The following is a 42,526-nucleotide window of genomic DNA, read 5'->3' as shown; positions in this document are numbered from 1 at the left end:
TTGAAAGGCTGGGGTATCCATGATGGTAGACCTCAAGGTGATGGCCTACTTCAAGCTTAGCCTTTCAACACGTAATTGGGACATAGCCTTAACTTAAGAGGTAGTCTTGGAACTATGTTCAGTACTAGTCGCAACGAGAAGATGGTCGAAGTGTTAACAGGGGCTGAGCGCCGTCGACGCCGAACTCCGCAGGAAAAGATCTCCATCGTGCAGCAGACCTTTGAGCCCGGAATGACCGTCTCTCATGTCGCTCGCTTGCACGACGTCAACGCCAACCAGCTTTTCAAATGGCGTAAGCAATTCCAGGAAGGCTCTCTCACGGCGATCACCGCCGGTGAGGATGTTGTTCCTGCCTCAGAGTTGGCTGCTGCCATCAAGCAGATCCGAGAGCTCCAGCGTCTGCTCGGGAAGAAGACCATGGAGAACGAGATCCTCAAAGAAGCCGTGGAGTATGGTCGAGCAAAAAAATGGATTGCGCATGCGCCCTTGTTGCCGGGGGACGACGATTAAGTGCTGTGAGCCAGGCCCTTAATGTATCGCGTGCGCAGCTATCCGTTCGTGTTCATCGAAAACCAGGTTGGCAAGATGGTCGTCATCATCGCCAGCATGATGATGCTGCCTTACTTGGCCGGATCATGGAGGCGATGGCTGAGCTTCCCTCCTATGGCTATCGCCGAGTCTGGGCGCTGTTACGGCGTCAGTCAGAGGCAACACGACAGCCTGTGGTAAACGCCAAACGGGTATATCGCGTCATGCGCGATCATGGACTGCTGCTGGAAAGAAAACCGGCTGCACCATTGACCCCGCGGGCACATAAGGGGCGTGTTGCCGTCAAAGAGAGCAATCGACGTTGGTGCTCAGATGGCTTCGAGTTTCGCTGTGATAACGGTGAAAAACTACGAGTCACGTTCGCCATGGACTGCTGTGACAGGGAAACCTTGGATTGGGCTGCCAGTACCGGGGGTTACGACAGTGACACGGTGCAAGATGTCATGCTGAGGTCTGTCGAACGTCGCTTCGGGGATTCGTTGCCGGCATCACCGGTGGAGTGGCTGACTGATAATGGCTCGGCGTATCGAGCCCATGAGACCCGCGCGTTTGCACGAGAAATCGGGTTGGAGCCCAGAACGACTGCGGTGAGAAGCCCACAGAGCAACGGTATAGCGGAGAGCTTCGTCAAGACGATGAAGCGAGACTATATCGAGATGATGCCGAAACCAGATAGCCGAACAGCGGTAGGCAATTTGGCCATCGCGTTTGAGCATTATAACGAGCACCACCCGCACAGCGCCTTGGGATACCGTTCACCCCGGGAATTTCTGCGCAGTCGGGTATCACAACCCTAAGCGGGAAAAAGTGTCTGGATCTATGGGGTCAAATCCACCATTGCACGCCCCAGCCGTATCTCTATGGTGCCGGATGGTGTCGGTTCAGAGGCTGTATCTGGCGTGAGCGTTTCGGGCTGCGGGGTCGGCGGCAAGAAGAACTCCGTGGATGAAGGGGGCAACACCAGTTCAATGGGATATAACGCAGGGGCTTCGGCTTTGGCATCACGTCGCCATTTGAACAAGAGGTTTGCATTGACCCCGTGCTCCTGTGCGAGTTTTGAGACGGAGACGCCGGGCTGGTTGGCGGCCTCGACAAGCCGCAGTTTGAATTCTCGCGAGTAATTGGCTCTGCCTTTACGGCTGCTATTGGTACGGCTATTGGTGTACACCATTTTTGGTTCCCACTACTTTTTAGTGGGAACTACTTTGTCCACAACTGCCTCCATTCACCAGACGGTAGTAGCTGGACGCTTACTTTGAAACGCTATATCGTCAGGGAACTCTACCCTTTGATCTTGGCCGATTTAGCTGACTCAGCGCGAGCCTGTTGACATAGGAGCGTCAACGCCCCGATGGAACGGTTGTTCAGAAGCCTGAAGTCAGAGTGGCTCCCGGCTATGGGATATATGAGCTTGCGAGAGGCAAAACGAGATATCAGTTATTACCTGATGGATTACTACAACTGGCGGCGTCCACATCAACACAATGACGGGATACCGCCAGCAAAAGCCGAGGTTCGGCCTAACCAAGTGTCCGGATTTAGTTGACCACTACAATATGCAAGTAACGCAGCAAAAAGGGCTAAGGGGTACAGATATTAATCCCAAGTTGGGGCTCATCAAGCCAAAGGTACTTGAAGGAACAGTACCCCTGAGGGTTGACAATAACACCTTTCAGACGTGGATCGAAGATAACGTGTTCCTCCTGGCGAAACAAAGGAAGATAACGGTATTGGCTACAGAGGTGAGCTTCTTGCTGCAGTAAGAGCCCCAGTCGTTCTTCAGGGCGGCAGCGTGAGATGTGAGACCTGAGGTTTTGGACAATTTTTTTGTGTTCTTTATGGCCTATCGCCATGGTGACTCCAATACTAGATATTAGTAGCTCAAGTAATCCCCATTCTCCCTGACTATCGAGTACTTCACCCAGTAATACCAAATCGGCATTCAATAATAGTGATGCATCATTCAACGCCCCCGGAAGAGGTTGCCAATCGCACTTGACGCCAAGTTTGGTCAAACTCTGCTCTAGCCACTGTCGTTGAGGTTTACTGCGATCTGTGTCGGGAGCAAATATGCGTAATGGGCGTCTGAGTTGTGACCAGTCCCGTGATTTGAGACAAGGGGAGGGAAGCATATAGCCACCAGGAAATATTGAGTTTGCAACGATCAAACCAGTTGCGTTGTAACGCTCCTGTTCAAGATGATGCCATAGTGTGCAGCGTCGTTTTTCATCACGCCACAAGGGACTCATATGGTGAAAAATAAGATAGAAGCAACCTGCAGTTTCATGACTTTTGTTGACTGAATGATATTCTCGACCCTGCTTGGGATTTGCACGAAGCCATAAGCTGGGCTGCTGGTTCGATGGAGGGATATTCCAAATTTCGATCTGTTCCAATTGTGGTAGTGTTCCCCAATAGTAATCGTGACGTCTCAGGATGAGATGATGTTCACTACGTTGATGCAGCTTAAATGGACCAGTACCAAAAGGGGCGAAACGGCCCAAAGAATCACATGCTCCTTCACTGGCAATGATCTTGCTGTGGGGGTTGGCAAGGAGTTGCAGCAAAAAGGGGTCAGGGTTGTTCAGGCGAACTTCCACTTTTAGTGGTGATAGTGCTCTGACACTATTGATGTGTGAATATAGAAGATGGTGTTGACATGAGTGATGTCGCAACCGATTAAGAGAGCGCACGATATCATCAGCTTCCAGTAAGGGGCCATGGTGAAACCGTACCCCATTACGAATCCAGAAGTACCAACAGTATCCTTCTTCTCGTTCTTCCCAGTGGTGTGCTAGAGAGGGAAGTAGTGAGCCATCAACAAGTGAGACTTCAAGCAACCCGTCATAAAGGTGGTCAATAACGTGTAAGTCACTACTTTTGTTGCTTTGTGCCGGATCAAGTTCGAGAATATGTGATGATAAAGGAATTATAATGCCATCTGCACAGTGGCGCTGTTGCACCATTTGACTGAGCAGAGCGACAAAGTTGGCAGTAGATCCTATTTCTTCAAGCAGCGCCATTGCCTGGTCGAGCTGACCACACTGACAGGCCTCCTGAGCCTCTTCATACGTTAGCTGATGAAAACTATGTAGCAAAGTGATATGAGAGCGGTTACCTCGTCCCTGACCTGGTAACCATGTGACCCAGCCAGCCTCAACCAGTGCAGCCAAGATTAGCTGAATGTTACGTCGGGAACAGCAGAAAATTTGCTCCAATTCATCGAGGGAGGTCTCTCCCTGACCTAGTGGACCCAATCTGTTCTCCAACTGCTGCAGGCGTCGTCTTAGGTTCATGCTCGCTACTCTCTGATTAAAGGTGTAATTTGTTTTACCACCTTTGCAATTTTACTACACATCTTATTTCGTCATGCTGCTTTCAACCCATTAAAGGAAATCATCATGAACAACCATATATATCCCCACCATCACTGGCTGAAAACCAAAACCCATGATCAACATCACATCATCGTTCATCATTTGCCTTCTCCCAAATTAGGGTTAGGGGGGATATATAGGTTATTTGGATGGCTATGGGGTCAGAGGCGCATTGCTAAGGTACCAAGGGGGGACACTATTGATGCTCGCTATCAGGCAGATGCATACAAAGTGGATTGCCCCTCAATAGTTGAGTAGAGACATCCTGTCCTAACTGGGTCTGTTTGAAGTTTTCCAGAATATGTCTGTGGCGTTGTACCCGATTCTACAACGCTTCAATATGATCGACAATATCGGATTGAGTCAGCTCGCGGGTTTCGTATCTCCGTTTTCTGACGTGTTCTCCTCTTCAGCGAATTAATACACCATCTGTGCCAACACATTGACACGTGTATATCAATAGGTTCACGCAAAATCGACCTAGTTCTTAAGAGTAGAGCTCACTGATGATATAGTGCTTCAAACAACGCTGAACCTCTTCCGAAGATAAACCTTGTGAACAATAGCATCCATTGTGATTTTCCAATTGTGAAGGATATCTGACCTAAATCATGTTATTCATGAACTATACTCGACTACGTAACTATCACAACGATGGGATATAAACAACACACAATGTCATAATGTTAATGTCAAACTTATGGTACCATTTTTTGGTAGTTAGATAATAAATAGCATTCATTCTGGATGGCTTATGTCTATGTTATCTCGACTTTACCCCCTATTTAATAATTTTTCGAATAAGGAGTTCATAATGTCAGACCATTTGCGTCAGCAATGCCATACCATTATACCTGGACACCGTCTTTTGAGTGCTGCAGAAGAATTTGCCGCGATGGCAACTTGGTGCAGTAAACATGAGGTCTATCACGATACCTATGGTAAAGGTGATCTAATTGAAAGATTTGAGTGCGAATTATCCAGTTTGCTTGGCCAAGAGTCTGCTTTGTTTGTCATGACAGGCACACTGGCTCAGTCTATTGCACTACGTTTAGCCTGTGAAGGAACAGCGCCCCCAATAGTTGGTATGCACCCAACTTGCCATATTCTCAAACACGAAGAGCAGAACTATCAGTTCAATCGCTGGTTCATAGCGCAGCCACTTGGCAATGCATATCATCCTTGGCTTTTAAACGATCTTGTAGCCTCTAGCGGACCTCTGTGTGCAGTACTTTATGAGCTACCAATGCGTGAAATAGGGGGACAACTGCCTGATTGGGAGGAGTTACAAGCTATTAGCTGCTGGTGCCGTGAGCAAGGCATTCATTTTCATATGGATGGAGCTCGGCTATGGGAAGCCGCAGCGGGTTACGGTAAGCCAATAGCTGATATCGCTGCCCTATTCGACACTATCTATATCTCGTTTTATAAAGGAATAGGGGCTCTCGGTGGTGCCATGCTACTTGGCTCCAAGGCGTTTATCGAACGAGCGCGTTTGCAAGTCAAACGTGAGGGGGGTAATGTTTATCACCGTTCACCTTTTGTTGTATCGGCTGCCATGCAGTTAGCCCAGCGTCTGGCTATGATGCCTGCTTTACTGGAGCGCACTCGTAAGATTTACCAATTGTTGAAACCTCTTTTTCCTCAACTTGTATTTAATCCATCCGAACCACAGGTCAATCTGTTTCATCTACATCTTCCAGTCACCGCAAATCAGGCTAACCTGATCCGAGACGAGTTGGCTCGTGAATATGGAGTCTGGTTCTGTGGTGGTTTCAATCCCAGCATGTTACCTAACCATAGCTATTGCGAAATCTATGTTGGCGATAATTTACTGAAAATGGATGACGCGCAAGTTGTCACGATATTCAATATGTTAGTTGAGTGCCTGCCAACATAGCAACGAATAGAAACAACAGCCGTTAGGGAAAGGCCTGATACTGATCATGGAGTACTGCCTCTTTCGCCACTATTAAAGTTCCGTCAAGTACTAAAAAAGTAAGTATTAGGTACAAAATGGCGAATTCAAACAACAAAAGCATCTTGAAAAAACATCGAAATACTCTAACTTTGAATAAAATAATTTGCTAAAACGTATCAAGGTACAACATATGGCCAAAATAATCATTGTTGTGAATGATTCGTCCAATTAGTGTGCATAATATTGAGTTGTGCCGACTATGAAGTCATTTATGCTATTGATGGTGTAGATACTCTATCAAAAATGAACCGGAATTTTATTGGCTTTATTGTTGGGGACTTAAATGTCCCCAATATGGATGACCTGTTGTTTATTGAAAAACATGGGCAATATCAAGTTGCACAAATATACCAGCGATATTAACGACATTCGATGTAAATGAAAAGATAAGTGAGCGGTGTAAAAGTATAGATGTTAATTATTTAATAAAAAAGCCTTTCAATGAAGATGCATTTATTGAAATTGTAAATAATTCTGTGTGTACTGTTCTAAATAGCTGTTCCGAATAGTGGATCACCGGAGGAAGGGAACTCAGTCCAGTTTGTGCGATCTGATTAGTCGCCAAACTGTACAGAACTAGTTATCACCTGACATTGGCCTCAAATGAATATTTTTGCCGATTATGAACACTAATTCCACAGCGCCAGCTCTCCCGCCTTGAGGGCTGTCACAACTTGGTTGCGCTGATGCTGCATATTCCGGACTGCTCAAAACCAGTTTTCTAGTGTCGAATGAAGGCCCCATTGGTTAACAACTATTCGACTGATGTTGACAATTTGAAATGATCATTACGCCGAGACTCTGACTTTTTACCGCCAAAACGGGTCCTTAAAGTGTAAGCGTCCAGCGAAGGCCGTATTGACAGGGGGCAGGTTATTCAGCAGGTAGAGCAATACGCCTTACTAACCTGGTTCACCGGCCAGTCTGCGAGCGTTAGAGAACTTGGACAGCAGTGTCAGAGTCTTGAGCAAGGCGCTGGAACACTGCAGAGCGCGCAAAGCTGATAAACGAACAGGCTAAGGAGAGCAAAAAGTTGGAATTATCGCTGGAATATGTGTCAACGCCGACCGAAAACTGATCCACTCTGGCTAATTTCGCCGATTGAAAAGTGATCCACCCGGACATGGGGTTAATTGGTTTTGGGTGTGGCCCCCGCTTTGCGTTTCTCTTTCAAACGATAGCTTTCACCGCTGATCTGAACGATGTGTGCATGATGTAACAGCCTATCGAGCATAGCTGCCGTCAGTGTCTGATCATCGGCAAAGGTGCTGGCCCACTGGCTAAAGGGCAGATTGCTCGTCAAGATCAGGCTCCCTTTCTCATAACGTTTGGCGATCACATTGAAAAACAGGTTTGCTTCCTCACGCCCAAACGGCAAGTAGCCTATCTCATCGATCACCAGTAAACGCGGCCCCATCACGACACGGCTGAAGTAGGCATTAAGCCGCTCCTGTCGTTGAGCTGCTTGCAGCTGCAACATCAGGTCTGCTGCGCTGATAAATCTGGTCTTGATGCCAGCCATCAGAGCCCGATAGGCCAGTGCGATGGCAAGATGCGTCTTGCCCACTCCGCTTGGGCCCAGCAGCACTATGTTTTCGCTACGCTCGATAAAGGCCAGACTGGCCAACTCCTGCAACTGGCTGCGAGGTGCGCCACTGGCAAAGCCGAAGTCGTACTGCTCCAGCGTTTTGACCACGGGTAAAGTGGCCAGTTTGAGCAAGGTCTGGCGGGTGCGCTCGGTCCTCAAGGTCTGCTCTGCGTGCAGCAACCACTCCAGATAATCGGCGAAGCTCGCCTCCTCGTTGGCCGCCTTCTGAGCTAGTGCTGACCACTGGGCAGCAATCCCTTCCAAGCGCAGCGCCTGACTCAGGGCCATCAGGCGTTCATGCTGCAAGTTCATACGTTCACCTCCAGCAGGTCTTGGTATACCGATAGCGGATGCTGCAAGCTCTCCAGTGGCATGGGGCGCGCAGTGGCCGTGGTGCCGGGACTAACGGGTAGCGCCTGTGGCAGGGGTAGAAAATGAGGCAGCTCTTGTTGCAATCGGATAGCCGGGACTTCACCGGTAGTGCCATGGCTACGCTGGTTGGCGATGTCTTGCAACCAGGGGCCGATATGGGCATTGGCGGTTGACACATCTAGCGCCAGTCCTGCCTGCTTGAGGGTGGCTGCCAGTGGTGTGACAAAACTGCGCTTGAGGTAGCCGTTGAAGCGCTCGACCTTGCCTTTGGTCTGGGCCCGGTAGGGACGGCAGACGCGGGGGCGAAAACCGTACTCTTCGGCCAAGGCGAGCAGGGCCGGGTGCCAACGATGGTCACCTTCACCATAGGCATCCCGCTCGCGGATGATGGTGCTGGCATTATCAAATAGCACCTCCTGCGGGACCCCACCGAAGAAATGACAAGCCTCACGCAGTCCGGTCAACCAGGCATCATTACGTTCGTGATCGAAGAAACGGACATAGCTGGCGCGGCTAAATCCCAGGGTAGCAACAAAGGCCTTTAGAGGCCGATTGCCGCGGCGGATAATGGTGAAATCGACCTGCATCTGTTTACCGGGGGCCGTTTCAAAACGGACGACGGTGCCAGAGGCGTCATGGCGCAGAGGAGATAACCAGGCCTTGAGCTGGGAGAGCCCGCCAGTGTAGCCATGCTCTCGCAGTTCCCTGAGCAGAACCGTCGCCGGGATCCAGTGTGGCTTCGCTGCCTGGATACGCGCTTGCAGATAGGGTTTAAAAGGATCGAGCTTGGTTGGTCGGGCTGCTCGGCTGGGATAGATTGGCAGGCCCGGGTTGCGCAGATACTTGCGAACCGTGTTACGGGACACCCGCAATTGCTGGGCGATAGCCCGGATGCTCATGCCCTGACGGGCCAACACTCTGATTTCCACTGATAACTCCTGGGTCAACATGGGTGTGGCTCAAAAGCCACGATCTTGGCCCAGGTGGGTCAACTTTACTCCGGCGTTAGTGGGTCATTTTTACATCGGCGGTGACAAATATGAGCGGTATAGAGGGCTTGAGCTGTAGCTGCCGCGCGTTGCTTGGCAGCCCCAAGCCCGCGGCGATAGACTGTGCTAGTCGCCGCCGTTCGGGGGCTGCATTAGTGCTTTTGGTCTTATTGGTACACCGCAATAGCAGGTGGCACAAGGATAGTTCAGGCGCTCAGTGGCTGATAGCGGCGAATACTGCTACTGGCAAACCAGGGCTCGGCCTTGGCGATAAATTCGGTAAAGTGAGGCTGGCCCTGATGGCGGGTGAGTGCCGCTTCACTCTCCCACACCTCGTAGAGCATCCAGCTGTGGGGATTGTCCAGATCCTGATGCAGCTGATAGCGCTGGCAGCCCGCTTCTTGCAGGGTGGCCGCAATTAGCGGCTCAAGTGTGGCGCGAAACAGCTCGGAATATTCGGGTCTGGCTTCAAGCTGGGCAATCACAATCACAGGTGATGACATCATGAACCTCCTTGGCAAAAACGTAGGGTCAGTATACCTGCCGTGACTTGCTGGAAACAGGGCGCTGTTCGCAAAACAGTATTGAGGGGCGAGCAGCAATCCGGCAGCAAGACACTACTCATGCCATCAAAAAGATGGGTGCTCCAAATATCCCCTTTTTGTGACACACTAATAAGCGAGTTGCCGCCACCCCAACATTACTCCCAGGCTCAGCAAAGCCATCACCATCAGAGGGAGAACGCCGAGCAAGGACCAATAAAGCGCATCAGTATTGGACCACCCGGTACTTGCGCAGCATCCATCCGGCCTCGCCGGCTTTTAGCTTGTACTGGACCTGCCGAGTTCCACCAGTCGGCCTCGCGTTGGTATCGCCCTTGAGGTAAACCGGGAAGCGGCGGACCAAGACGCCTTCACCAATGAGGAACTCGTCGTGCCCCATGTAGCCTTTTGTCACCGCCTCCCCTTCGTCTTCGAGCTGCGGAAGGGTGATCGGGATGACCGACCGGTTGCTGTTCGATGCGAACGCGATCAGCGAACCAATGGAGCCGCTCCCCGCAGAGGTGACATAGATATAGATTTCCGGGAAACCATCTGCGTTGAGATCATCCACCTCGACACCGGTGATCGTTCCGTCAGCCTCAACCGCTTGCTCTCCGAGCGTCTTCTCGTCCACCAGCGCACGCACCTTAACTATATTTATCGAACTATCGTTGGGGCTTTCGACTTGGAAGGTCACCCCTTGTAGTACCTGCTGTGCGAAGAACGGCTGTGGTGATACTCCCGCTTCAGCGTGGAGACTGGCTACCATCGAAGCCAGTGAAATGATGAGGAATCCTACGTGCTTCAAATTATCGTTCATCTTTATCACTCCTTTTTGGGGTTTTTACGCCGTAATCCCCGATTTTCCGTCTAGCCAGAAAAAGCAGCTCTGGTGCGGGGGGCGTAAAACGGTTGTTTCTCTACAATCAGCCTAAATAGCTGTTCCGAATAGTAGATCACTGGAGGTAGGGAACTCAGTCCAGTTTGTGCGATTTCATTAGTTGCCAAACAAAACAAGCTACACCCAAAGGACTGAGTTGATGCCTATCCTACCACTCCTGCCACGACCACAACGGCGCCGCATTCACAAAATGATCCATGCTCCGCGTGATAAAGGACATGCTCGTCACTTGATGGCCATCTTGCTTTTACATGAAGGACGTACGGTCAATGCAAACGAATCAACTATTTAATTATCATAGTCTTAATATGGTAAGGTGCAATATACATATATACATATATACATATATACATATATACATATATACATATATACAGATATACATGTGTGTATGTTCAATCGTCCTGTTCAATAATTAATAAATTAAAATAAATTAAAATAAATTAAAATAAATTTTGGGTGGTTGGGTGTGTGAGGTAATAAAAAAGCAGTTTCAATGCATCTTGCTTGCTGTATATTCGCATGGTGTAGTATGATTGATGGGGTGAGTAAAATGAATTAATATCTTTTCTGGTTATTGTTGACAACTTGAAGCTTGAAGCACAATAAGTGTAAATTTTAACTTCAGCAGAAAATCTGCACGATTAAATTTTTCTTAAATTTCCATTAACAAACCCAAAGGGTCTATTATGAAAAAATCAATTATATTTGCGATCACACTTATGAGTGGATTATCTGTCCTTGCATTCCCTTCTACTGCGGAAGAATTGGCTTGTTCATCTGATGGTAATTTTAATCGCTGTCCATTACCTAGTGCAGATAAAATGAAGGTTAAATTGACTCAAAAGCTGGAAGGTACCTGTAAAAAAGACTACAGTTGGGGAGCTGACAGTGATGGTATTTGGGTTGATAGTGGATGCAGTGCCGTCTTTTCGTATAAAAAAAATAATTCTAGCGCTACATCAACCATGCTCCATAAAGAAAGTTTGTGCCCAAGTGGTATGGATGGAAATAATTGTGAATACTTTAAAGATGGGCTCAAAGCTGGAAAGGAAGACCGTGCTGCGGGGCTAAGTAATGCATATCAGCGTCATAGTGATAGTTTTGATAGTCGTTTTGAATCATCCTTCTCAAAAGGATATGAGCACGGATGGCGTAATTAATGAGACTGTAAATAATTCTGTGTAACTGCCACACACTAGTCGAACGGGCTGTACAGATATAGTTATCACCTGACGCCGGCCTCAAACCGGTGTCTTGTTTACACTGCTTTTTATTATTTTTATTATTTTTATTATTTATTGCATTTATGTCGCTAGTCCATATTTAATGACAAGTCATATGTCAGTGTGACATCAATATGTGTGCACATTTGTATGTATGTCTGAATGTCAATCAGCTGTTATGGCGAAAAAAAATCTGCTTAGAGGGAGTGAGTTCTTTATGAGAAAAAACCTAAATAACCTTATGTGTATATTTTTATTTCTCACGATTTCATTTTGTTTTTTTATCATAAGATGGCTCTTTCGGATGAGGTTAATGTTCCTCAAGTTAATTTATCGCGAGATGTTTTTGAAGTTGATTTATATATTGCTTTCACTGATGGTGCAAAAAGGTTATTGCCTACGTCTGCAGAATTAGCTGCGCAGCATGATGTCGATAAGTTAAACTCCATATTGGAAAATAGTGGCATTTACAATGTTTTTTTTAAATTGGTTGACGTGCAAGAGATAGACTCTGATGAGTTTGAACTAGCTTCATCATCATTACAAAAATTAGATGATACATTAAATGCTGTATATGATTGTAAAATAAAGTTGAAAAAAAATGGCACCTGCCTTCCTGATTCTGTCAAGTTGGCACATGCAGATACATTAATAGTTTACACTGACTATATACAGGACAATGCAATTGGAACTAGCAATGGCAAAGATATTATTATTTTGGGAAAAGCTGCATCAGCAACAACATTTGCTCATGAAATAGGGCATAACATGGGATTGATGCATACAACAGAAGATGCAGTAAATGCTGGAAAACATAAATATGCAGCTGGATATGGTGTAACAGGATTGTTTGCAACAATAATGTCTTATCCTTCCGTGTTTAATACCAATGAAAGGCTATTTGTTTTTTCTAATCCATACTTTAAATGTCTTGGTGAACCATGTGGAGATGCAAATATAGCTAATGCTGCAAAACATATTATTCTATTTGGTGCGGAACGACTAGGTAATAACGAAGAGCCTAGAGCAAAGATTTCAAAATTTGAAAATATCAACTATCAACAAATAGAAGGATCTTATCTGTCAAAAACTCGTGAATTAGAAAGGATGATTCAAAAATTAAGAATGCCGATTCATGATTTGGCAATGTTATGCAATAACACCTCAGTACTAAACGATGCAGAAAATGAATGTACAGATAATGATGTGGAATCACTCTCTGAAGTTAAGTTGGCACAGTACAATCTGAATAAATTAAAAACAAAGATTGCTATACATAACGTAGAAAAATATGCTACTGATTACAATTCAGTAATAAATGAAATTGGAGGTAATTTACAGTCTATTATATCAAAATGTACAGCTAGACAATGTAACAATGAAGAGCTTAAGGCATATGTTAAATATGATATGGCAAGATATTTTTTTCAAAAAAGTCGTGCCGACTTGTTTAGCGGCCTATATGAGCCAAAGTAGAATACTAAACTAGGAAGAGAAAATATGAATACACGTTCCATAGCCATAGCCATAGCCATAGCCATAGCCTTAGGTTATGGCTTCTATGATGGTACTGAACCTAATAGAGACACACACGCAATTAATCTGAAAGTTAATATAAAAAAAATAGACAAAAAAGCAATTGTTAATGATAGGCAAAAAAAATATCTATTAGATAATTATAAACCATTTAATGAGAGAGTAATGGCGGTTGATAAGTGGGACATATATGATGGTAACGTTTCATATGCTGAAAAGGTCACGTCTAACTTAGATCAGAGATGGTTTGGAGATTCGATAACGATCGAAACTCAAAGCAATAAAAAAATAATAGTTAATTCCGCGCCGGCATATACTTCAAATGGTAATGTATCGACATCAACAAGAACTGATGATGGGAGGCTAGTTGTAATTACAAAAAGAGAGAATGCCGTATACATGACTATAGAGGATGGCCAAGAGTTAGTTCTGGTCGATGGTCAAGGATGGATATTTAAAAGAAACTCTCCAGACTCAAATAGTGAAGGGTGATGTTAGCAATATTTGTACAGATCTAAATAGCTGTTCCGAATAGTAGATCACTGGAGGAAGGGAACTCAGTCCAGTTTGTGCGATCTCATTTTAGTCGCCAAACAAAATAAGCCATACCCAAAGTGTACAGGTCTAGTTATCACCTGGGCGTTGTTTCCCAAATCAGCCAGCAAGTCATGACTTCCCCAGCCCCGGGTGACCGCTACACTCGGGGCTTTCTTACAGGCTGACCAAGGGTGTTCAGTTTGTTTATCGCGCTCACATACGCCATCACTTCTCCCACTTGACCATTGTATTTTCGCAGGGTGATTTGGCCTGCCATTAACTGTTTGAACCGGAACATAGCTGTCTCTGCCAGCGAACGACGGTGATACCCCGATATCTTCTTCCAGTGCGCCAGCCCTTCCTTGCGTATCACCTGCACCGCCTCATTTCTCGGATGGCCTTTTTTCCATAGCCCTGCGTTCTTGCGAGGCGGGATACACGCCGTCGCCCCTTTACGCGCAATCAACCGATTGCTGGCTTTGCTGTCATAGGCGCCATCCGCGTAAACACGCCCCAGCTTGCGACGCAGAGGATTGAGCAAGGTCGGCAACACCTCTGTGTCATGCACATTCTCCAGCGACACTTCTGCCGCCACGATATCGTGAGTCACCGGATCTACCGCCAGACGCAACTTGCGCCAGACTCGACGTTTCTCAGCGCCGTGTTTTCTGACCTTCCACTCGCCTTCACCAAACACTTTCAGACCCGTCGAGTCGATAACCAGGTCGGTAATGCGCCCCTTAGGGGGCTGCCGATAGGCCACCTTCACTGTGCGTGCTTGCTGACACAGCTGTAGTCCGGGGCACACAGCGGCACATTCATCAGCTCGAACAGGGAGTCGAGTAGCCCCTGAGTGGCTCGCAGCGTGAGGCTGAAAATCCCTTTGAGCATCAGAAAGGTACAGATGCTCTGGTCGGTGTAGAGCTGGCTGCGCCTCCGCCGCCCATGATGGTCGTGGTGAAACCAGTTGCTCATGGCCTCGGCATCAACCCAGAAGGTGAGTGAACCACGGTTAATCAAAGACTTGTTGTATTGAGGCCAGTTGGTGATGGGGTGAAGCGACTTGCCCATGATGCAGACTTGAAGAGGATGGTGGTGATCAGATCACTGGGTTTTCAATTAGTTCCATTCAAGCTGCATCGATTTAGGAAACAACGCCGTCGCAAACCGTATCAGTTCAGTTCTTGCACAACCCGGGGGCGTCCATGGGTAAAAAATATATGAAGCGACCTTAACAGGCCGCTTCTTTCTTAATCTGCTGGTTAGGTTCTGGATACAAATTGAGCCCACGCTTCCATCATAGGACGCCGTTTATCCAGTAGGTCAGTACGATGGTATGCAGCTTCTACCTTATTTTTAACTGTGTGGGCTAACGCTCGTTCAGCGAGATCCCGCGCATAGCCTTGCTCGCTGCACCAGTCTCTAAAGCTGGAACGAAAGCCATGTGCAGTTGCCAGACGGCCAGGATTAGAGCTTGGCGCTTTTACCCGTCGCAAAAATGTTGTTAGTACCATATCTGATAGGGGGACCTGATCGCGGGGTGAAGGGAAGACCAATTCATCATGCAACCCCTGTAATCCCATCAGGATCTCAGCAGCTCGAAGAGATAACGGAACGCGATGCATTTGTTTGGCCTTCATTCGTTCTGCTGGCAAGGTCCATATCTTTGCTTCCAGATCTACCTCTGACCATTTCATGGCTCTCACTTCACCTGAGCGGCAAGCCGTCAGGATCAAGAACTCCAACATTAAGCGGGTCACATCGTAACGTTGTGTTGTCTTCAGATGCTGCTGAACAAAGTCGGGAATATCACGCCAGGGCATAGCTGGCTGATGCTCGGTACGTACGGCTTTACTGGGTTGTAGTGGGAGTAAGTGATTGACCACATCAACCGGGTTTGCTTGACAGTGACCGTGCGCCCAGCCCCAAGCCATTACCGCATGAAGCCGTTGTTTCACTCGGCTGGCAGTTTCAGGGATCTCCAACCAGATCGGCATTAAGACCTCAGCGATCTGCGCAGGAGTGATGGCAGAGATTGCGTACTGGCCAATCATGGGGAATGCATACTGCTCGAGCGTCGAGATCCACTGTTTGCCGTGTTTGGGGTTTTTCCATCCAGGTAGCAGTTTGGAATGAACTTCCCGAGCAGCAGCCTCGAAAGTTGGGATAGAGGGTTTGCTCTCCTCTGCACGTTTGAGCTCGAGAGGGTCAAGGCCATTGGCGAGTTGCTCTCGCATCTTCTGCCCTTGCTTGGTTGCATCGGCTATGGATATCTCGGGGTACGAGCCAAGCCCTGCATTTCTGCGTTTACCGGTTACGGGGCTAACATAACGAAGCACCCAGTTGCCACGGCCTTTAGCCGTCGACGGATGAAGTGCAAGGCCTGTTACGCCACCATGTGCAATCGCTTTGTCATCTGGCTTGAGATTACGTGCTTTGGTATCGGTAAGAAGTGCCATAGGGAAGATTCCTTGAGAATGTGGCATGCCATGGACTATGCCATCCATTGTGCCATTTAGAGCGGGATAGTGTCATTTATAGTCGGACGGCGTTGGACTAATTTTCCTGTAAGATATTGATTGTAAGTGGATATGTAGGATGCGGCTGGCTTTTGCTGGACTTAATTCAGGCGGTCTCCCTCACCGCCAAATTGCAAAAACCGACCTGATGGTCGGTTTTTTGTTTTTTAGCGCCATCCTGATGTGGTGCCAGCAGTGCGGAGCGAAAAACCTCGTTTGGTTTGTCCGAAGTTGCGGCTCGTCTTACAAAGTGGCGATGCAGAATGGTCTGTTGCTGCGAATCTGACATTAACCGCCACAGTGCACTGCCAGATTGAAAAGCCCTGATGTTTCCATCAGGGCTTTTTGCTATCCGCGTTTTTGCGGGCGCTGTGGGCAAGCCGATGGCGATGGGGGGCCGGCTCGGGTATAGTCCTGCGCCAATGGCGTTATCCTGTTTTGCTGACCCGTCGTGGCCTAGGTGGTGGCGAGGGGCTGGCCCGTGTAAGGAGTGTTATGAAGTTCAGTCCCCTGCTCGATGAGATGATGAAAGCCCTGCAGGTATTGCCGGGGGTGGGGCCCAAGTCTGCCCAGCGGATGGCCTTTACCCTGCTCGAGCGTGAGCGCAGCGGCGGTTTGCGGTTGGCCCAGCTGCTCTCTCGCGCCCTGACCGAGATCGGTCATTGCAGCCACTGCCGCACCTTTACCGAGAACGATCGCTGCGATATCTGCGCCAATCCCAAGCGGGAAGAGAATGGCTTGCTCTGTGTGGTGGAGAGTCCGGCGGACGTGGCGGCCATCGAACAGACCGGTCAGTTTTCCGGTCGTTACTTCGTGCTGATGGGCCATCTGTCGCCGCTGGACGGCATCGGCCCGGAGGAGCTGGGGCTCGATATTCTCGAGCGCCGTCTAAAGGAAGAGCACATCAGCGAGCTGATTCTCGCCACCAACCCCACCATCGAAGGGGATGCCACCGCCTGGTACATCGCCGACATGGCCCGTCATGCCGGGGTGGAGGTGAGTCGCATCGCCCACGGGGTGCCGGTAGGGGGCGAGCTGGAGCTGGTGGATGGCACCACGCTGTCGCACTCCCTGATGGGACGTCAGCGCTTGAAATAGCAAGGCGAGCTTGCCTGCTACCCCGCATAAACAGGGGACGAGCTGGGCAATAAATAGCCGCTTGAGCGGGTTTGAAGGGGCGAGTGAGCAGGATTGCACACTCGCCCCTTGATATTTGATTGGCCGTCCCCATCTAGGTTGGGCATATGTTCAACCCGATGTTTCTGAGGATTGGTCCATGACCCAAAGTGTTCATGCCGAAACCCACGGCTTTCAGACTGAAGTCAAACAACTGCTGAGCCTGATGGCTCACAGCCTCTACTCCAACAAAGAAGTATTCCTGCGCGAGCTGATCTCTAACGCCTCTGATGCGGCGGACAAGCTGCGCTTCAAGGCGCTTTCCGATGCCTCTTTGTTCGAAAACGACGGCCAGTTGCGTGTGCGTCTGGTGGTGGACAAAGAGAAGCGAACCCTGACCATCTCTGATAACGGGATCGGTATGACCCGTGATCAGGTGATCGAGCACCTGGGTACCATCGCCAAGTCCGGCACCGCAGAATTCTTCAAAAACCTCTCCGGCGATCAGGGACGTGACTCCCAGCTGATCGGCCAGTTTGGGGTCGGTTTCTACTCCGCCTTTATCGTGGCCGACAAGGTGACCGTGGTGTCCCGCGCTGCTGGTACCGCTCCGGAGCAGGGTGTGCAGTGGGAATCGGAAGGGGAAGGCTCCTTCACCGTGGCTGACGTGACCAAAGTCGGTCGCGGTACCGACGTTATTCTGCACCTGCGCGCCGAGGAGGAAGAGTTCCTCGATGACTGGCGTTTGCGCTCCGTGGTGAGCAAATATTCCGATCACATCAGCGTGCCGGTGGAGATGTTCAAAGAGGGTACCCCGGATCGCGAAGAGGATGGCGAGACGATCAAAGGCACCCCGGGCGAGTGGGAGCAGGTCAACCGCGCGACTGCACTGTGGACCCGCAACCCGAAAGATATCAAGGACGAGGAGTATCAGGAGTTCTACAAGCACGTCGCTCATGACTTCGAAGATCCGCTGCTCTGGGGTCACAACCGGGTGGAAGGGGCGCAGGAGTACACCAGCCTGCTCTACGTGCCGGCCCGTGCACCGTTCGACCTTTACAACCGCGAGCAGAAGCACGGTCTGAAGCTCTACGTGCAGCGCGTCTTCATCATGGACGACGCCGAGCAGTTTATGCCGACCTACCTGCGCTTCGTCAAAGGGGTGCTGGACTCCAACGATCTGCCGCTCAACGTCAGCCGTGAAATTCTGCAAGACAACAAAGTGACTGTCTCCCTGCGCAAAGCCTGCTCCAAGCGGGTCTTGACCATGCTCAACAAGCTGGCCAAGGACGATGCCGAGAAGTACGCCAAGTTCTGGAGCGAGTTCGGTAACGTGCTCAAAGAGGGCCCGGCTGAGGATCACGCCAACCGCGAAGAGATTGCCAAACTGCTGCGCTTTGCCAGCACCGCTGGCGAGGGCGAAGCCCAGACTGTCTCTCTTGAGGATTATGTTGGCCGTATGAAAGAAGGCCAGCAGAAGATCTACTACATCACTGCTGACTCCTATGCCGCAGCCAAGAACAGCCCGCACCTCGAGATCTTCCGCAAGAAGGGTGTCGAAGTGCTGCTGATGTGGGAGCGAGTGGATGAGTGGCTGATGAGCCACCTGACCGAGTTCGACGGCAAGCAGCTTATCTCCGTCACCCGTGGCGAGCTGGATCTCGGCGAGCTGGAAGATGAAGCCTCCAAGCAGGCGCAGGAAGAGGCCGAGAAGGCCAACGCCGGTCTGGTTGAGCGGGTCAAGAAGAGCCTGGGCGATGCAGTGAAAGAGGTGCGTGTCACTCACCGTCTGACCGACTCGCCGTCTTGCATCGTCACCGATAACCACGGCATGAGCACCCAGATGATCAAGCTGATGCGCGCCGCCGGTCAGCCGGTGCCGGAGCAGAAGTACATTCTGGAACTGAACCCCGACCACGCTTTGGTGAAGAAGCTCGATACCATCCAGGACGAAGCGCTGTTCGGCGAGTGGGTCACCCTGCTGCACGAGCAGGCTCAGCTGGCCGAGCAGGGTGGGCTCAATGATCCGGCGAGCTTCGTCTCCCGCATCAACCGTCTGCTGTTGCAAGCCTAAGCGGCGACACCGATAACAAAAAGCCCACTGCATGCAGTGGGCTTTTTTGATCCCGCCGTGTGAGCTCGGCGAAAAACTGCGGCAAGGGGAGGGGCCAGCGCCTCTCTATTTGCGGTATTCGTTGTTGTAGTTCTGGATCAGGCGACGGGTCACATCATGCTGGGGATCGGCAAACACCTTGAGGGTCTTGCCGCGCTCCACCACGCGGCCTTCATGCATCACCAGCACCTCGTCGCTGATATGGCTGACGATACCCAAATCGTTGGCCACCAGCACATAGCTTAGCCCCATGGTCTCCTGCATCTCCAGCAGCAGGTTGATGATCTGGGAGCGTACCGAGATATCCAGGGTGGAGAGCGCCTCATCGGCTACCACTATCTTGGGGTTGAGGATCAGAGCTCGCGCCAGCGCCACCCGCTGCTGCTGACCGGAGGAGAGCATCTGCGGATAGAACAGGGCGTGATCCGGCAACATCCCCACCATACGCAGGGTCTGTACCACCTTCTCACTGCGCTCCTCCTCGGTCATCTCGGTGTTGAGACGCAGCGGCGTCTCCAGGATCTGGCCGACCCGGATCTTGCGGTTCAGCGAGGTGTTGGGATCCTGAAAAATCATCCGCAGCAGTTTGCAGCGGGTCTGGTAATCACCGTGCACCATCAGCTGGCCGTCGATGGCGATGTCGCCGCTGGTGGGTTCGATCATCCCGGCCAGAATGCGGGCGAGGGTGCTCTTGCCTGAGCCTGCCTCGCCGACGATGGCGAGGGTCTGGCCCACTTCGAGATCGAACGAGAGAGGCTTGATCGCCTCCACCGCCTGACGACGGAACAGACCGGTACGGTTCTGGTAGGTTTTGCTAAGGCCTCTGACCTGCAACAGGGACGGCTCGATCACAAGCGGGGCTCCTTCATAGGGGCATTAACGGTCATCATTTTTTCGGCTCCTCCATGTTCAGCGGGAAGTGACAGCTGAACTGATGGCCCTTGATCTTGTTCATCAGCGGGGTCTGCACGCACTGCTTCTGGGCGTAGGGGCAGCGTGGCCCCAGACGGCAGCCGATGGGCAGATGCTGCAGTGGCGGAATGACGCCGGGCAGGGTCTCGAGGCGCGACTTGTGGCGCACCAGCTTGTCAAAGTCGGGGATCGATTTGAGCAGGGCATCGGTATAGGGGTGGTGCGGGGTCTCGAGGATCTGCTCCCGGGTGCCCACTTCCACCATCTGGCCGCAATACATCACGTTGATGGTATCGGTCAGGTTGGCGATGGCGGCGATATCGTTACTGATGATCAGGATGGTGGTATTGCCCAGCTTGTTCATCTTGTCCAGCAGTCGCAGGATCTGGGAGTGGGTGGTGGACTCCATGGCGCTGGTGGGCTCGTCGGCTACCAGCAGACGCGGCTGGTTGGCAATGGCCATGGCGATCATCACCTTCTGGCACATGCCATCCGACAGCTCGTGGGGATAGGCGCGCATCACCTTGCGGTGATCCTTGACGCCGACCCGGTGCAGCAGGGCGATGGCCTTCTTCTTGCGCCACTGGAAGCGCTGCCAGAACTGCCCCTCGAACGAATCGGTCGGGATCGCCTCTTCCAGCTGGGTGCCGATCTCCTCGGAGGGGTCGAGACAGCTGATGGGGTCCTGGAAGATCATGGCGATCTCGCGGCCCATGATGCGACGGCGCTCCTTGGGGGCCATGGTCAGCAGATCCATGTCGTTGAAACGCATCCGGTCGGCACGCACCGTCCAGTTGTCCTTCTCGATGCCGACGATCACTTTGGCGATCAGACTTTTACCTGAGCCGGATTCACCCACCAGACCGCGGATCTCCCCCTCGGTCAGGGTCAGGCTCACCTTGTCCACCGCCTTGACCTTGCCTTGCGGGGTGTCGATCTCGATGGTGAGATTGCGAATGTCGAGCAGCGGCATCAGTCATTCCCCTCTTTGAGTGCTTCGCGAATGCCTTCACCAACTAAATTGGTCACCAGCACGCTGAACAGGATGGCGATGCCGGGCAGGGTGACGGTCCAGGGGGCGAGATAGATGAGGTCGCTCGAATCGGCCAGCATGGTGCCCCACTCCGGTTGGGGAGATTGGGCGCCGAGGCCGAGAAAACCGACCGCCGAGATATCGAGAATGGCCGCCGACAAGGTGCGGGTGGTCTGGGCCACCAGGGTCTCGACAATGTTGGGCAAAATAGCCAGACGCATGATCCGGAAGGGGGGCGAGCCATCGAGGCGGCTGGCGGTGATGTACTCCTTCTGCATCTCGGCATGTACTGCGTTGTAGGTGGCCCGGATAAAGGGCGGGATCAACGCCAGGGTAATGGCTATCAGGGTATTGCCAAAACCCGGCCCCATGATGGCTACCATGATGATGGCCATCAGCAGGGAGGGGATGGAGAGCAGGGTATCGAGCAGGTGGTGCAGCACGCTCGATTTAAGTCCCTTGCTCATCCCGCCGAGGATACCGATGGCGGAGCCTACCACCATGGCGATCACCACCACGACCAGCGCATAGCCGAAGGTGAGACGCGCCCCTACCACCAGCCGGGAGAGCATGTCGCGCCCCAGATCGTCGGTGCCGAGGAAGTAGTCGATGTTGCCGGTCGCCGCCCAGGAGGGGGCCAGCAGCAGCTTGTCGGTGTGCTGTTCATCGATGCCGTAAGGGACGACCAGCGGCCCCACCAGCGTGATGAGCAGCAACAGCAAAAAGCACCAGAGCCCCGCCATCGCCAACGGATTGCGGCTGTAGGAGGCCCACGTCTGCTCAAGGGGCGAGAGGATCTTGAGCTCGGGATAGATGTTCGATTTATCTTGCATAGGGTACATGGCTCCTGGTCACGCCATGAGCGCGTTCAATCTTGTTTGGCATACAACTCTTTGCGCCGTGCCGGATAGATAAGGGTGGTCAGTAACTCGGTGCTGACGCTGGTCAGGATCACGAAACTGGCTACCACCAGGGTCGCGCCGCGAATGGCGGCGTAATCCTGCAGGGCGATGCTGCTGATGAGCCAGCGGCCGATCCCGTGCCACTCGAACACCACCTCGGTGATCATGGCGGAGGTGAGCACGCTGCCCAGTTGCAGACCCAGCAGTGGCAGTACCGGCGGCAGGGCGTTCTTCAGACCATGGCGCCAGACGATCTGCGCCTTGGAAAGGCCCCGGCTCGCCGCTGCCTTGATGTAGTTCTGCTTCATCACGTCGATGAGGGAGCTGCGTACATGGCGGATCACCTCGGTGGTGGGTACCACCGCCAGCACCAGTGACGGAAGGATCAGGTGGCGCAGGGCATCGTGCAGTGCCGCTTGCCGCCAGGGCTCGTTGCTGAGCAGCACATCGATCACCGCGATGCCGGTAATGGGGGGCACGTCGTAGAGCAGGCTGATCTGCCCGGAGGCAGGCAACCAGCCGAGATCCAGCGAAAAGAGCATCACCACCAGCAGCGCCAGCCAGAATACCGGCACCGCATAGCCGATAAGACCGGCAGTCATGATGGAGAGATCCAGCGTCTTGCCCTGTGACAGGGCCGCCAGGGTGCCGAGGGGAATGCCCACCAGCAGCGAGATGGCGAACGCCGCCAGACAGAGGATCAGGGTCGCCGGGAAGTAGTGGCGAATTTCGTCCAGCACCGGTAGCCCGGAGACGCTGGAGAGCCCCAGGTCACCTGCGAAAATGCGGCGCAGGAAGTCGGGATAGCCGCTCCAGAAGCTGAGCTGATGGCCGATCAGCCGATACTCCAGCAGATAGGCAACAAAGGTCAGCGCCAGCAGAGTGATAAGCAGAAGGTTGATGCGGCGCAAGGTGTATAGAAGCATGCTTACTCCCTGTGAGCCTGGTTGAAGGAGGTGCCGCCAAAGGGCATCAGCGTCAGCCCCTCGATGTCGCTGCGGCTGACCTGGGTACGCAAGGCGTGCGCCAGCGGGATCAGCGGCAGCTGTTCGTTAAGCAGGGTCTGGGCATAGTAGTAGTTGCGCAGCCGGAACGAGAGCTGGGGCGTGGTGACCGCATCATCCAGCAGTTGATCGAAGGCCGGACTGCACCAGCGGCTGTAGTTGTTGCCGCGCTCCACTGCCGAGCAGCTCAGCAACTGGCGGAAGAAATTGTCCGGATCGGCGTTATCGGCAATCCAGCCCGACAGCAGGCTGTCGTACTGCCCCTTGGTGAGGCGGCCTTCGATCACCGGCCACTCCCGTTGCACGATCTTGAGCTTGATCCCGACCTTGGCCAGATCGCTGCGGATCAGCTGGGCGGTCTTGACCGCATCCGGGTTGTAGGGGCGGGCGTCCGGCTGTACCAGCACCTGCATCTCGAACCCTTTCTCCAGTCCCGCCTCCTTGAGCAGCTGGCGCGCCCGTTTCAGGTCGGGTTTGCGCTCGGGCAGGCTGGGGTTGTAACCCCATGAGAGGGTCGGCAGCAGGCTGTTGGCGGGCAGGCCGGTATCGAAATAGACCGCCTGCAACAGGTTGTCGATGTTGATGGCGCTGGCAATGGCCTGCCGCACCTTGACGTTGTTGAATGGCGGCTTGCGGGTATTGAGGGCCAAAAAGGCGACGTTCATCCCCGACTGGACCGAGAGACTGAGCGCCGGATTTTGCTTGATCACCGAGAGCTGGCTGGCGGAAGGAGTGCTCATTACGTCGCACTCGCCGGTCAGCAGCTTGGCCAGCCGTTTGGCGGATTTGGGGGTGATGTCGTAGACCAGCTGTTCAATCTTGGCATCGCCGTCCCAGTAGCCAGGGTGGCGCAGATAGCGGATGAACTCGTTGTGGCGATACACCTTGAAGCTGAACGGCCCGGTGCCGATGGGGCGGCTATCCAGCAGGGCTGGCGTGCCCGCCTGCAACATCTGCTCGGCGTATTCGGCGGAGAGGATCACCGCATAGTCGCTGGCCAGAGTGGCGAGGAAGGAGGCGTTCGGCTGGTTCAGCTCGAATACCACCGTCTGCGGCCCCTTCTTGCTCACCCGTTTGATCAGCAGATCTTGCCCCAGGCTATAGAAGTAGGGGTAATCGCCGCCGGAGACATTGTGATAGGGGTGCTGCTCGTCAAGCTGGCGGGCATAGGTGAAGACCACATCATCGGCATTGAAAGTGCGGGTGGGCTTGAACCAGGGGGTATGGTGAAACGTCACCCCCTTGCGCAGGGTCAGGGTATAGGTGAGGCCATCCTCGCTGACATGCCAGTTGGTGGCGAGCGCCGGCTCCAGCGCCAGGGTGTTGGGGTTCACCTCCAGCAGGCGGTCGTAGAGCGGACGGGCACTGGCATCCAGTGTCACCCCGGAGTTGGAAACATGGGGATTGAAGGAGAGGGGGGATCCCTCAGCACAATAGATGAGTCCGGTTTTGGAGGCCTCGGGTTGCTTCTGGCAGCCGGTGACCAGCACCAGCAGACCCAGCAGCAAGGGTGTGAGCATTCTCATTGTTGAACCATGTTCTTATTGGGGTTTTGTACGCACGTTTTGATACAAATGTGCCAGCGCGAAGGCTGGCGTGTTGCTGGAGTCGGCATCAACCGCGCTCCTTCACTCTTGTTCTGCATCGCTATCGCCATCCAGCAGCTGATATTTGCGCAGCATGCCACGGAACTGGTGATAGCTTAAGGCCAGCAGTTGAGCGGCTTTGCGCTGATTATACTGGGATTGCTGCATCGCTTGCTTGAGTAAATTAATCTCGTACTCCGCCACCGCCTGCTTGAGATCGAGCGGCAAGGCGAGGGGGGATGCAGATTGTACCTCGCTTCGGGCCTCTTGCGCAGGTTGCGTGACCTGTGGTCGCCAGGGGGAATCAAACGGGTTGAGCACCAGGGTCGAGAGCGGCAGTTGGGGATTGCCCTGACGATAGATGCTGCGCTCCACCACGTTCTTCAGCTCCCGCACGTTGCCCGGCCAGTGGTAATCCAGCAGCAGCTGGGTTGCCTTGCGCGAGAAACCGGCAAACAGCGGATAGCCCAGCTCCCGGGTCATGCTGTGGGCGAAGTGCTCCGCCAGCATCAGGATATCTTCCCGCCTCTCCCGCAAGGGGGGGAGGGTGATCACATCAAACGCGAGCCGATCGAGCAGATCGTGGCGAAACTGCCCCTTGTCGGCCAGCGCAGGGAGATCCTCGTTGGTGGCGCAGACCAGCCGCACATCCACCTTGAGGGGCTTGGCCCCACCCACTCGCTCGAACTCGCCATACTCGATGACCCGCAGCAACTTCTCCTGCACCCTGGCGCTGGTGGTGGCCAGCTCGTCGAGGAACAGGGTGCCGCCATCGGCCCGCTCGAAGCGGCCCTGATGGCGCTTGGCCGCGCCGGTAAACGACCCCGCTTCATGACCGAACAGCTCGGTTTCCAGCAGGCTCTCGCTCAGGGTGGCGCAGTTGATGGTGACAAAGCTTTGATCCCAGCGCGCCGAGAGATAATGTAGGCGGTGGGCGATCAGCTCCTTGCCCGTTCCCCGCTCACCGATGATCAGCACGGGTTTGCGCAGCGGGGCGAGCCGTGAGGCCTGCTCAATGATCTCGAGAAATGCGTTGGATTCCCCCAGCAGGCTTTCCGTGGCCGTGGTCATAGTGATCCCTGTCAGTTGTAAAAGCTGGTCAATCTTACCAAAAGTTGGTGATTTTAATCATCACTTGCGCGAGGTATCTTGCAATTCGGCTATTCTTCCCATATAAATCAACAAGTTAAATTTTGTTCCAGATTGGCACACAAGTTGCCATTGTCAATGGAGAAACAACGCCATACCAATAACAGGAGTGCAATCATGAGTATTTTTTCCCGTCTGGCCGACATCATCAATTCCAACCTGACGGCCCTGCTCGACAAGGCAGAAGATCCCCAGAAGATGGTGCGCCTGATCATCCAGGAGATGGAGGACGAGCTGGTCAAGGAGCGCTCCAATCTGGCCCGCTTCCTCGCCAGCCAGAAAGAGATTGGTCGTCAGGTCGCCCGTCATCAAGAGCGGGTCGACGAGTGGCAAGCCAAGGCCGAGCTGGCCCTGACCAAAGGGCGTGAAGATCTGGCCCGTGCCGCCCTTATCGAGAAGAAGAAACAGACCGAGTTGTCGGAGACCCTCTACCGCGAGCAGCAAGCGGTCGACAGCGGCATCGAGAAGCTGGGTGAGGAGATCCGCCAGCTCGAAGCCAAGCTGGAAGATGCCCGCGCCCGTCAAAAGGCGATGGCCATTCGCACCGAAGCGGCCAGCAGCCGTCTCAACGTGCAGAGCCAGGTAGCCCGTGGCGAGAGTCAGGCGGTGGTGAGCAAGTTCGAGCGGATGGAGCGTCGCATCGACGAAATGGAAGCGCGCGCCGATCTGGGTCAGTCCGACAAGGCGCTGGCGCAGCAGTTTGCCGAGCTGGAAGTAGATGATCAGATAAGCCGTGAGCTGGAAGCCATGCGCCAGAAGCTGGGCCAGGGCGACAGCAAAAGCGAAGGCAAACAGGGAGAGTAACAGATGGAAGATCTGCTGGGCGTATTGATGGTTCCCATGGTGGTCTTCATGGTGGTGGTAGCCCCCATCTGGCTGGTGCTGCACTATCGTGCCAAGGGGCGGATTGGCGCCGGTCTTGCCGATAACGAGCGGGAACAGCTGCAAGGGCTGCTGGCTCGCACCGAGAAGATGCAGGAACGAGTGGGCGCGCTGGAGTCGATTCTGGATGCGGAAGTACCCGGTTGGAGGAACAAGGTATGAGCAGTGTCAGTCGTGAAGGGCGTAACCTCTATCGCGATCCCCAGCGTGGCAAGATAGCCGGGATCTGTGCCGGTTTGGCAGAGTATTTCGGGGTGGAGACCTGGATCGTGCGGCTGCTAGCCATCAGTGGCCTTATCTTCGCCGGTTTCATTACCTTCACCGCCTATATCGCTGCCTGGTTCTTGCTCGACAAAAAGCCGGTCACCCTCTATTCGCAAGAGGATGCCGACTTTGCCGAGGTGCGGATGAAAGCGCGCAGCTGGCAGGCGGGGATCACCCCTCATCAGGCGCTGGGCCGCATCGCGCAGGAACTTGACGCGCTGGAGCCCAGAGTTCAGCGGATCGAGAAGCTGGTGACCTCCAGGGAGTTCACCCTGCAGCGGGAATTTCGCAAGCTGTAGTGCTTGCCAAAGCACTCAATGTCGATGGTGGAATCTTCTGCGATGATCCACCATCGACGACAACTATCCAGACGTGGATAAGCGGTCGACCTCTCGCACGGCTGAGCACGCCGGATGCAACCACCAAGGGAGAACGGGTCAAGCCTTGATACTCAATAAACTGGAACAGAAGTTGACTCGCCTGCAACACAAGGCGAACGACGTGGTGAACCGGGTGCGGGATCGCCATATTCGGCTGGCGGTGACCGGCCTTTCTCGCAGCGGCAAAACCGCCTTTATCACGGCGCTGGTCAACCAGCTGGAACACGCGGCCATCGACGGCCGTTTGCCGTTGTGGGATGCCCTGCGTCAGGGGCGCATCCTCGGTGCCCGCCGGGTGCCACAGCAAAATGCCCACATCCCCACCTTTGCCTACGAGCGCGGCCTCGACTCCCTGTTTGGCGAGACACCGGCCTGGCCCGAGCCCACCCGCGGCGTGGCCGAGGTGCGCCTCGAAATTCGCTATCGCACCCGCCACCCCCTGCGCAAGCATCTGGGGGAGATCTCCACCCTCTACGTGGATCTGGTGGATTACCCCGGGGAGTGGCTGCTCGACTTGCCGCTCCTTGAGATGAGCTACGAGCAGTGGAGCGAACAGGTACGCGAGCAGCTTCGTCGCCCAGAGCTGCAGGCACTTGCCGCCAGCTGGCTGACACCCGGGTGGCAGGCTGAGCAGCGCTTCGAAGAGCGGCCGGTGGCTGAGCTGGCCGAGCGCTACACCGCCTATCTGCACGCCTGTAAACAGGAGCTGGGGCTGCATCTGATCCAACCCGGCCGTTTCGTCTTGCCGGGGGAGTATGCCGGTGCCCCCATGCTGCAATTTGTGCCTTGGGTGTGGGAGATGCCCGCCGGAGAGCCCGCCGATGGCACCCTCTACGCCACTCTCAAGCAGCGCTTCGAGCAGTACAAACAGCATCTGGTGCAGGGTTTTTATGAGCAGCACTTTGCCGGCTTTGATCGCCAGATCGTGCTGGTGGACTGCCTGCAGCCCCTCAACGCAGGGGCGGCCAGCTTTGGTGACATGCAGCAGGCCATCGCCCGCATCATGGAGAGCTTTGCCTACGGCAAGAGCAACTGGTGGCGGCGGCTCTTCTCGCCCCGTATCGACAAACTGCTGTTTGTGGCGAGCAAGGCCGATCACGTCACCCCCGAGCAGCATGCGCCCATGGTCTCACTGCTGCAGCATCTGGTGCGCAGTGGCCGCGGCCAGGCCCGTTTTGAGGGGATCACTACCGAGTGTCTGGCGCTCGCCGCCATCAAGGCGACGGAAGTGGGCAAGGGGGTGGCCAATGGCCGCGAGTTCCCCGCCATCCGTGGCACCAGCCTGAACGGTGAGCCGCTGCTGCTATTCCCCGGGGAGGTGCCTCCCCATATTCCGCCTGTGCAGTGGTGGAACAGTCAGGGCTTTGATTTTCAGGCGTTTCGCCCCATGCCCATGAGCGCCCATCAGGCGTTGCCCCATATCCGGCTCGATGCGGCGCTGGAGTTTCTGCTCGGGGATCACCTCGAATAACGGTGTGCGGTCTTGGCACCTGAGCCGAAGGTTGCGCACAGGAGAACAATGCGATGAACGATCAGATAAAAGAGCGGCCACCACTGCAGGGCAAGGTGATCCTTGAGCCTGCCATGACGGTGGCCAGTGACGAGCGACCGCCCGCACCAGCCCAGCGGCTGGAGGAGGCGAGTTTCGAGCGTCTAGATGAGCTGGACGAGTTCACCGAGGTGGAGAGCGCCCTCGTCATCAAACCGCGCCGCCGCCATCGGCTGCTGGCCTGGGGGCTTGGGGCAGTCGGTCTGCTCTCGTTGGGCCAGTATGGCGCCTTTCTTTACGATCAATTCCTCACCACCCCGCTCTGGGGCAGCGCTTGGCTGGCGGCCTCGGCGCTGGTGGCGGCGGGGACCGCCAGCGTGGTGGGGCGCGAGTGGCTGCGGCTGCGCACCCTCAAGCGGCGTCAGGATGTGCGCTCGCGAGCAGAAGATCTGCTTGCTCATCAGGGAGTCGGGCAGGGGCAGGCCTTTTGCGAAGGGTTGGCGGTCAAAAGTGGCGACAAGGGGCGCGAGGGGTATCAAACCTGGCTGGCCCAGCTCGACGAGAGCCACAGCGATCGGGAAGTGCTGACCCTCTATAGCCAGCTGGTGCTCGCCGAGCGCGACAAGCTGGCCCAGGCGCGGGTGGCTAAATGGTCGGGGGAGGCCGCTGTGCTGGTGGCGCTGAGTCCGCTCGCTACCGTCGACATGATGCTGATGCTGTGGCGCAACCTGCGGATGATCGAGGATATCGCCGATGTCTACGCCATCGAGCTTGGCTACTGGAGTCGCATACGCCTCATCCGTCAGGTGTTTCGCAACATGCTCTACGCCGGTGCCACCGAGCTGGTGACCGAGGTGGGGATGGACTTGCTGGGCGCCGAGTTTGCCGCCAAGCTCTCTGCCCGCGCGGCGCAAGGGGTGGGGGCCGGGCTGCTTACCGCTCGCCTTGGCCTGCGCACCATCGAAGCGTGCCGTCCGCTGCCCTGGTGTGCGGACGAGAAACCGAAACTCGGCGAGCTGCGCAAGCGGCTGGTGGGTCAGCTGGCGGGGTATCTCAACAAATCCTGATAGCCCTATCTGCACCTTGCTGCGATGACCCATGCCCCTGTCGTGCTCGCCAAGCCGCAGGGGCATGGTTTTAATCGGCAGATCATTGCGTTGGCAGCATGGTGCCCGACTTTGGCGAGGCGCCCGTTTACGGTTAAGCTGGCAGTCAATCTTACCAATCACACTCATCGTACCAATCGGCAAGGATGCCCGATGAACTTTACCTTTCGCCAGATCCGTTATTTTGTGGCCGTGGCCGACAGCTTCTCAGTGAGCCGCGCCGCCGCCGAGCTTCATATCTCCCAGTCGGCGGTGACCAGCGCCATTCGCGAGCTGGAAACCGAGCTGGGCGCTCCCCTGTTCGAGCGCAACCCGCGTGGCGTCACCCTCACCACTCAGGGCCACCAGTTTTTGCTCCACGCCCGCCGTATTCTCGGCGCCATGACCGAGGCGAGCCACTCCCTCAAAGCGGTGGCCCAGCAGGATCAGGGGCGACTCACCATCGGCGTGACCACCTTGGTGGCGGGTTACTACCTCTCAGAGGCGCTTGGCCGCTTTCGCCGCGCCTTTCCGGCGGTACAGATCGAGGTGAAGGAGGATGAACAGCCTTTTCTGGAGCACCAGATCGTCAACGGCGAGGTGGATGTGGGGATCCTGATGACCAACCGTACCATCCGGCAAGAGGCGTTCGATACCGAGCTGCTGACCCGCTCGCCGCTGCGGCTCTGGCTGGCCGCCAACCACCCGCTCTGCGTCGAATCGACCCTCTCGCTCACCGCGCTGGGGGAGGAGCCGATGATCTCGCTGACCGCCGATCAGCTCGATCAGATCATCGGTGGCGGCCTGCGCCGTTACGGCATCGCCCCCCGTATCGTGCTGCGCACCGCGTCGGTGGAGGCGGTGCGTAGTCTGGTCGCCAGCCAGCTCGGGGTCGCCCTGTTGCCCGATTTTGCCTATCGCCCTTGGTCGCTGGAGCAGGAGCGGGTCGAGGCGCGCCCCATCAAGGAGCCCATTCCCGCCATCGATATCGGGCTGGTGTGGCGCCGTGGTTCTCGGCTGGATTGGACGGCGCGGGAATTTATCGATATTGCGCGGGATCAGAGCCGGTTGCGGGCCCGTCAGGCGCTCCCTCGCTAGCCATCTCTTGCGGGGTAGCCACCAAAAATCAGATTCATCTGCACTCGATATCGATTTAGCTGATACCTGAGCCACCAAAAATTGAAATATTCATCGTATTGCCACTCCCCTAAGCTCATTGCTGGTTAACAGGATGTTAACGCCCATGGTGGCGTTCCTTCACCTGATGCAAGTCAACACAATGCAAGGAGTGCATGATGAAATTGACCCCTCTGATGCTGGCTCTTGTTCCGGCGCTGCTGGCAGGCCAGACCCAGGCTGCCCCGACCGAGCTCGGCAAGGGTGAAGGCCAGCTCAATATCGTGGCCTGGGCTGGCTACGTTGAGCGTGGCGAGACCGACAAGAACTACGACTGGGTGACCGGATTCGAGAAAGAAACCGGCTGCAAGGTGAACGTCAAGACGGCGGCCACCTCGGACGAGATGGTGGCGCTGATGAACGAGGGGGGCTTCGATCTGGTGACCGCCTCCGGCGATGCCAGTCTGCGTCTGATTGCCGGTGGCAAGGTGCAGGCGCTCAATCTGGCGCTCATCCCGAGTTACAGCAAGATTGATCCCCGGCTGCAAAATGCCCCCTGGCATACGGTGGATGGTAAGCACTACGGCGTGCCCTACCAGTGGGGCGGCAATATCCTGATGTACAACACCAAGGTGTTCCCCAAGGCGCCGGACTCCTGGAACGTGGTGTTCGAGGAGCAGACTCTGGCGGATGGCAAGTCCAACAAGGGACGGGTACAGGCCTTTGACGGCCCGATCCACATCGCCGATGCCGCCCTCTATCTGATGACCCATCAGCCCGCGCTGGGCATCAAGGATCCTTACGAGCTGAACGAGGATCAGTACAAGGCCTCCCTCGATCTACTGCGCAAGCAGCGTCAGCTGGTGGGACGCTACTGGCATGATGCCTTCGTCCAGATCGATGACTTCAAGAACGAAGGGGTGGTCGCGTCAGGCTCCTGGCCGTTCCAGGCCAATACCCTGATCGCCGACAAGCAGCCCATTGCCACCACTGTGCCTAAAGAGGGCGTGACCGGTTGGGCCGATACCAGCATGGTGCACAGCGATGCCAAGAACCTGACCTGTGCCTACAAGTGGTTGGAATACTCCCTGAGCAACAAGTTGCAGGGGGATCTCGCCGCCTGGTTTGGCTCGGTGCCTGTGGTGCCCGCCGCCTGTGAGGGCAATGCCCTGCTTGGCCCGACCGGGTGCAAGACCAACGGTATCGACAACTTCGATCGGGTTCGTTTCTGGCGCACCCCGGTCTCCCAGTGCAAGAGCCAGGGAACCTGTGTGCCCTATTACCGCTGGGTTTCCGACTATATCGCCATCCTGGGTGGTCGCTAAGCCGGGGTGAGCTGCAGCTCCTCTGCACAACTGCCCAAACCGGATAATCAAGCGGGCCGGACAGGAGTCCGGCCCATCCCAGCACAGACAAGGATGCCCCATGAACGCCGTACAATTTGACCGGGTCAGCCGCCACTATGGCGAGGTGAAGGCGGTCGATGACATCTCTTTCCAGATCCCCTCAGGGGAATTCTTTACCCTGCTGGGGCCGAGCGGTTCCGGCAAGACCACCTGCCTGCGGATGATCGCGGGCTTCGAGTACCCGAGCGAGGGGGAGATCCGCCTGTTTGGCGAACCCTGCTCCACCGTGCCGCCCTATGATCGCAACCTCAATACAGTGTTTCAGGACTATGCCCTGTTTCCCAACATGGATGTGCGCGACAACATCGGCTATGGCCTGATGCTCAAGGGGGTGGCCAAGGCAGAGCGCTACCGCAAGGTGGACGAGATGCTGGAGCTGGTGCGACTGCCCGGGGTCGGCAAGCGCCGCCCAAGCCAGCTCTCCGGCGGCCAGCGCCAGCGCATCGCCATCGCCCGGGCGCTTATCAACCAGCCACGCATCCTGCTGCTGGATGAGCCGCTGGGGGCCCTCGATCTCAAACTGCGCGAGCAGATGCAGCTTGAGCTCAAGGCGTTGCAACGTCAGCTGGGCATCACATTTATCTTCGTCACTCACGATCAGCAGGAGGCGCTCTCCATGAGCGACCGGATCTGCATCTTCAGTCAGGGCAAGATTGAGCAGATAGCCGCCCCCGATACCATCTACGACGCTCCGGCGACGCCGTTTGTGGCCCGCTTTGTCGGCACTGTCAATCTGTTCGAAGGGGAGCAGGCCAGACGGTTGTGCGGTGACGGCAGCCAGATGATGGTGCGTCCGGAGCGGATCCGGCTCGGTGAGGCGGGCACACCAGGCTGGTCGGGGGAGATCCGCGAGGTGGAGTATCTGGGCCCCTTCGTCCGTTATCGGGTCAGCCTCGGGGAGCAGATCGAGATCATCGTCAACCACCCCAATGAGGGGCAGGCCCGCCTGAGCCGTGGTACCCAGGTCAGCCTGAGCTGGCCGGAGCAGGCCATCCATCGCCTGAGCGCCACTCATCAAGGGGCGCAGCCATGAGTGCCCCTCACAGTGCGAGTCTTGCCATGAACCATCAGCCCGACCCTGCCCGTTTCAGGCCGCTGCGCCGTCTCTCCACCCTGCTCTATGGCCGACCCGGCCTGCTGCTGGCGATCCTGCTGGGGCCGCCGCTGCTGTGGCTCGGCATCATCTATGTCGGCTCCTTGCTGATGCTGCTCTCCAACTCCCTGTTCGGGCTGGACGAGTTCAGCGGTCAGGTGCGCCACGAGCTGGGGCTACAAAACTTCGTCGCCCTGCTAAGGCCGGAGAATCTGGATGTGATCGGCCGCACCGTCGGCATGTCGCTGCTGGTGACCCTGGCCTGCGCCCTGCTCGGTTTTCCGGTTGCCTACTACATGGCGCGCTACACCAGTGGCAAGACCCGGGCGCTGTTCTATGTGGGGATCATGCTGCCGCTCTGGTCCAGCTATCTGGTGCGGGTCTACGCCTGGAAGCTGATTTTGGCCAAGGAGGGGGTGGTGAGCTGGCTGGCCGACAGCATGGGGCTGGAGTGGCTGCTCGATGCCATCCTCTCCCTGCCGGTGATAGGTGGCCCGTCGCTATCCTTCTCGCGGCTCGGCACCTTTATCGTGTTCGTCTATGTCTGGCTGCCCTTCATGATCCTGCCCATTCAGGCGGCGGTGGAGCGTATTCCGCGATCCCTGCTGGAGGCGAGCAGCGATCTGGGGGCGACACCTGCCCAGACCTTTCGCAACCTGATCCTGCCGCTGGCGTTGCCCGGTGTGGTGGCGGGCTCCATTTTCACCTTCTCGCTGACCCTCGGTGATTACATCATCCCCGGCATCATCGGCAACTCGACCATGTATATCGGTCAGGTGGTCTACATGCAGCAGGGAACGGCGGGCAACTTGCCCTTTGCCGCCGCCTTCTCGCTGGTGCCAATCCTTATCATCGCCATCTATCTGGCGATTGCGAAACGGTTAGGAGCCTTTGATGCGCTTTGACTCTATCGCTTTGAACCGGCAGCAAGGAGGCCGTCATGTCAGCTAGCTCAGTGATCAGTCAGGGAGAGCGCCCTTCGGGCCTGCTCAAGTACGCCGCCATCGGTGGGCTCTTGTTCCTGCACTTTCCCATTCTGTTTATCTTCCTCTACGCCTTCACCAGCGAGAGCAAGAGTTACCAGTTTCCGCCCCCCGGACTCACCCTAAAGTGGTTCGAGGTGACCCTCAATCGTCCCGATGTGTGGCGTGCCATCCAGCTGTCACTGGAGGTCGCGGGGCTGGCGACGCTGGCAGCCATGATCCTCGGCACCTTGGCGGCAGGGGCCATTGCCCGCAGCCGCTTCTTCGGTCAGGAGGTGGTGTCGCTCCTGCTGGTGCTGCCCATCGCGCTGCCCGGTATCGTCACCGGTATCGCGCTGCGCTCGGCCTACGGTCTGATGGAGATCCCGTTCAGCTTTTGGACCATCGTTATCGGCCACGCCACCTTCTGTGTGGTGGTGGTCTACAACAATGCGCTGGCCCGTTTTCGCCGCACCAACCAGAGCCTCATCGAGGCGTCGATGGATCTCGGGGCCGACGGCTTCCAGACCTTGCGCTACGTGATTATGCCTAATTTGGCCACGGCGCTGCTGGCGGGGGGCATGCTGGCCTTTGCCCTGAGCTTTGACGAAGTGATCGTCACCACCTTCACGGCGGGCCAGCAGACCACGCTGCCCATCTGGATGTATCAGGAGCTGATCCGTCCCCGTGACAGGCCGGTCACCAACGTGGTGGCCCTCATCATAGTGGCTTTCACCACTATCCCTATTTTGCTTGCCTACTACCTCACTCGCGACACCCACGATGTCGCTGGCAGTGGCAAATGATGACTCAACGCGTGCGCAAGGATGCAACCATGAAACTCTCTACCCAACTCTTGATTGATGGCCAGTTTGTGACCGGCGAGGGGCAGGCCGAACCCATTCTCAACCCGGCCAATGGCGAGCAGATCGCCGCCGTGCCGGAAGCCTCGTTCGAACAGGTGAACCGGGCAGTGAATGGTGCCCAGCGCGCCTTCGCTCAGTGGAGCCGCACTACCCCTGCCCAGCGCAGCAACCTGCTGCTGCGTCTGGCGGATCTCGTCGAGCGCCACGCCGAGGAGTTTGCGGCGCTGGAATCCCTCAACTGCGGCAAACCTTATCTGGCGGTGCTCAATGATGAGCTGCCCGCGGTGGTGGACTGCTTCCGCTTCTTTGCCGGGGCGGCCCGCTGCCTGCAAGGGCCGCTGGCGGGGGAGTATCTCGAGGGGCACACCAGCATGATCCGCCGTGACCCCATAGGTGTTGTGGGCAGTATCGCCCCCTGGAACTACCCGCTGATGATGGCGGCCTGGAAGATGGCGCCGGTGCTGGCGGCGGGCAATACGGTGGTGCTCAAACCCTCCGAGCAGACCCCGCTCACCGCGCTGCGCCTTGCCGAGCTGGCCAGCGAGATCTTCCCCCGTGGTGTCATCAACGTCATCTGCGGGCGAGGTGAGAGCGTGGGGGCGCCGCTGGTGGAGCACCCGCTGGTGCGGATGGTGTCGCTCACCGGCGATATCGCCACCGGCCAGAAGATCCTGCAGAGCGCCGCCCGCACCATGAAGCGCACCCACCTTGAGCTGGGGGGCAAGGCGCCGGTCATCATCTTCGACGATGCGGATCTGGAGGCGGTGGTGGCGGGCATTCGCACCTTCGGTTTCTACAATGCCGGCCAGGATTGTACCGCTGCCTGCCGTATCTATGCCCAGGGCAAGATCTATGACAAGTTTGTCGCCGCCATGACCGATGCGGTGGCCTCCATCAAGGTGGGCAGCCAGTACGAGGAGGGGGTCGAGATGGGGCCGCTCATCTCGGACAGACAGCGCAACCGGGTCGCCAGCTTTGTCGAGCGGGCTCAGAGCAGCGGTCATGTGGAGGTGACGGCGGGGGGCAAGATCCGTCCAGGCAACGGCTTCTTCTTCGAGCCGACCCTGATTGTCGGGGCCCGTCAGGAGGATGAGATCGTGCGGCGCGAGGTGTTTGGCCCCGTGGTGTCGGTGACCCGTTTCAACGATGCCGAGCAGGTGGTGCAGTGGGCCAACGACTCGGACTATGGCCTCGCCTCGTCGGTCTGGACCAAAGATCTGAGCCTCGCCAGCAAGGTGGCTAGCCACCTGCAATATGGCTGCACCTGGATCAATACCCACTTCATGCTCACCTCCGAGATGCCCCACGGCGGCATGAAGATGTCGGGCTACGGCAAGGATCTCTCCCTCTATGCGCTGGAGGATTACACAGTGCCGCGCCATATCATGGTCAAGCTGTAGTGGGGATTGGTTAGCTGCTTGTCATAATTTATTTACAACTATTTCAGGCAGCCGACTCATTGGTCGGCTGCTTTTTTTGTTGCCATTTCGTTACAGTGAAACCGTGATGAAACGGCAAGGCGCCTGATGTGGCGCCAGAGGATGGAACCGCGATGGCAACCTTCTACACCGCCCACCAGCCGGATGCTGACGGGGTGATCCACTACAGCAACGAAGAGCACGGCACATGGCAGGTCCTGATCGAACGTCAGTTCGCCGCCCTCGATGGCAAGGGGTGTAACGAGTATCTGGCCGGTCTCGACAGGCTGGGGCTGCCCCGTGATCGCATCCCTCAGCTGGCTGAGATCAACGCCGTCTTGCAGCCTGCGACCGGCTGGTCGGTGGCGGCGGTGCCTGCGCTTATCTCGTTCGATCGCTTCTTCGCCCTGCTGGCCAATCGCCAGTTTCCGGTGGCGACCTTTATCCGGAGCCGGGACGAGCTCGACTACCTGCAAGAGCCCGATATCTTTCACGAGATCTTCGGCCACTGCGCCATGCTGACCAATCCGGCATTTGCCCACTTTACCCACCTCTACGGTCAGTTGGGGCAACAGGCGAGCAAGGAGCAGCGGGTTTTTCTGGCGCGGCTTTACTGGTTCACCGTGGAGTTTGGTCTGCTGGCGACACCTGACGGGCTGCGTATCTACGGTGGCGGCATTCTCTCCTCCATCGGCGAGACCGCCTATGCCCTCTGTGGCAAACCGCTGCTGCAACCCTTCGATCTACTGACTGTGCTGCGCACCCCGTATCGCATCGACATCATGCAGCCCACCTATTTTGTGCTGCCGAGTCTCGATCATCTCTACCAGCTGACCGGGGAGGAGATCATGGCTGCTCTGGCCGAGGCCAGTCGGCTTGGCCTCTATCCGCCGCGCTTTGAGGTTCCCGCTGGCAAACAGGCGAGCTGACCAAAAGCAAACAAGCCTATTTCATTTTCATTAATTTTTCATTGATTCAAGCAGGAGTAACTCATGTCCGAACTGGCCAGCCAGCAGTGTGAAGCGTGTCGCGCCGATGCCCCCAAGGTGAGCGATGAGGAGCTGCGCGAGCTGATGCAGCTTATTCCCGACTGGCAGCCGCTGGTGGAGGAGGGGGCGCTGCAACTGCGGCGGGAATTTACGTTTCGCAACTTCAAGGAGGCACTGGCTTTTACCAACCGTCTGGGGGAGCTGGCGGAGGCGGAGTTTCACCATCCCGCCATCCTGACCGAGTGGGGTAAGGTGACCGTCAGCTGGTGGACGCACAAGATTGGCGGTTTACATCGCAACGACTTCATCATGGCGGCGCGTACCGATCAGTTGCTCCGGTAATCGCACCACACATCAGCGTCATCGGTTGACCCGGGCCTGCCCGCGAAAGCGGGGCAGGCCCGCATTTTTATGGGCTGGCGCTCGCACTGGGGGGATCGAGACTGTATTATCCGCTCATTCATAGAGTTAGCTAGGAAGTGTGTCCCGAATGCGTCTTGAAGTCAGCTGTGAAGACCGCCTGGGCCTGACCCGGGAACTGCTCGACCGCCTGGTGGAGCACAATATCGATCTGCGCGGCATCGAAATCGATACCTCAGGCATCATCTATCTCAACTTTCCCGAGCTGGAGTTCAGTGATTTTCAGCATTTGATGCCGGAGATCCGCCGCATTCCCGGCGTCTACGACGTCAAGACCATCCCTTACATGCCTTCCGAGCGAGAGCACCACGAAATCGAGGCGCTGCTCAAGGCGCTGCCGGATCTGGTTTTCTCTCTCGACAGCAAGGGCAAGGTGACCCAGGCCAACCAGTCGGCCCTCACCACCCTCGGCTTGCCGGTGGAAGAGGTGCGCGGCGTGGCGCTCGGTTCGCTGGTCAAGGGTTTTTCCTTTACCCGCTGGCTGGAGGCGAGCGAGATCAAGCCGCAGACCTGCAAGCTAAGTTTCAATGGCGAAGAGTATCTGGCAGATCTGATGCCGCTGTTCGTGGCAGAAGCCCGCGGCAAGCAGGCGCTGGCCGGGGCCGTGGTGGTGCTCAAATCTGCCCGTCGGGTCGGCCTGCACTTCAGCGCGCTTCATGCGGTGGAAGTGGGAGGCTTCGAGCATCTGCAGGCCGAGAGCCCCAAGATGAAAGAGGTGCTGTCGCAAGCGCGCAAACTGGCGATGCAGGACGCGCCGCTGCTGATTGTCGGTGAGACCGGCACCGGCAAGGAGCTGCTGGCCCGCGCTTGTCACGGTGCCAGCCTGCGCTCCAGCCACCCCTTTATGGCCCTCAACTGCGCCGCCATGCCCGATAACGTGGCCGAGAGCGAGCTGTTTGGTTATGCCCCCGGCGCCTTTGGCAACAACACCGAGGGCAAGCGCGGCGTGCTGGAGCTGGCGAGCGGCGGCACCCTGATGCTGGACGAGATCGGCGATATGTCTCCCCATCTGCAGACCAAGTTTTTACGGGTGCTGCAGGATGGGGTGTTCCGCCGGGTCGGTGACGAGCAGGAGGTGAAGGTCAACGTGCGTTTCATCTGCACCACCCAGAAGCAGTTGCTGGATCTGGTGCACGAAGGAACCTTCCGCGAGGATCTCTACTATCGTCTCAACGTGCTCAGTCTGGCGCTGCCCCCCCTGCGCGAGCGCAAGGCAGACATCATGGTGCTGGCCCAGCAGTTTGTCTCCCGCTTTGCCAGCGAGTTGCAGCGACCCCGTCCGCGCTTTACCCGCAACATGGCCGACTATCTGACCGCCTACCGCTGGCCGGGCAACGTGCGCCAACTGCGCAACTGTCTCTACCGCGCCATGACCCTGCTGGAAGGGGATGAGCTGGGGCCGGAGCAGATCGATCTGCCGGTGGCGGCCGACACCGCGCCGCTCATCGACGAGTGGTTCGAAGGGGATCTGGACGATGCGGTGAAGCGCTTCGAGAGTCAGTTGCTGGCCCGGCTCTATCCCGCCTTCCCGTCAACGCGCCAGCTGGCCAAGCGCCTGGGCGTGTCGCATACCGCCATCGCCAACAAGCTGCGGGAATATGGCATCAGCAAGAAATGAGCTCGCGCTGGATGCCTGCCACCACAGAGCCCGTCACCAGACGGGCTCTTGCGTTTATTGACTCTGCGCCCGAAAACGAGGGCAGGGGAGAGTTGTCAGAGCTGCGTCAGCCACCTTACTATCAGAGTTCATCTACCCTAACCGCAGTGCCACTGCTGCGGTGTTGTCAAGGCGGCCACGTTCTGATCATGCTGTTACGCGTTTTCCCCCGTCCCCTTGCTCGTCTGACGCTCCTGCTGGTGGCGTTCGGGCTGCTGTTGCCCCGCGCGCAGGCGGAAACGGCAGCGGAGAGCCGGGCGATGGCGGTCAGGGAGCTGGTGCTCGATATTCTGAGCTATACCCGCTGGCCCACCGAACCTGCGGTGCTGCGCATGTGCGTGGCGGCGCCGACCGAATATGCTGGCGCCCTCTTTACCATCGATCGTCAGGCCAATGGTCGCACCGTTCAGGTCAATCGTTACGAGGCGAGCGATCCGGCCATCAGCAGCCAGTGTGATGTGCTCTATCTGGGGGTGCTCGACGAACCGACCCGGCTTGCGTTGTTTGCCCGCCTGCAGGGACACCCAGTGCTCAGCATCAGCGAATACAACCACGACTGTTCCACCAGTTCGGTGTTCTGTCTGCAGGCCTCGCCGCAGAGCGAGCGGGTGCGGTTTAAAGTGAACCTCGATGCCCTGGCCCTGAGCGGCGTGCGGGTGCATCCCGCCGTGCTCAAGCTGGCCCATGCCGACCAGGGGGTCCCATGAGACGACAGGTGAGCGCGGCTCCCCGCCGTCTGACTCTGCGTCAGAGCCTGGGGCGAACCCATCTGGTGGCCGCCATCACAGCTGTCAGCGTGGCGGGGCTTTTTTTTACCCTTGTGGCCTTGCTGGTGGTGCGTTTTTACGCCGACCACAATCTGGAGCTGGTAGCCCGCGCCATCAGCTACAGCGCCGAGGCGGCGGTGGTGTTCCACGATGAGGAGGCGGCGAGCGAGGCACTTAGCGGCATCGTTGCCAAGGAAGAGGTGGCCGAAGCCACTATCGTGCTGACCAATGGCCAGCTGCTCGCCAGTTGGGAGCGCCCCAGAAGTAACCCGCTGGTGACGCTCGAAGACTATCTGGCCCAACTGCTGATGCCGGGGCCTGTCAAACTCCCCATGCTGCGGGGTGGTGAGCAGATCGCCACCATCGAGCTGCGCGGCCACGGTGAATACCTGTTGTTGTTTTTGCTCTCGGCGCTGCTGGCGATGGTGGTCTGTCTGGTAGTGAGCGCACTGGTGGCACTCTATGTGGCTGACCGGATGCAGGTCTCCATCACCGCACCGCTGCGCAAACTGGCACTTGTCGCCCACTCGGTACGCCGACAGCGCACCCTGGGGATGCGGGCACCACCGGCCGATATCGTCGAGATTAACGAGCTGGGGGATGACTTCAACTCCCTGCTGGACGAGCTGCAAGCCTGGCAGGCCCAGCAGGCCCGCGAAAATGCCAGCCTGCTCCATCAGGCGACCCACGATGCCCTCACCGGACTGCCCAATCGCGCCCTGTTTGAAGCGCGGCTCGCGCAGGCCATCTCCCTCGGCGAGCAAGAGGGGTTCGCGCTGCTCTATCTCGACTGCGATCGCTTCAAGCAAATTAATGACACGCTGGGGCACAACGCCGGTGACGATGTGCTGATCGCGCTCTCAAGACGGGTGCAACATCAGCTGCGTCCGGATGATCTGGTGTTTCGCCTCGGTGGTGACGAGTTTGCGGTGCGGGTTGGTCCACTCCAGCGACAGCATGAGGTGGAAGAGGTGATTGGCCGCATCCAGCAGGCGATGAGCGAACCGGTGGCGCTGCGTGACGGTCGTCAGCTGGTGGCCGGGGTGAGTGTCGGCTTTGCCGTCTATCAGGCTGGCATGAGTGCCAGCGTGCTGTGTGATCAGGCCGATGCAGCCATGTATCTCGCAAAACGGGCGCGCCGCAGCGAACAGCAAACCATCACCTGACTGGCAAGAATAACAACATAAACAAGGAGCAAACCATGAAGATCACCCACCTGTTGAAAGTGACCCTGCTGGGGTTGATGTTGTCGCTGCTGGCCGGTTGCCAGAGCGCGCCCAAGGGGTTGACCCCGGAGCAAATCGCCGTGCTCAAGGAGCAGGGCTTTTATCTGACCGATGAGGGGTGGACGCTGGATCTGGCCAACCGGGTGCTGTTTGCCAACAACGTGGGGGCGCTCAATCCCCAGACTCGCCAATCCGTTGAAAAACTGGGTAAAACACTGCTTGGCGTAGGGCTGGACAAGGCGCGGGTGGATGGCCACACCGATGATACCGGCGAGAGCAGCTACAACCAGCAGCTTTCCCTGAAGCGGGCCCAGTCGGTGGCCGATGTGCTGGTCTCGGTCGGCATGAAGCCAGCCAATCTGGAGATCCATGGCCGTGGCGATACCATGCCGCTGGCGGATAACAAGACCAGAGAGGGCCGGGCCGCCAACCGCCGGGTTGCCATCGTTATCAGCGATCAATAACCCTTTCATCGTTTCGTTACCCATAAAAAAGGCTATGTCCCAATTACGTGTTGCATGGGGTGCCCCAGCGCCTCATGCAAACATGCTTTGATATTCACGCCCCTCCCGTA

General features: G+C 56.0%; 37 protein-coding genes and 3 pseudogenes. 26 read left to right on the top strand and 14 right to left on the bottom strand.

Annotation, left to right across the window (positions count from 1 at the left end; genetic code table 11):
* Window positions 1-141: 141 nt before the first annotated feature.
* Window positions 142-1,346 (top strand): IS3 family transposase gene (locus ACW5W8_RS16415; protein ID WP_302247783.1). Its coding sequence is split into 2 segments (ribosomal slippage): window positions 142-460 and window positions 460-1,346, totalling 1,206 coding nucleotides; the frame shifts between segments, so codons are not numbered across the junction.
* 20 nt (window positions 1,347-1,366) lie between these two features.
* Here the strand turns inward: ACW5W8_RS16415 and tnpA are convergent.
* Window positions 1,367-1,720 (bottom strand): IS66-like element accessory protein TnpA, encoded by a 354-nt coding sequence (tnpA, locus tag ACW5W8_RS16410; protein WP_498628807.1) that lies wholly within the window; start codon window positions 1,718-1,720, stop codon window positions 1,367-1,369.
* Window positions 1,721-1,891: 171 nt separating this feature from the next.
* On the opposite strand from tnpA, the pseudogene ACW5W8_RS16405 reads away from it, so the two are divergent.
* Window positions 1,892-2,095: pseudogene (locus ACW5W8_RS16405) on the top strand (integrase core domain-containing protein); the annotation flags it as partial.
* A gap of 34 nt (window positions 2,096-2,129) precedes the next feature.
* On the opposite strand, the gene ACW5W8_RS16400 reads toward ACW5W8_RS16405, so the two are convergent.
* Entirely contained in the window at window positions 2,130-3,845 is a 1,716-nt protein-coding gene (locus tag ACW5W8_RS16400; RefSeq protein ID WP_498628805.1) for an ABC transporter substrate-binding protein, read from the bottom strand.
* A gap of 895 nt (window positions 3,846-4,740) precedes the next feature.
* Here ACW5W8_RS16400 and ACW5W8_RS16395 point away from each other — a divergent pair.
* The gene (locus tag ACW5W8_RS16395; protein ID WP_498628803.1) at window positions 4,741-5,826 is read left to right on the top strand and encodes a threonine aldolase family protein; all 1,086 of its coding nucleotides are present in this window, start codon (window positions 4,741-4,743) and stop codon (window positions 5,824-5,826) included.
* A gap of 1,210 nt (window positions 5,827-7,036) precedes the next feature.
* Here ACW5W8_RS16395 and istB read toward each other — a convergent pair.
* The 4 genes from istB to ACW5W8_RS16375 all read right to left on the bottom strand — a co-directional run bounded on the left by istB (window position 7,037) and on the right by ACW5W8_RS16375 (window position 10,218).
* Entirely contained in the window at window positions 7,037-7,807 is a 771-nt protein-coding gene (gene istB / locus ACW5W8_RS16390; RefSeq protein WP_099994263.1) for an IS21-like element ISAeme17 family helper ATPase IstB, read from the bottom strand.
* A complete protein-coding gene (gene istA / locus ACW5W8_RS16385; RefSeq protein WP_498628801.1) occupies window positions 7,804-8,817 on the bottom strand; it encodes an IS21-like element ISAeme17 family transposase in 1,014 nt (337 codons plus the stop codon). The genes istB and istA overlap by 4 nt, the downstream gene beginning before the upstream one ends.
* A 245-nt stretch (window positions 8,818-9,062) precedes the next feature.
* Complete coding sequence (locus tag ACW5W8_RS16380; protein WP_498628813.1) at window positions 9,063-9,359, bottom strand: putative quinol monooxygenase; 297 nt, start codon at window positions 9,357-9,359, stop codon at window positions 9,063-9,065.
* 265 nt (window positions 9,360-9,624) lie between these two features.
* Entirely contained in the window at window positions 9,625-10,218 is a 594-nt protein-coding gene (locus ACW5W8_RS16375; RefSeq protein WP_498628799.1) for a hypothetical protein, read from the bottom strand.
* A gap of 220 nt (window positions 10,219-10,438) precedes the next feature.
* Between ACW5W8_RS16375 and ACW5W8_RS16370 the strand changes: the two are divergent.
* From ACW5W8_RS16370 to ACW5W8_RS16355, 4 genes and pseudogenes are all read left to right on the top strand, one after another.
* Window positions 10,439-10,567, top strand: a pseudogene (locus ACW5W8_RS16370) (IS630 family transposase); the annotation flags it as partial.
* A 421-nt stretch (window positions 10,568-10,988) separates the two neighbouring features.
* Window positions 10,989-11,462: a DUF3011 domain-containing protein gene (locus ACW5W8_RS16365; protein WP_498628797.1), complete on the top strand. Its 474-nt coding sequence runs from the start codon at window positions 10,989-10,991 to the stop codon at window positions 11,460-11,462.
* A 336-nt stretch (window positions 11,463-11,798) separates the two neighbouring features.
* On the top strand, window positions 11,799-13,001 hold the full coding sequence (locus tag ACW5W8_RS16360; protein ID WP_498628795.1) for a reprolysin-like metallopeptidase: 1,203 nt from the start codon (window positions 11,799-11,801) through the stop codon (window positions 12,999-13,001).
* Window positions 13,002-13,025: 24 nt separating this feature from the next.
* A complete protein-coding gene (locus ACW5W8_RS16355; protein WP_498628793.1) occupies window positions 13,026-13,553 on the top strand; it encodes a hypothetical protein in 528 nt (175 codons plus the stop codon).
* Between the two features lie 202 nt (window positions 13,554-13,755).
* On the opposite strand, the pseudogene ACW5W8_RS16350 reads toward ACW5W8_RS16355, so the two are convergent.
* Together ACW5W8_RS16350 and ACW5W8_RS16345 are read right to left on the bottom strand one after the other, a co-directional pair.
* Window positions 13,756-14,669 (bottom strand): annotated as a pseudogene (locus ACW5W8_RS16350) (IS5 family transposase).
* 191 nt (window positions 14,670-14,860) lie between these two features.
* On the bottom strand, window positions 14,861-16,057 hold the full coding sequence (locus ACW5W8_RS16345; RefSeq protein WP_498628791.1) for a tyrosine-type recombinase/integrase: 1,197 nt from the start codon (window positions 16,055-16,057) through the stop codon (window positions 14,861-14,863).
* 555 nt (window positions 16,058-16,612) lie between these two features.
* On the opposite strand from ACW5W8_RS16345, the gene recR reads away from it, so the two are divergent.
* Both recR and htpG read left to right on the top strand, forming a co-directional pair.
* Window positions 16,613-17,215, top strand: a complete 603-nt coding sequence (gene recR, locus ACW5W8_RS16340; protein WP_127006488.1) for a recombination mediator RecR — start codon at window positions 16,613-16,615, stop codon at window positions 17,213-17,215.
* A 178-nt stretch (window positions 17,216-17,393) separates the two neighbouring features.
* Window positions 17,394-19,307: a molecular chaperone HtpG gene (gene htpG, locus ACW5W8_RS16335; RefSeq protein ID WP_498628789.1), complete on the top strand. Its 1,914-nt coding sequence runs from the start codon at window positions 17,394-17,396 to the stop codon at window positions 19,305-19,307.
* A gap of 105 nt (window positions 19,308-19,412) precedes the next feature.
* Here htpG and ACW5W8_RS16330 read toward each other — a convergent pair whose 3' ends face one another.
* The 6 genes from ACW5W8_RS16330 to pspF all read right to left on the bottom strand — a co-directional run bounded on the left by ACW5W8_RS16330 (window position 19,413) and on the right by pspF (window position 25,854).
* Window positions 19,413-20,198 carry a peptide ABC transporter ATP-binding protein gene (locus ACW5W8_RS16330; protein WP_498628787.1) on the bottom strand — a complete coding sequence of 262 codons (786 nt, stop codon included), beginning with the start codon at window positions 20,196-20,198 and terminating at the stop codon, window positions 19,413-19,415.
* 34 nt (window positions 20,199-20,232) lie between these two features.
* Window positions 20,233-21,231 carry a peptide ABC transporter ATP-binding protein gene (locus ACW5W8_RS16325; RefSeq protein WP_005333679.1) on the bottom strand — a complete coding sequence of 333 codons (999 nt, stop codon included), beginning with the start codon at window positions 21,229-21,231 and terminating at the stop codon, window positions 20,233-20,235.
* The gene (locus ACW5W8_RS16320) at window positions 21,231-22,124 is read right to left on the bottom strand and encodes an ABC transporter permease subunit (protein ID WP_005333677.1); all 894 of its coding nucleotides are present in this window, start codon (window positions 22,122-22,124) and stop codon (window positions 21,231-21,233) included. The genes ACW5W8_RS16325 and ACW5W8_RS16320 overlap by 1 nt, the downstream gene beginning before the upstream one ends.
* Window positions 22,125-22,159: 35 nt before the next feature.
* On the bottom strand, window positions 22,160-23,119 hold the full coding sequence (locus tag ACW5W8_RS16315) for an ABC transporter permease (protein WP_498628784.1): 960 nt from the start codon (window positions 23,117-23,119) through the stop codon (window positions 22,160-22,162).
* A gap of 2 nt (window positions 23,120-23,121) precedes the next feature.
* Window positions 23,122-24,717: an ABC transporter substrate-binding protein SapA gene (gene sapA, locus ACW5W8_RS16310; RefSeq protein WP_498628811.1), complete on the bottom strand. Its 1,596-nt coding sequence runs from the start codon at window positions 24,715-24,717 to the stop codon at window positions 23,122-23,124.
* Window positions 24,718-24,825: 108 nt separating this feature from the next.
* Window positions 24,826-25,854, bottom strand: coding sequence for a phage shock protein operon transcriptional activator (gene pspF / locus ACW5W8_RS16305; protein WP_498628782.1), 1,029 nt, complete (start codon window positions 25,852-25,854; stop codon window positions 24,826-24,828).
* A 195-nt stretch (window positions 25,855-26,049) separates the two neighbouring features.
* Between pspF and pspA the strand changes: the two genes are divergently transcribed.
* The 17 genes from pspA (at window position 26,050) to yfiB (ending at window position 42,416) form a co-directional block, all read left to right on the top strand.
* Complete coding sequence (gene pspA / locus ACW5W8_RS16300) at window positions 26,050-26,736, top strand: phage shock protein PspA (RefSeq protein WP_005361184.1); 687 nt, start codon at window positions 26,050-26,052, stop codon at window positions 26,734-26,736.
* 3 nt (window positions 26,737-26,739) lie between these two features.
* On the top strand, window positions 26,740-26,976 hold the full coding sequence (gene pspB, locus ACW5W8_RS16295; protein ID WP_159158749.1) for an envelope stress response membrane protein PspB: 237 nt from the start codon (window positions 26,740-26,742) through the stop codon (window positions 26,974-26,976).
* Window positions 26,973-27,377, top strand: a complete 405-nt coding sequence (pspC, locus tag ACW5W8_RS16290) for an envelope stress response membrane protein PspC (protein WP_005333670.1) — start codon at window positions 26,973-26,975, stop codon at window positions 27,375-27,377. Before pspB ends, pspC begins: the two co-directional genes overlap by 4 nt.
* Before the next feature lie 145 nt (window positions 27,378-27,522).
* The gene (locus ACW5W8_RS16285) at window positions 27,523-28,929 is read left to right on the top strand and encodes a YcjX family GTP-binding protein (RefSeq protein ID WP_498628779.1); all 1,407 of its coding nucleotides are present in this window, start codon (window positions 27,523-27,525) and stop codon (window positions 28,927-28,929) included.
* 53 nt (window positions 28,930-28,982) lie between these two features.
* Window positions 28,983-30,014, top strand: a complete 1,032-nt coding sequence (locus ACW5W8_RS16280) for a YcjF family protein (RefSeq protein WP_498628777.1) — start codon at window positions 28,983-28,985, stop codon at window positions 30,012-30,014.
* Window positions 30,015-30,206: 192 nt separating this feature from the next.
* Window positions 30,207-31,130, top strand: a complete 924-nt coding sequence (locus ACW5W8_RS16275; protein WP_498628775.1) for a LysR family transcriptional regulator — start codon at window positions 30,207-30,209, stop codon at window positions 31,128-31,130.
* Between the two features lie 197 nt (window positions 31,131-31,327).
* On the top strand, window positions 31,328-32,473 hold the full coding sequence (locus ACW5W8_RS16270; protein WP_498628809.1) for an ABC transporter substrate-binding protein: 1,146 nt from the start codon (window positions 31,328-31,330) through the stop codon (window positions 32,471-32,473).
* A gap of 100 nt (window positions 32,474-32,573) precedes the next feature.
* Window positions 32,574-33,587, top strand: a complete 1,014-nt coding sequence (locus ACW5W8_RS16265) for an ABC transporter ATP-binding protein (protein WP_498628773.1) — start codon at window positions 32,574-32,576, stop codon at window positions 33,585-33,587.
* Window positions 33,584-34,552 carry an ABC transporter permease gene (locus ACW5W8_RS16260; protein ID WP_042083340.1) on the top strand — a complete coding sequence of 323 codons (969 nt, stop codon included), beginning with the start codon at window positions 33,584-33,586 and terminating at the stop codon, window positions 34,550-34,552. Before ACW5W8_RS16265 ends, ACW5W8_RS16260 begins: the two co-directional genes overlap by 4 nt.
* Window positions 34,553-34,587: 35 nt before the next feature.
* Window positions 34,588-35,415, top strand: a complete 828-nt coding sequence (locus ACW5W8_RS16255; protein WP_498628771.1) for an ABC transporter permease — start codon at window positions 34,588-34,590, stop codon at window positions 35,413-35,415.
* Between the two features lie 29 nt (window positions 35,416-35,444).
* The gene (locus tag ACW5W8_RS16250) at window positions 35,445-36,875 is read left to right on the top strand and encodes a gamma-aminobutyraldehyde dehydrogenase (RefSeq protein ID WP_019444919.1); all 1,431 of its coding nucleotides are present in this window, start codon (window positions 35,445-35,447) and stop codon (window positions 36,873-36,875) included.
* 152 nt (window positions 36,876-37,027) lie between these two features.
* Window positions 37,028-37,822 (top strand): phenylalanine 4-monooxygenase, encoded by a 795-nt coding sequence (gene phhA, locus ACW5W8_RS16245; RefSeq protein WP_498628769.1) that lies wholly within the window; start codon window positions 37,028-37,030, stop codon window positions 37,820-37,822.
* A gap of 63 nt (window positions 37,823-37,885) precedes the next feature.
* On the top strand, window positions 37,886-38,224 hold the full coding sequence (locus ACW5W8_RS16240) for a 4a-hydroxytetrahydrobiopterin dehydratase (protein ID WP_042052889.1): 339 nt from the start codon (window positions 37,886-37,888) through the stop codon (window positions 38,222-38,224).
* Between the two features lie 148 nt (window positions 38,225-38,372).
* Entirely contained in the window at window positions 38,373-39,920 is a 1,548-nt protein-coding gene (tyrR, locus tag ACW5W8_RS16235; protein ID WP_058051631.1) for a transcriptional regulator TyrR, read from the top strand.
* Window positions 39,921-40,108: 188 nt separating this feature from the next.
* Window positions 40,109-40,666 carry a regulatory sequestration protein YfiR gene (yfiR, locus tag ACW5W8_RS16230; RefSeq protein WP_498628766.1) on the top strand — a complete coding sequence of 186 codons (558 nt, stop codon included), beginning with the start codon at window positions 40,109-40,111 and terminating at the stop codon, window positions 40,664-40,666.
* Window positions 40,663-41,892 carry a diguanylate cyclase DgcN/YfiN gene (gene dgcN, locus ACW5W8_RS16225; protein ID WP_498628764.1) on the top strand — a complete coding sequence of 410 codons (1,230 nt, stop codon included), beginning with the start codon at window positions 40,663-40,665 and terminating at the stop codon, window positions 41,890-41,892. Before yfiR ends, dgcN begins: the two co-directional genes overlap by 4 nt.
* 35 nt (window positions 41,893-41,927) lie before the next feature.
* Window positions 41,928-42,416: an outer membrane lipoprotein YfiB gene (gene yfiB, locus ACW5W8_RS16220; RefSeq protein WP_498628762.1), complete on the top strand. Its 489-nt coding sequence runs from the start codon at window positions 41,928-41,930 to the stop codon at window positions 42,414-42,416.
* Window positions 42,417-42,526: the final 110 nt, after the last annotated feature.

It is taken from the genome of Aeromonas aquatilis, assembly GCF_054052405.1.
Note: the sequence above shows the minus strand (reverse complement) of the source record. Positions and strands in the feature narration are given on the sequence as shown.

What these genes read in the sequence shown, in the direction of transcription:
- tnpA (WP_498628807.1), bottom strand. Translation starts at nt 1,720, where the DNA reads ATGGTGTACACCAATAGCCGTACCAATAGCAGCCGTAAAGGCAGAGCC.
- ACW5W8_RS16400 (WP_498628805.1), bottom strand. Translation starts at nt 3,845, where the DNA reads ATGAACCTAAGACGACGCCTGCAGCAGTTGGAGAACAGATTGGGTCCA.
- ACW5W8_RS16395 (WP_498628803.1), top strand. Translation starts at nt 4,741, where the DNA reads ATGTCAGACCATTTGCGTCAGCAATGCCATACCATTATACCTGGACAC.
- istB (WP_099994263.1), bottom strand. Translation starts at nt 7,807, where the DNA reads ATGAACTTGCAGCATGAACGCCTGATGGCCCTGAGTCAGGCGCTGCGC.
- istA (WP_498628801.1), bottom strand. Translation starts at nt 8,817, where the DNA reads ATGTTGACCCAGGAGTTATCAGTGGAAATCAGAGTGTTGGCCCGTCAG.
- ACW5W8_RS16380 (WP_498628813.1), bottom strand. Translation starts at nt 9,359, where the DNA reads ATGTCATCACCTGTGATTGTGATTGCCCAGCTTGAAGCCAGACCCGAA.
- ACW5W8_RS16375 (WP_498628799.1), bottom strand. Translation starts at nt 10,218, where the DNA reads ATGAACGATAATTTGAAGCACGTAGGATTCCTCATCATTTCACTGGCT.
- ACW5W8_RS16365 (WP_498628797.1), top strand. Translation starts at nt 10,989, where the DNA reads ATGAAAAAATCAATTATATTTGCGATCACACTTATGAGTGGATTATCT.
- ACW5W8_RS16355 (WP_498628793.1), top strand. Translation starts at nt 13,026, where the DNA reads ATGAATACACGTTCCATAGCCATAGCCATAGCCATAGCCATAGCCTTA.
- ACW5W8_RS16345 (WP_498628791.1), bottom strand. Translation starts at nt 16,057, where the DNA reads ATGGCACTTCTTACCGATACCAAAGCACGTAATCTCAAGCCAGATGAC.
- recR (WP_127006488.1), top strand. Translation starts at nt 16,613, where the DNA reads ATGAAGTTCAGTCCCCTGCTCGATGAGATGATGAAAGCCCTGCAGGTA.
- htpG (WP_498628789.1), top strand. Translation starts at nt 17,394, where the DNA reads ATGACCCAAAGTGTTCATGCCGAAACCCACGGCTTTCAGACTGAAGTC.
- ACW5W8_RS16325 (WP_005333679.1), bottom strand. Translation starts at nt 21,231, where the DNA reads ATGCCGCTGCTCGACATTCGCAATCTCACCATCGAGATCGACACCCCG.
- ACW5W8_RS16320 (WP_005333677.1), bottom strand. Translation starts at nt 22,124, where the DNA reads ATGCAAGATAAATCGAACATCTATCCCGAGCTCAAGATCCTCTCGCCC.
- ACW5W8_RS16315 (WP_498628784.1), bottom strand. Translation starts at nt 23,119, where the DNA reads ATGCTTCTATACACCTTGCGCCGCATCAACCTTCTGCTTATCACTCTG.
- sapA (WP_498628811.1), bottom strand. Translation starts at nt 24,717, where the DNA reads ATGCTCACACCCTTGCTGCTGGGTCTGCTGGTGCTGGTCACCGGCTGC.
- pspF (WP_498628782.1), bottom strand. Translation starts at nt 25,854, where the DNA reads ATGACCACGGCCACGGAAAGCCTGCTGGGGGAATCCAACGCATTTCTC.
- pspA (WP_005361184.1), top strand. Translation starts at nt 26,050, where the DNA reads ATGAGTATTTTTTCCCGTCTGGCCGACATCATCAATTCCAACCTGACG.
- pspB (WP_159158749.1), top strand. Translation starts at nt 26,740, where the DNA reads ATGGAAGATCTGCTGGGCGTATTGATGGTTCCCATGGTGGTCTTCATG.
- pspC (WP_005333670.1), top strand. Translation starts at nt 26,973, where the DNA reads ATGAGCAGTGTCAGTCGTGAAGGGCGTAACCTCTATCGCGATCCCCAG.
- ACW5W8_RS16280 (WP_498628777.1), top strand. Translation starts at nt 28,983, where the DNA reads ATGAACGATCAGATAAAAGAGCGGCCACCACTGCAGGGCAAGGTGATC.
- ACW5W8_RS16275 (WP_498628775.1), top strand. Translation starts at nt 30,207, where the DNA reads ATGAACTTTACCTTTCGCCAGATCCGTTATTTTGTGGCCGTGGCCGAC.
- ACW5W8_RS16270 (WP_498628809.1), top strand. Translation starts at nt 31,328, where the DNA reads ATGAAATTGACCCCTCTGATGCTGGCTCTTGTTCCGGCGCTGCTGGCA.
- ACW5W8_RS16265 (WP_498628773.1), top strand. Translation starts at nt 32,574, where the DNA reads ATGAACGCCGTACAATTTGACCGGGTCAGCCGCCACTATGGCGAGGTG.
- ACW5W8_RS16260 (WP_042083340.1), top strand. Translation starts at nt 33,584, where the DNA reads ATGAGTGCCCCTCACAGTGCGAGTCTTGCCATGAACCATCAGCCCGAC.
- ACW5W8_RS16255 (WP_498628771.1), top strand. Translation starts at nt 34,588, where the DNA reads ATGTCAGCTAGCTCAGTGATCAGTCAGGGAGAGCGCCCTTCGGGCCTG.
- ACW5W8_RS16250 (WP_019444919.1), top strand. Translation starts at nt 35,445, where the DNA reads ATGAAACTCTCTACCCAACTCTTGATTGATGGCCAGTTTGTGACCGGC.
- phhA (WP_498628769.1), top strand. Translation starts at nt 37,028, where the DNA reads ATGGCAACCTTCTACACCGCCCACCAGCCGGATGCTGACGGGGTGATC.
- ACW5W8_RS16240 (WP_042052889.1), top strand. Translation starts at nt 37,886, where the DNA reads ATGTCCGAACTGGCCAGCCAGCAGTGTGAAGCGTGTCGCGCCGATGCC.
- tyrR (WP_058051631.1), top strand. Translation starts at nt 38,373, where the DNA reads ATGCGTCTTGAAGTCAGCTGTGAAGACCGCCTGGGCCTGACCCGGGAA.
- yfiR (WP_498628766.1), top strand. Translation starts at nt 40,109, where the DNA reads ATGCTGTTACGCGTTTTCCCCCGTCCCCTTGCTCGTCTGACGCTCCTG.
- dgcN (WP_498628764.1), top strand. Translation starts at nt 40,663, where the DNA reads ATGAGACGACAGGTGAGCGCGGCTCCCCGCCGTCTGACTCTGCGTCAG.
- yfiB (WP_498628762.1), top strand. Translation starts at nt 41,928, where the DNA reads ATGAAGATCACCCACCTGTTGAAAGTGACCCTGCTGGGGTTGATGTTG.